Origin of the sequence: Actinophytocola xanthii (assembly GCF_001921205.1) — a bacterium.
Lineage (GTDB): Bacteria > Actinomycetota > Actinomycetes > Mycobacteriales > Pseudonocardiaceae > Actinophytocola > Actinophytocola xanthii.
This window is the reverse complement of record NZ_MSIE01000081.1, coordinates 1-42,673: the sequence shown is the minus strand read 5'-3', so window position 1 is coordinate 42,673 and position 42,673 is coordinate 1. Positions and strand designations below refer to the sequence as shown.

39 protein-coding genes and 1 pseudogene are annotated in these 42,673 nt (G+C 72.5%); 27 read left to right on the top strand and 13 right to left on the bottom strand.

Features of this window, described 5'->3' with window-relative positions:
* From BU204_RS32535 to BU204_RS32520, 4 genes and pseudogenes are all read right to left on the bottom strand, one after another.
* Positions 1 to 307, bottom strand: a pseudogene (locus tag BU204_RS32535) (carbohydrate ABC transporter substrate-binding protein); the annotation flags it as partial.
* 106 nt (positions 308 to 413) lie between these two features.
* Entirely contained in the window at positions 414 to 1,931 is a 1,518-nt protein-coding gene (locus BU204_RS32530; RefSeq protein ID WP_075129631.1) for a tripartite tricarboxylate transporter permease, read from the bottom strand.
* Positions 1,932 to 1,939: 8 nt separating this feature from the next.
* Positions 1,940 to 2,563, bottom strand: coding sequence for a tripartite tricarboxylate transporter TctB family protein (locus BU204_RS32525; RefSeq protein ID WP_075129630.1), 624 nt, complete (start codon positions 2,561 to 2,563; stop codon positions 1,940 to 1,942).
* Positions 2,560 to 3,558: a Bug family tripartite tricarboxylate transporter substrate binding protein gene (locus BU204_RS32520; protein ID WP_075129629.1), complete on the bottom strand. Its 999-nt coding sequence runs from the start codon at positions 3,556 to 3,558 to the stop codon at positions 2,560 to 2,562. Before BU204_RS32520 ends, BU204_RS32525 begins: the two co-directional genes overlap by 4 nt.
* Positions 3,559 to 3,660: 102 nt before the next feature.
* On the opposite strand from BU204_RS32520, the gene BU204_RS32515 reads away from it, so the two are divergent.
* The 6 genes from BU204_RS32515 to BU204_RS32490 are packed head-to-tail and all read left to right on the top strand — an operon-like array spanning position 3,661 to position 10,618.
* Entirely contained in the window at positions 3,661 to 4,554 is an 894-nt protein-coding gene (locus tag BU204_RS32515) for a LysR substrate-binding domain-containing protein (protein WP_075129628.1), read from the top strand.
* A gap of 40 nt (positions 4,555 to 4,594) precedes the next feature.
* Positions 4,595 to 5,539, top strand: coding sequence for a 5-dehydro-4-deoxyglucarate dehydratase (gene kdgD / locus BU204_RS32510; RefSeq protein ID WP_075129627.1), 945 nt, complete (start codon positions 4,595 to 4,597; stop codon positions 5,537 to 5,539).
* Positions 5,536 to 6,867 (top strand): enolase C-terminal domain-like protein, encoded by a 1,332-nt coding sequence (locus tag BU204_RS32505; protein WP_143229906.1) that lies wholly within the window; start codon positions 5,536 to 5,538, stop codon positions 6,865 to 6,867. The genes kdgD and BU204_RS32505 overlap by 4 nt, the downstream gene beginning before the upstream one ends.
* Positions 6,868 to 6,886: 19 nt before the next feature.
* Complete coding sequence (locus tag BU204_RS32500) at positions 6,887 to 8,164, top strand: L-talarate/galactarate dehydratase (protein ID WP_083661834.1); 1,278 nt, start codon at positions 6,887 to 6,889, stop codon at positions 8,162 to 8,164.
* Entirely contained in the window at positions 8,161 to 9,675 is a 1,515-nt protein-coding gene (locus tag BU204_RS32495; protein ID WP_075129626.1) for an aldehyde dehydrogenase (NADP(+)), read from the top strand. Before BU204_RS32500 ends, BU204_RS32495 begins: the two co-directional genes overlap by 4 nt.
* A 7-nt stretch (positions 9,676 to 9,682) precedes the next feature.
* On the top strand, positions 9,683 to 10,618 hold the full coding sequence (locus BU204_RS32490; protein WP_075129625.1) for an AEC family transporter: 936 nt from the start codon (positions 9,683 to 9,685) through the stop codon (positions 10,616 to 10,618).
* A gap of 58 nt (positions 10,619 to 10,676) precedes the next feature.
* Here the strand turns inward: BU204_RS32490 and BU204_RS32485 are convergent, their stop codons facing one another.
* Positions 10,677 to 12,488: a hypothetical protein gene (locus tag BU204_RS32485; protein ID WP_143229905.1), complete on the bottom strand. Its 1,812-nt coding sequence runs from the start codon at positions 12,486 to 12,488 to the stop codon at positions 10,677 to 10,679.
* A 124-nt stretch (positions 12,489 to 12,612) separates the two neighbouring features.
* Here BU204_RS32485 and BU204_RS32480 point away from each other — a divergent pair, with 124 nt between their 5' ends.
* The 13 genes from BU204_RS32480 (at position 12,613) to BU204_RS32420 (ending at position 27,254) form a co-directional block, all read left to right on the top strand.
* Positions 12,613 to 14,460 (top strand): LamG-like jellyroll fold domain-containing protein, encoded by a 1,848-nt coding sequence (locus tag BU204_RS32480; protein WP_075129637.1) that lies wholly within the window; start codon positions 12,613 to 12,615, stop codon positions 14,458 to 14,460.
* A 10-nt stretch (positions 14,461 to 14,470) separates the two neighbouring features.
* On the top strand, positions 14,471 to 14,833 hold the full coding sequence (locus BU204_RS32475; protein ID WP_075129623.1) for a hypothetical protein: 363 nt from the start codon (positions 14,471 to 14,473) through the stop codon (positions 14,831 to 14,833).
* A 112-nt stretch (positions 14,834 to 14,945) separates the two neighbouring features.
* The gene (locus BU204_RS32470) at positions 14,946 to 16,664 is read left to right on the top strand and encodes a PstS family phosphate ABC transporter substrate-binding protein (RefSeq protein WP_075129622.1); all 1,719 of its coding nucleotides are present in this window, start codon (positions 14,946 to 14,948) and stop codon (positions 16,662 to 16,664) included.
* A gap of 238 nt (positions 16,665 to 16,902) precedes the next feature.
* Entirely contained in the window at positions 16,903 to 17,091 is a 189-nt protein-coding gene (locus tag BU204_RS32465; RefSeq protein ID WP_075129621.1) for a hypothetical protein, read from the top strand.
* Positions 17,088 to 18,446 (top strand): preATP grasp domain-containing protein, encoded by a 1,359-nt coding sequence (locus BU204_RS32460; RefSeq protein ID WP_075129636.1) that lies wholly within the window; start codon positions 17,088 to 17,090, stop codon positions 18,444 to 18,446. Before BU204_RS32465 ends, BU204_RS32460 begins: the two co-directional genes overlap by 4 nt.
* Complete coding sequence (locus tag BU204_RS32455) at positions 18,446 to 19,402, top strand: quinone oxidoreductase family protein (RefSeq protein WP_075129620.1); 957 nt, start codon at positions 18,446 to 18,448, stop codon at positions 19,400 to 19,402. The genes BU204_RS32460 and BU204_RS32455 overlap by 1 nt, the downstream gene beginning before the upstream one ends.
* A gap of 1 nt (position 19,403) precedes the next feature.
* Positions 19,404 to 20,321 (top strand): HpcH/HpaI aldolase/citrate lyase family protein, encoded by a 918-nt coding sequence (locus tag BU204_RS32450; protein WP_083661830.1) that lies wholly within the window; start codon positions 19,404 to 19,406, stop codon positions 20,319 to 20,321.
* Positions 20,318 to 21,547 carry an 8-amino-7-oxononanoate synthase family protein gene (locus BU204_RS32445; protein ID WP_075129619.1) on the top strand — a complete coding sequence of 410 codons (1,230 nt, stop codon included), beginning with the start codon at positions 20,318 to 20,320 and terminating at the stop codon, positions 21,545 to 21,547. Before BU204_RS32450 ends, BU204_RS32445 begins: the two co-directional genes overlap by 4 nt.
* 17 nt (positions 21,548 to 21,564) lie before the next feature.
* Positions 21,565 to 22,107, top strand: a complete 543-nt coding sequence (locus BU204_RS32440; protein WP_075129618.1) for a MaoC family dehydratase — start codon at positions 21,565 to 21,567, stop codon at positions 22,105 to 22,107.
* 26 nt (positions 22,108 to 22,133) lie between these two features.
* Positions 22,134 to 23,225, top strand: coding sequence for a scyllo-inosamine-4-phosphate amidinotransferase (locus BU204_RS32435; RefSeq protein ID WP_083661829.1), 1,092 nt, complete (start codon positions 22,134 to 22,136; stop codon positions 23,223 to 23,225).
* Positions 23,226 to 23,353: 128 nt separating this feature from the next.
* Positions 23,354 to 25,504: an MMPL family transporter gene (locus BU204_RS32430; RefSeq protein WP_075129617.1), complete on the top strand. Its 2,151-nt coding sequence runs from the start codon at positions 23,354 to 23,356 to the stop codon at positions 25,502 to 25,504.
* Between the two features lie 5 nt (positions 25,505 to 25,509).
* On the top strand, positions 25,510 to 26,619 hold the full coding sequence (locus BU204_RS32425) for a sensor histidine kinase (protein WP_075129616.1): 1,110 nt from the start codon (positions 25,510 to 25,512) through the stop codon (positions 26,617 to 26,619).
* A complete protein-coding gene (locus BU204_RS32420) occupies positions 26,616 to 27,254 on the top strand; it encodes a response regulator (protein WP_075129615.1) in 639 nt (212 codons plus the stop codon). The genes BU204_RS32425 and BU204_RS32420 overlap by 4 nt, the downstream gene beginning before the upstream one ends.
* Here the strand turns inward: BU204_RS32420 and BU204_RS32415 are convergent.
* A complete protein-coding gene (locus BU204_RS32415) occupies positions 27,231 to 28,199 on the bottom strand; it encodes an AraC family transcriptional regulator (RefSeq protein WP_075129614.1) in 969 nt (322 codons plus the stop codon). The two genes, BU204_RS32420 and BU204_RS32415, sit on opposite strands and share 24 nt — an antisense overlap.
* A 98-nt stretch (positions 28,200 to 28,297) precedes the next feature.
* On the opposite strand from BU204_RS32415, the gene BU204_RS32410 reads away from it, so the two are divergent.
* The 3 genes from BU204_RS32410 to BU204_RS32400 all read left to right on the top strand — a co-directional run bounded on the left by BU204_RS32410 (position 28,298) and on the right by BU204_RS32400 (position 31,042).
* Positions 28,298 to 29,140 carry an NmrA family NAD(P)-binding protein gene (locus BU204_RS32410; RefSeq protein ID WP_075129613.1) on the top strand — a complete coding sequence of 281 codons (843 nt, stop codon included), beginning with the start codon at positions 28,298 to 28,300 and terminating at the stop codon, positions 29,138 to 29,140.
* A 72-nt stretch (positions 29,141 to 29,212) separates the two neighbouring features.
* Positions 29,213 to 29,539, top strand: coding sequence for a hypothetical protein (locus tag BU204_RS32405; protein WP_075129612.1), 327 nt, complete (start codon positions 29,213 to 29,215; stop codon positions 29,537 to 29,539).
* A gap of 75 nt (positions 29,540 to 29,614) precedes the next feature.
* Positions 29,615 to 31,042: an amino acid permease gene (locus tag BU204_RS32400; RefSeq protein ID WP_075129611.1), complete on the top strand. Its 1,428-nt coding sequence runs from the start codon at positions 29,615 to 29,617 to the stop codon at positions 31,040 to 31,042.
* 6 nt (positions 31,043 to 31,048) lie between these two features.
* On the opposite strand, the gene BU204_RS32395 is transcribed toward BU204_RS32400, so the two are convergent.
* Both BU204_RS32395 and BU204_RS32390 read right to left on the bottom strand, forming a co-directional pair.
* Complete coding sequence (locus tag BU204_RS32395; protein WP_075129610.1) at positions 31,049 to 31,903, bottom strand: SGNH/GDSL hydrolase family protein; 855 nt, start codon at positions 31,901 to 31,903, stop codon at positions 31,049 to 31,051.
* A gap of 101 nt (positions 31,904 to 32,004) precedes the next feature.
* On the bottom strand, positions 32,005 to 33,354 hold the full coding sequence (locus BU204_RS32390; protein ID WP_075129609.1) for a helix-turn-helix domain-containing protein: 1,350 nt from the start codon (positions 33,352 to 33,354) through the stop codon (positions 32,005 to 32,007).
* Between the two features lie 283 nt (positions 33,355 to 33,637).
* On the opposite strand from BU204_RS32390, the gene BU204_RS32385 reads away from it, so the two are divergent.
* Positions 33,638 to 34,153: a hypothetical protein gene (locus BU204_RS32385; RefSeq protein ID WP_198943069.1), complete on the top strand. Its 516-nt coding sequence runs from the start codon at positions 33,638 to 33,640 to the stop codon at positions 34,151 to 34,153.
* On the opposite strand, the gene BU204_RS32380 is transcribed toward BU204_RS32385, so the two are convergent.
* Positions 34,139 to 34,549: a MerR family transcriptional regulator gene (locus BU204_RS32380; protein ID WP_075129607.1), complete on the bottom strand. Its 411-nt coding sequence runs from the start codon at positions 34,547 to 34,549 to the stop codon at positions 34,139 to 34,141. The genes BU204_RS32385 and BU204_RS32380 overlap by 15 nt on opposite strands.
* Positions 34,550 to 34,603: 54 nt before the next feature.
* Here BU204_RS32380 and BU204_RS32375 point away from each other — a divergent pair, with 54 nt between their 5' ends.
* The gene (locus BU204_RS32375; protein WP_075129634.1) at positions 34,604 to 36,178 is read left to right on the top strand and encodes an FAD-dependent oxidoreductase; all 1,575 of its coding nucleotides are present in this window, start codon (positions 34,604 to 34,606) and stop codon (positions 36,176 to 36,178) included.
* A 17-nt stretch (positions 36,179 to 36,195) separates the two neighbouring features.
* On the opposite strand, the gene BU204_RS32370 is transcribed toward BU204_RS32375, so the two are convergent.
* Entirely contained in the window at positions 36,196 to 36,828 is a 633-nt protein-coding gene (locus tag BU204_RS32370; RefSeq protein WP_198943068.1) for a hypothetical protein, read from the bottom strand.
* 69 nt (positions 36,829 to 36,897) lie between these two features.
* Here BU204_RS32370 and BU204_RS32365 point away from each other — a divergent pair, with 69 nt between their 5' ends.
* Positions 36,898 to 37,707 carry a class I SAM-dependent methyltransferase gene (locus BU204_RS32365; RefSeq protein WP_083661827.1) on the top strand — a complete coding sequence of 270 codons (810 nt, stop codon included), beginning with the start codon at positions 36,898 to 36,900 and terminating at the stop codon, positions 37,705 to 37,707.
* 1 nt (position 37,708) lies between these two features.
* On the opposite strand, the gene BU204_RS32360 is transcribed toward BU204_RS32365, so the two are convergent.
* A complete protein-coding gene (locus BU204_RS32360) occupies positions 37,709 to 38,464 on the bottom strand; it encodes an EI24 domain-containing protein (protein ID WP_075129605.1) in 756 nt (251 codons plus the stop codon).
* A 22-nt stretch (positions 38,465 to 38,486) separates the two neighbouring features.
* Complete coding sequence (locus BU204_RS32355) at positions 38,487 to 39,653, bottom strand: serine hydrolase domain-containing protein (RefSeq protein ID WP_075129604.1); 1,167 nt, start codon at positions 39,651 to 39,653, stop codon at positions 38,487 to 38,489.
* A gap of 112 nt (positions 39,654 to 39,765) precedes the next feature.
* Here BU204_RS32355 and BU204_RS32350 point away from each other — a divergent pair, with 112 nt between their 5' ends.
* Together BU204_RS32350 and BU204_RS32345 are read left to right on the top strand one after the other, a co-directional pair.
* Positions 39,766 to 40,434 (top strand): response regulator transcription factor, encoded by a 669-nt coding sequence (locus BU204_RS32350; protein ID WP_075129603.1) that lies wholly within the window; start codon positions 39,766 to 39,768, stop codon positions 40,432 to 40,434.
* Positions 40,419 to 41,546 (top strand): sensor histidine kinase, encoded by a 1,128-nt coding sequence (locus BU204_RS32345; protein ID WP_233160862.1) that lies wholly within the window; start codon positions 40,419 to 40,421, stop codon positions 41,544 to 41,546. The genes BU204_RS32350 and BU204_RS32345 overlap by 16 nt, the downstream gene beginning before the upstream one ends.
* Here BU204_RS32345 and BU204_RS32340 read toward each other — a convergent pair.
* The coding region (locus tag BU204_RS32340; RefSeq protein ID WP_075129602.1) for a serine hydrolase domain-containing protein at positions 41,527 to 42,673 on the bottom strand (1,147 nt) is incomplete at its 5' end. The genes BU204_RS32345 and BU204_RS32340 overlap by 20 nt on opposite strands.

Sequence of the window (42,673 nt, the reverse complement as noted above, 5' to 3'; positions counted from 1 at the left end):
CGTCCGGCCCGCCCTGCAGGTAGCTGTTGATGTTCTCCTGGAACGAGTTGTGGTCGACCGTGTTGATCCTGACCTCGCCGCCGGAGTAACCCTTGATCATCGCGGCGACGGCGTTCTTGGGTACCTCGTCGGCCCAGTTCGATCCGAACGTCACGGTGCCACCACCGCCACCGCCACCGCCGCCGGTGTCCTCACCGCCGCCGCACGCGGTGAGGGCCGCGAGCGCGCCGGCTCCGAGCGTTCCGGTCAACAGGGTTCGTCGGCTGACCGCCGCGGCGGGAACGCCGAACGGGCGAAGGTTCGTCATCGGGCGCCTCCTCACCGAACCCTGGCGGCGCCGGCCACCTTCTGTCAAGGAGTGGGCGGTTTCTCGGCCAGCAGCGCGTTCCGCGGTCAGCAGGATGCGAGGACGGTCATAGGTGCTCCTTGGTCCGGTTGGTCGGGTTGGGGGTCCGGCGGCGGGCCAGCGCCGCGCGGACCGGTGGGAGGAGGGCCACCACGAGGAACGCGGCGAACAGCGTCCCGGAGATGGGCCGGGTGAGGAACCCGGTCGGGTCCCCGTCGAAGATGAGCAGCGAGCGGCGCAGCGAGTCCTCGAGCAGCGAGCCGAGCACGAACGCGAGCACGAGCGGGCCGGGGTCGAAGCCGAGCTTGCGCATCAGGTAGCCGAGAGCGCCGAAGACGATCACCAGCACGATGTCGAAGACGTCGTTGTTGACCGTGTACACGCCCACCAGGGTGATCAGGACGGTGATCGGCGCGAGGATCGTCGCGCGCACCCGCAGGATCCGGACGAACAGGCCGACCAGCGGGATGCTCATCACCAGCAGCAGGATGTTGCCGAGGTACATCGAGTTCACCACGCCCCAGAACAGCTCGGGCTCCTCGGTGACCAGCTGGGGGCCGGGGGTGACGTCCTGGATGAGCAGCGCCCCGAAGATCACCGCCATGGTCGCGTTGGCCGGGATCCCGAGCGTGAGCAGCGGAATGAACGAGGAGGTCGCCGCCGCGTTGTTGGCGCTCTCCGGCGCCGCGACGCCCTCGACCGCGCCCCGCCCGAACCGCGCCGGGTCCTTGGCGCGCCGCTTCTCCAGCGCGTAGGCGGCCAGCGAGGAGAGCGTCGCCCCACCGCCGGGGAGGATGCCGAGCAGGAAGCCGAGCACCGAGCCGCGCCCGATCGCGCCTGAGGACTGCCGCAGGTCGGCTCGGGAGGGCCATACGTTGGTGACCGCCACCGGTGCCTGCACGGCCCGGTGCCGCTCCTCGAGGTTGTAGAGAATCTCGCCGAGCCCGAACAGGCCCATCGCGATCGGCACGAAGTCCAGGCCGTCGGCGAGGGAGAGGTTGTCGAAGGTGAACCGCTCGGCAGCGGTGAACCCGTCCCGGCCGACCGTGGCCAGCAGCAGGCCGACACACGCGGCGATCACCGCCTTCTGCCGGTTCCCGCTGCTGACCGTGGCGACCAGGAGGATGCCGAGCAGCGCGAGCGCGGTGTACTCGGGCGGCCCGAAGTCCAGCGCGAAGCCGGCCACCACCGGGGCGAGCAGCGACAGCGCGACGATCGACACGGTGCCGCCGACGAACGAGCCGATGGCGGCGATGCCGAGCGCGGTGCCCGCGCGTCCCTGCCGGGCCATCGCGTGCCCGTCGAACACGGTGACCACAGAGGACGCTTCGCCCGGCAGCCGAAGCAGCACCGAGGTGATCGTCCCGCCGTACTGGGCGCCGTAGAAGATCCCGGCCAGCATGATGATCGCGGTGACCGGCTCGATGCCGAAGGTGACCGGCAGCAGGATCGCGATCGTCGCCGCCGGGCCGAGGCCGGGCAGCACGCCGATCAGCATGCCGATCACGACGCCGATGAGGCAGTACAGGAGGTTCGTCGGCTCCAGTACGACGCCGAAGCCGTCGAGGACGGGGGACAGGTCCACGGACCCTCCTAGAACAGGTGCGGGATGGGCACGGCGAGGGCCGCGACGAACACCGCGTAGAACGCGACGACCACCCCGAGACTGGTGAGGACGGAGGTGCGCCAGCTCTCCCGTCCCAGGAAGCGCAGCCACACGAAGCAGAGCAGTGCGGCCGGGATCTCGAACCCGACCACCTCGATGACCGCGACGAAGCCGACCATCGTCGCGATCCCCGCGAGCACCAGCCAGCTGGACCGCGAGAACCGCTCGGCGTCGCTCGCCCGCCGCGCCCCGGCGAGCAGCGCCACCCCCAGCACCACGAGCGCGAGGCTCACCAGCAGCGGCCAGGTTCCCGGTCCGGGAGTGCTGGCGCTGCCCACCCCGAGCGACCAGGAGCCGAGCACCGCGGCCACCCCCAGCACCACCACGGCGCCCGCGGTCAGGGCGTTGGCCAACGGCCCGGCCGGCGGCCGGTGCTCGTGCGCGGCGGCCTCGACCTCGCGTACGGCCTCCCCCAGATCGCTGCCTTCGGTTCCGGTGCTTTCGGGGTGCGGGCTTTCGGCGCGGTCGCGGTCCGGGGCCTGCCCGTCGGCCGGCGGGTGTTCGGCGACGCCGTTCCCGTTCGGTCGCGGCTCGTCGCCCCGGTCGGTCACTGCTGCTCGCCCAGCTTGATGCCGTACTCCTCGACCACCTGCCGGTACTTGTCGAGGTTGCCGCTCCACTGGTCACGCAGCTCGTCGCCGTCGACCTCGTTGGGGGTGAGCTGGTTGTCCTCGTTGAACTTCTGGTACGCGTCGGAGTCGAACGCCTTCTGGAACGACTGGCGCAGGCGGTCGAGCACCTCCGCGGGGGTGCCGCCGGGGGCGAACACGGCGCGGGACTGCTGCACCGGGGTGTCGTAGCCCTCCTCCACGGCGGTCGGGGTGTCGGGCAGGTACGAGGGCCGCTCCTGTGCGAAGGTGACGATCGGGGTCAGCTTGCCCGCCTCGATCTGCTCCACCGCCTCCCCGAGCTGGATGGAGCCCACGTCGACCTGGCCGCCGAGGACCGCCGTCAGCGTCGGCGACCCGCCGTCGAAGGGCACGGCCGTGGCCTCGATGCCGGCCTGGGCGAACAGCAGGGCCTGGGAGAGCTGGCTGCCGGTGCCGACACCGGTCGTGCCGTAGGTGATCGGGCGCCCGGGCCCCTTCAGGTCCTCGACCGTCTTCAGGCCCGAGGACGGGGCGGTCACCAGGACGTAGTCGTCCTGGGAGATGCCGGTGACGATCTCGTAGTCGGCGATGTCCACCGCCTCGTCGGCCGGCACGGCCAGCGGGGTGATGTAGGCCAGGCTTCCGTTGTAGATCATCAACGTGTGGCCGTCGGGCTTCGCTCCGGCGAGCTCCCGGGCGGCCAGCGCGCCATTGGCCCCCGGCTTGTTCTCCACCGTGATCGCGACGCCGAGGTCGTCGGCGGCCGCGTCGGCGAGTGCCCGTGCGATCAGGTCCGTGCTGCCGCCCGGATCCTGCCCGACGTAGATCGTGATCGGGTCACCGCCGGGGAACTCCGCCGCCTCCTCGTCCGAGCCGCCGCCGAGGTTGCCGCCGCACGCCGTGGTCGAGAGCGCCAGTGCCAGGCCTACCCCGGCTACCGCCCATTTCCTGATCATCGTTCTCTCCTTCGAGACGCGCGGGCTCTTGGATCAGGGAGGGTATGAGCTTCGGTCATGCCTGTCCAAATCCCTTGAGGCATGGATTGATACCTTTCGTGCATGGGATTCACCATCGAGCAGGTGCGCGGCTTCGTCGCCGTCGCGGAGGAGCTGCACTTCGGCCGGGCCGCGGCTCGGCTGAAGATGACCCAGCCCCCGCTGAGCCGTCAGATCCAGAAGCTCGAGCGCGCGGTGAACGCCCAGCTGCTGGTCCGCGACCAGCGGCGGGTCACCCTCACCGCGGCCGGGCAGGTGTTCCTCGTCGAGGCCAGGCGGCTGATCGCGCTCGTCGAGGCGGCGCCGGAGCTGGCCCGCCGGGTCTCCTCGGGGTTCAGCGGCGTCGTCCGGGTCGGTTTCACCGCGGCCTCGGCCTACGGGGTGCTCGGCCGGCTGCTCAACCGCCTCTCCGCGGAGCTGCCCGACGTGGACGTCGAGCTCTCCGAGCTGGTGACCCGGGAGCAGGTCGCCGGGCTGGTCAACGAGAAGATCGACCTCGGGCTCGCCCGGCCGCCGTTCGATCTCGCGACGTTCGGCTCGCGCCTGCTGCACCGGGAGCCGCTGCTGGTCGCCGTGCCCGTCGGGCACCCCCTCGGCGAGCTCGGTCGCGACCTCACCCCGGCCGACGTGGCCGGTGAACGGGTCATCATGCACTCGCCGACCGAGGCGAGGTACTTCTACGACCTCGTCGTCGGCGCCGTCCCGGTCGACCCGGAGCACACCGTGCACACGGTGAGCCAGGTGCTCACGATGCTCTGGCTGGTCGCGGCGGGCCGGGGCATCGCGTTCGTCCCCGGGTCCGCCGCCCGCCTGCCGATCGAGGGCGTGCGGTTCGCCCGCCTCGCCCTGGCCGTCGCCGAGCCGGTGGAGCTGCACCTGCTCTGGCGGCGGGACTCCGCCAACCCGGCCCTGTGGCGGGCGTTGCACGTGCTCGACAACCTCCCACCCGAGGAGTGATGCCCTCCCGGTATCGGCTCATGCGAAACCGCTCTTGGACATGCATCGTGCGGCGTTCTTACATGGACGGGTGACGCTACTGCCTCCGGAGTCCCTCGCCGAGCGGCTGCGCTCCGGCCTGCTCTCCTTCCCGGTGACCCACTTCGACGCCGACCTCCGGTTCGACGAGCCCCGGTACCGCGAGCACCTGGCCTGGCAGTCCGGGTTCGACGTGGCCGGGCTGTTCGCCGCCGGCGGCACCGGGGAGGGCTTCTCGCTCACCACCGCCGAGGTGGACCGGGTGGTCCGCGTCGCCGTCGACGAGGTCGCCGGCCGGGTCCCGGTCATCGCGCCGGCCACCGGGGCGACGGCGGTCGCCGTCGAGCAGGCGAGGTCCGCGCAGCAGGCCGGGGCCTCGGGCGTGCTGCTGTTCCCGCCCTACCTGACCGAGGCCGGGCAGCGCGGCCTGGTCGAGCACGTCGGGGCGGTGTGCCGGGCGACCGAGCTGGGTGTGATCGTCTACAGCCGGGCCAACGCCGTCCTGCACGACGCGACGGTCGTCGAGCTCGCCGAGCGGCACCCCAACCTGGTCGGGCTCAAGGACGGCGTGGGCGACATCGAGCGGCTGACCCGGACCTATGCCAAGGTCGGGGACCGGCTCGCCTACATCGGCGGGCTGCCCACCGCGGAGACCTTCGCGCTGCCGCTGCTGCAGCTCGGGATGAGCACGTACTCCTCGGCGCTCTACAACTTCCTGCCGGAGTTCGCGCTGCGCTTCTACGCCGCCGTGCGGGCCCAGGACCGGGCCGAGGTGTACCGGATGCTGAACGAGTTCGTCATCCCCTACCTCGACATCCGCGACCGCGGCCGCGGCTACGCGGTGTCGATCGTCAAGGCCGGGCTGACCGCGGTCGGCCGCGACGGCGGGCGCGTGCGGCCCCCGCTGACCGACCTGACCCCCGACGAGCTCGCCGAGCTCACCGAGCTCGTGCGGACCGTCTCGTGAGCGAGCCCACGGTCGCCAGGATCCAGGCGGTGCCGGTCGCCGGGCACGACAGCATGCTGCTGAACCTGAGCGGCGCCCACGGCCCGTTCTTCACCCGCACCATCGTCGTGGTGACCGACAGCGAGGGCCGGACCGGGATCGGCGAGGTGCCCGGCGGCGAGGCTATCCGCCGGACCATCGAGGAGGCCGCGGAGCTGCTCGTCGGCCGGCCCGTCGCCCACTACAACCGGCTGCTGCGCGCCGTCGCCACCGCCTTCGCCGACCGCGACGCCGGCGGGCGCGGCCGGCAGACCTTCGACCAGCGGACGACGGTCCACGCGGTCACCGCCCTGGAGTCGTGCCTGCTGGACCTGCTCGGCCAGCACCTCGGCGTGCCGGTGGCCGAGCTGCTCGGTGAGGGGCTGCGGCGCGAGCGCGTCCCCGTGCTGGGCTACCTGTTCTTCGTGGGCGACCGGCGGGCCACCGACCTGCCCTACCTGGCCGAGGAGCGGCCGGCCGACGACTGGGAGCGGCTGCGCCGGGAGCCCGCGCTGAGCGCCGAGGCCGTCGTCGCGCTGGCCGAGGCGGCGCGGGCCCGCTACGGCTTCGCCGACTTCAAGCTCAAGGGCGGCGTGCTGCCCGCCGAGCAGGAGGTCGCCGTCGTGCGGGAGTTGGCCCGCCGCTTTCCCGAGGCACGGATCACTCTGGACCCCAACGGCGCCTGGCTGCTCGCCGACGCCGTCGCGCTCTGCCGCGACCTGCACGGGGTGTTGGCCTACGCCGAGGACCCGGTCGGCGCGGAGGGCGTCTACTCCGGACGCGAGACCATGGCCGAGTTCCGGCGGGCGACCGGGCTGCCCACCGCCACCAACATGGTCGCCACCGACTGGCGCGAGCTCGCCCACGCGGTGCGGGCCGCCGCCGTCGACATCCCGCTCGCCGACCCGCACTTCTGGACCATGCGCGGCTCGGTCCGGGTCGCGCAGCTCTGCGCGGACTTCGGGCTGACCTGGGGCTCCCACTCCAACAACCACTTCGACGTCTCGCTCGCGATGTTCACCCACGTCGGCGCGGCGGCACCGGGCCCGATCACGGCCCTGGACACCCACTGGATCTGGCAGGACGGCCAGGCTCTGACCCGCCGCCCGCCGGTGATCCGCGAGGGCGCGATCACGGTGCCCACCGGGCCTGGCCTGGGCGTGGAGCTCGATTTCGACGCGCTGGCCGCGGCCCACGAGCTCCACCGTGAGCACGGCCTCGGCACCCGCGACGACGCGGTGGCCATGCGCTACCTCGTGCCCGACTGGCGCTTCGACCCCAAACGCCCCTGCCTCGCCCCCTGGAGGTAGCCCAATGACGGACAGCCCGATGAGACACCGCCCGACCACCTCCGCGACCGCCGCCTCAGGGGAACGTGACGCACCCCAGCCACAAGTAGGTGCCCGACCCGAACGTTTACTGCCCGAGGCGACCAACGGGGTTGATCTCCGGGGAGGCGGGCTGGCCATCCTGGACCGGATCGACGGGGTCACCCTGTCCTCGGTGACCCTGCCGCTGCCGACCGGAATCAGCGACGCCAAGGTTCTCACCGGCCGGCAGCGGCCGATGACCGAGGTCGTGCTGCTCTTCGCCGAGATCCACACCGAGGCGGGGCTGTCCGGCATCGGCTTCGGCTACTCCAAGCGCGCCGGGGGACCGGCCCAGTTCGCCCACGCCCGCGAGGTCGCGCCCGAGCTGCTCGGCGAGGACCCCAGCGACATCGGTCGGCTGTGGACGAAGCTGGTCTGGGCGGGTGCGTCGGTCGGGCGCAGCGGGGCGAGCACCCAGGCGCTGGCCGCGATCGACGTCGCGCTCTGGGACCTCAAGGCCAAGCGCGCGGGCCTGCCGCTGGCCAAGCTGCTCGGCGCGCACCGCGACTCCGTGCGCTGCTACAACACCTCAGGCGGCTTCCTGCACGAGCCGGTCGAGCAGGTCATGGACAACGCCACCCGCACGCTGGAGGCCGGCGTCGGCGGGATCAAGATCAAGGTCGGCCAGCCGGACTGGCGGGAGGACCTGCGCCGGGTCACCGCGGTCCGCGAGCACCTCGGCACGGACGTGCCGCTGATGGTCGACGCCAACCAGCAGTGGGACCGGCCCCGCGCCATGCGTGTCTGCCAGGCGCTGGAGGAGTTCGACCTGGTGTGGATCGAGGAGCCGCTGGACGCGGCCGACGCCGCGGGCCACGCGGAGCTGGCCCGCGCGCTGACCACTGCCGTGGCCACCGGGGAGATGCTCACCAGCGTCGCCGAGCACTGGGAGCTGATCCGGCACGGCGCGGCCGACGTGCTCCAGCCCGACGCCCCCCGGATCGGCGGCATCACCCAGTTCCTCAAGCTCGCCACGCTCGCCGAGCACGCCCACCTGCAGCTCGCGCCGCACTTCGCCATGGAGATACACGTCCACCTGGCCGCCGCCTACCCGATCGAGCCATGGGTCGAGCACTTCGACTGGCTGTACCCGCTGTTCAACGAGCGGTTGACGACCGCGGGCGGGCGCATGTACCTCTCCGACCGGCCCGGCCTGGGCGTCACGTTGAGCGAGCAGGCCCGCGCCTGGACCGGCGAGTCCGTCTCATTCGGCAACTCTCCCGGAGGCTCTCGATGACCGACGTGCGCAGCGTCGACCCCAGGACCGGCGAGGCGGTCGAGACCGTCGGCCGCGAGACCTCGCCGGAGGAGGTCCTCGCCCGCTGCGAGGCCGCGCTGGCCGCCGCGACGGCCCTGGACGCCCTCGGCCGCGCCGGGCGTGCCGCCCTGCTGCACGCGCTGGCCGCCGCGCTCGAGGCTCGGCGGGAGGGCGTGGTCGCCACGGCCGACCGGGAGACCGCGCTCGGCCCGACCCGGCTGAACGGCGAGCTGACCAGGACCACCTACCAGCTGCGGCTGTTCGCCGAGGTTCTCACCGACGGCGGCTACCTCGAGGCGGCGATCGACCACCCCGGGGACACCCCGATGGGCCCTCGCCCCGACCTGCGTCGCATGCTCGTGCCGCTCGGGCCGGTCGCCGTGTTCGGCGCGAGCAACTTCCCGCTCGCCTTCTCGGTCCCCGGCGGTGACACCGCCTCGGCCCTGGCCGCCGGCTGCCCGGTCGTGGTCAAGGCGCACGGCTCCCATCCGGCCACCTCCCAGCTGTGCTTCGAGATCCTGCGCGACGCGGCCAGCTCGGCTGGCGCGCCGGAGGGCACGCTCGGCCTCGTGCACGGCGTGGCCGCGGGCGCGGACCTCGTCGCCCACCCGGCGATCCGCGCCGTCGGTTTCACCGGCTCGGCGGCCGGTGGCCGGGCACTGCTGCGGATCATCGAGCAGCGGCCCGACCCGGTGCCGTTCTTCGGCGAGCTGAGCAGCCTCAACCCGATCGTGGTCACGCCGGCGGCGGCCGAGGAGCGCGGCGAGTCGATCGGGCGGGAGGTGGTCGGGTCGGCCACGCTCGGCGGCGGGCAGTTCTGCACCAAGCCGGGCCTGGTCCTGGTGCCGGCCGGGACGGACGGCGACGTCGTGGTCGAGGCGATGGCGACCGCCGTTCGGGAGACCGGTCCGCAGGTGCTGCTCAACGCCGGTATCGCCGACTCGTTCGGCCGCATCGCGCGCGAGCTGGCGGCGGTGCCGGGCGTCGAGGAGCTGGCGCGCGGCGCGGCGGCCGACACGGCGGGGTTCGCGGCGACGCCGCTGCTGCTCGCCACCTCGGCGCGGCGCCTGCCCGAGCGGGTGACCGAGGAGTGCTTCGGCCCGCTGACCGTGGTCGTCCGCTACGAGGGCGAGGGCGAGCTGTTCGCGGCGCTGGAGGGGCTGCCCTCCTCCCTGACCGCCTCGGTGCTGCGCGGCCGGGAGGAGACCGAGCTGCCGCTGGCGCTCGCGCGGCGGTTGCGCCCGCTGGCCGGCCGGCTCGTCTTCGACGCCTACCCGACCGGGGTGGCCGTGTCCTGGGCCCAGCATCATGGTGGCCCGTGGCCCTCGACGAACTCCCAGCACACCTCGGTCGGGACGACCGCCATCCGCCGGTTCCTGCGCCCGGTCACCTGGCAGAACGCGCCAGCCGACGTCCTGCCGGCGGAGCTCGCCGACGACTTCACCGCGATCCCGCGCCGGGTCGACGGGGTGCTGGAACCGCCGAGGTGACCGCCGCGTGAACTCGGTCCTCGCCGGGTTCGGCGCGCTCGTGGCGGTGATCGCGGTCGGCTGGATCGCCGGCCGCAGCGGTGCGTTGGGGGAGGGCGCGGCCGGGGTGCTCTCCCGGCTCTCCTACTTCGTCGCGACACCGGCGTTGCTGCTGCTCACACTGGCCGAGGCGGACACCGGGGCGCTGCTGTCGACAGCGCTGGTCGCCACCGCCGGCAGCGCCGTGGTCTGCGCCCTGCTGTTCGTCGTGCTGGCCAGGTGGCGCTGGCGGTCGCGCCCGCGCGAGCTGGCCACCGGCGCGCTGGCGTCCTCGTATGTCAACGCGGGCAACCTGGGCGTGCCGATCGCGGTCTACGTGCTGGGGGACGCGGCGTTCGTGGTCCCGGTCCTGCTGTTCCAGATCCTGGTGCTGGCCCCGGTCGGGCTGGCCGTCCTGGCCGGTTCCGGCGGCGGCTCCCGGTGGAGCCGGCTGACCCAGCCGCTGCGCACGCCGGTCGTGCTGGGGTGTGCCGCCGGGCTCGCCCTCGCCGCGGTGGACTGGCGGCTGCCGGTCACCGTCCAGCGGCCGGTGGAGCTGCTGGCCGCGCTCGCGGTGCCGGCGGCGCTGCTCGCCTACGGGATGAGCCTCAACGGTGCCCCGCGCCCGGCGTCGGGTCCGAAGGCGGCGCGGGTCTGGCTCGTGGTCGTGCTCAAGGCGGTCGCGCAGCCGCTGCTCGCGTACGCACTGGGCCGTTGGGTGGCCGGCCTGGCGGGCACGGCCCTGCTGGCGGTCACCGTGACCTCGGCCCTGCCCACCGCGCAGAACGTGTTCGTCTACGCCTCCGCGAACGCCCGCGACCCGGCCGACGAGGAGACGGTGCTGGCCAGGGACACGGTGCTGATCACGACGGTGGTGTCGGTGCCGATCCTCGTCGCGGTCGCGCTGCTGCTTGGCGCGGGCTGACGGCGGGAACAGGCCCGGTGTTCGCGGGGGAGAACACCGGGCCTGAGGCCGGGGCGAGTCAGAAGCCGCCGTCGCCGCCCATGCCGCCGGAGGACATGCCGCCCATGCCGCCGGTGCTGTCGCCGCCCATGCCGCCGGTGCTGTCGCCGCCCATCCCGCCGGAGGCGTCGCCGCCCATCCCGCCGGAGGCGTCCCCGCCCATCCCGCCGGAGGCGTCGCCTCCACCCATGCCGCCAGAGGCGTCGCCTCCACCCATGCCGCCAGAGGCGTCGCCTCCACCCATGCCGCTGGAGGCGTCGCCGTCGCCCATGCCCACGCCACCGTCCGCGTCGGATCCCATGCCGGCGTCCGAGCCGGGGCTGTCGGCGTCGCTCCCGCCACCGAGGCTGTCGGTTCCGCTCCCGCCACCGAGGCTGTCGGTTCCGCTCCCGCCGCTGAGGCTGTCGGAGCTGGCCACCGTGCCGTCGGTGCCGCCGCCGTCCGTACCCGGACCGTCCGCGTCGCTCCCGCTTCCGAGGCTGTCGTCGCTCGAGACGCCGGCGACCGCGTCGTTGCTGGTGGTGCCGACTCCGTCGGTGCCCAGGCTGTCCTCACCGCTGAGGCTTCCGAGGCTGTCGTCGCCGCTGGCACCGCTGATGGTGTCCGAGTCCTCGGTCGAGGAGACCATTCCCGCGTTCGCATCCTCGGCCGAGTCCGGGGACGGAGCGGCCGGCGCCTGCTGGTCCACGTCCGAGTCCAGACTCGTCGGCCCGTCGAAGTTCGGGTCGTTCTGGGCCTGGCTGCGTGGGCTGTCCATTTGGGAGTCGGTGGGGCCGTCGTAGCCGGGGTCGTCCTGCGCCTGGCTGCGCGGACTGTCCATCTGGGACTCAGAGTCGTCGGGGTTGTCGTCGTCGGTGGTGGGGGCGGGTTCGCCGAGGCTTCTGGTGTTCGGGGGGAGGCCCTGGTCGACGGCGCCGACCGGGTCCTGGGGGTCGCCGGGGGCCGGGTCGTTCATGTGCTTCGGGGTCACCCTGCTGTCCTCGGGATGGCCCCCGTAGTTGTCCCGCTCACCCAGCTCGGTCGTGTTGAAGTCCCTCGCCAGGTCGTTGTACCGGTCCTGCGCCGCCTGCTTGTCCTGCACCGTCTCGGCGTCGTGCAGGTCGTCGATCGTCTCGTTGAAGCGCTGCCGGAAGCTGTCCAGCTGGTCCTTGTTGTGCTCCCGGTTCTCCTCGTTGTTCAGGTAGCTCCGGTCGATCTGCTGCTGCACGGCGAGCCTGTCCGACTCGCGGTCGCTCGGCGCCAGGGTGAACGACGGGTACTGGTCGACATACCCCGGCGGCTCCAGCTGCGCGCGCTGCGCGTTCAGCGCGTCGATCTGCTCCTGGCTCAGCGGCGGCGGTGGCGTCAGCGGGTTCGCGTAGTTCCTGGCGGCCGGCGGCAGGTTCGGATCCTGCAGCGCCTCCCTGGCCTCGAGCTCCTGCTGCACCTTGTCCTGGTTCTCGTTCCAGCTGCGCCAGCGGTTGTGCGAGTACTCCCGCTGCTCGGCGTCGTTCCTCCGCTGGTGCTCCCGCGGTGGCTCGCCGGGGCGCCACGACTCGGGCCTGGTGTCGGGCACCGTGCGGTGGATTGGTCCGGTCCTGGGCGGAGCGCCCCGCATCGCCACCTGCGTCCCGCCGGGCGACACGTTCGTCGCGGACTGGTTGTCACCGCTCGGGTCCACGGCGGCGACGGCCGGGGCCGCTGCCATGCCGGCGGCCAGCGTGACGACCGCCGCCGCGGCGGCCCGGCGGCGCGCACTGCCGCGCCCACGGCGCCGCAGCTCGCGCACCCAGATCTTCAACGCCTCATCCATCGTCCTGATCAGGACTTTCGTCGGTCCAGCGCTGTTCATGCGGCCGAAGCTAGTTATCGTTCCGTAACCGGGTCAACGCGGTCGGTGCCGGAACTTTCCTGGTTTCGCATGCCGTTCCCCCGCGCGACACCGGCACGCCAGCGAGCCCCACCATGCTGTGCGCGTGGACAACGAACCCCGTGACGTCTCGCGCCGCTCCCTGTTGCAGGCAGCCGCCGCCGCGCCCGTCGTCGCCGCCACCGCCTCGGTCGGCGCGGGTCAGGCCGCGGCGACCGCTGCCGATCCCGCCGACCGTGCCGCGCAGCGGTTCACGATCGCCGTACTGCCGGACACCCAGTACCTGCTCGACGAGGGCGGGTCGGACCACGAACCGGTGCGCGAGACGCTGCGCCACCTCGTACGCGAGCGCGACCGCGCCGGGATCGTGTTCCTGGCGCAGCTGGGCGACCTCACCGAGCACGGCACCGAGACCGAGATCCGCGCCGCGGACCGGGTGTTCGACACCATCGACGGCCGACTGCCCTACAGCGTCCTCGCCGGCAACCACGACATTCGCTCCGGCACCGACGACCAGCGCGGCGACAGCCCCTACCGGCGCGCCTTCGGCCCCCACCGGTTCGCGCACATGGCCACCTACGGCGGCTCCTCGCCGGGCGGGTACAACAGCTACCACCGCGTGCGTGCCGGCGGGCGGGAGTGGCTCGTGCTGGCACTGGACTGGCGGGTCTCGGACACCGGCCTGAGCTGGGCGCAGGGGGTGCTCGACCGCCACCCGACGCTCCCGGCGATCCTGACCACCCACGACCTCGTCTGGGCCGAGGAAGACGGGCAGGCACACCTCTCCGACCACGGGGAACGGCTGTGGGAGCGGCTGATCCGCGGCAACGACCAGATCTTCCTCGCCCTCGGTGGGCACTACTGGCCGCCGGGGCGGACCACCCTGACCAACGACGCCGGCAACCCCGTGCACCTGCACGTCACGAACTACCAGGACCGCTACTACGGCGGTGCCGGCATGATCCGGTTCTACGCGTTCGACCTGGCCCGTGACACCGTCGACGTGTCGACCTACTCGCCCTGGCTGCTGGCCAAACGGGAGCGCACCCCGCTCGAGGCCGAGAACGTCGAGCTGACCGGTGAGGTCGACCGGTTCAGCGTCGAGATCGACTTCGACCGGCGCTTCGCCGGCTTCGCTCCGCCGGTGGTCGTCGCGCCGCGCCCGCCCGCCGCGGTGATGCCGCGCGGCACCGTGGCGTACTGGCGCTTCGACCGGTCGGGCCTCGCGGCCTTCCCCGACGGGAGCTCGGTGCCCGCCGGCACCGTCGCGCGCGACCTCAGCGGCAACGGCAACGACCTGCGGGCCGAGTACCTGCATGCCAGCGGGCCGGAGGCGCTCACCTGGTCGGCCGAGCACCACGACGCGCAGCCCGCGCACGCGAGCCTGCGGTTCGCCGGGGGCAAGGCGCCCGACCGCGGCGCCGTGCTGCGCACCGGGCCGAGCGCGCCGCTCAACCGCCTCACGTTCCAGTCGGGCTACACGATCGAGACGTTCCTCAAGCTGCCCGAGCCGTTCGAGGGGGACCACGCCTGGATGGGCATCCTCAGCTGGGAGGGCCGCGCCGGCGACGCCGGCAAGACCAGCGGCTGGTCCGACGACGAGCCCACGTGCAGCCTGAACGTCTCCCCGGAGCGGTTCCTGCAGTTCGTCGTCTACCCGGTCCCGGTCGACGCGGACCCGACCTCCTGGAGCCACGCCGTACCGGTCGGCCGCTGGACACATGTGGCGGTCGTCAACGACGGCCGGCACACGGTGCTCTACGTCGACGGCTCCCGCATCGCGCGCAACGCCGCCGAGGAGTCCAGGGGCATCTCGACCCTCGGCAAGCCGTTCGCGATCGGCGGCACCCAGTTCGCCGAGCGGTACGGTCAGGGTTTCTACGGCTGGATCGGCGACACCCGGATCGTGAACCGGTCCCTGCGCCCGGACCAGTTCCTGACCGCCGTGCGGTAGACCTGGGGACATGGTGGAGCGCGCGAGCCCGGAACCGGGCCTGCTCGGGGAACTCGTCCGCCGACTGGACCTGGCCGGCGGACGATCCGCCTACCATCCCGAGGAGAGCGTGCTCGTCATCTCGCGCTGGCGGGACGAACCGCTGGACCCACCGGTCCGGTTGGCCGTGGACGAGGACGTGCTCGAACGGCATCTCCCGCTCCTGTACGAGGACGCGGCGACCCTGTGGCCGGACATCGGGCGGGAGGCCGGGGCGTTCAACCTCCTCTCCGTGCACCTCGACGAGACCGTCCGCACCCGGAAACCCGGCCACAAGCACCTGGTTCTGGACCCGGGCACCCGCCTACCCGAATGGGTCGCCCCACCGTCCTGACAGAGTCGACCGGTACCTGAACGTGTCGTGAACTTCCCGTTTCTCCACCCGGTCCGCGTTGATCGACTCCTAGGCTGGTCCTTTCTGGCGGGAGGGGCGCGGGAGGGCGGGCGTGGGCTTCGTCGGGGAGTTGCTGTACAGCCTCCTGGAGGGTCTTTCCGGCCAGAACACGGTGATCGCGGGGGTCGCGGCGGTGGTGGCGGTGGCCGCGATCGTGACCCCGTTCGCCCAGCGGTTCCTCTCCCGGCGCAAGCGCGTCCTCTACCGGGTGCAGAGCGACTCCAAGATCGGACTCGACGTCGACCTCGACGGTGACCAGCCGCTGTACGCCGAACCCGACCTGGCCCACATGTCGAACATGTTCAGGCGGCTCAGCTCGGTGGTCGTCCGAATCCGCAACACCGGCGGGGACGTCTCGGTCGGCGACCTCGGTGAGCGGGTCGAGTTCACCTTCGGCGGCCGGGTGATCTGGAACGCCCGGATCTCCGACCCGAGCCACCGCACCGACGACGAGGACCGCCGCAAGCTCGCCGAGGGCCTGGAGTTCTTCTCCACCGACCCGGCCTCCCCGCCGGCGGCGACCACGCTGCCGGAGGTGCGCCGGACGCTCCCGCAGCGGTTGGTGGCCGCGTTCCGCGCGACCCCGGCGCCGGTCGGCCCGGCCGCGGGCGCGGACCCGTCACCCGCCGCCCCGCCGGTCTGGCACGGGATCCGGCTCAAGCCGTCCCTCGCCCTGCGGGCCAAGGAGAGGTTCAAGCTGATCGTGGTCCTCAGCGAGCCCGCGGGTGCGCGCCCCGGACCGGTCACCAAGGGCGTGGCCGGGCCGGAGGGCCACCGGCGGATCAGGGACGAGCGGACGGTGCGCAGGGCGCTGTGGCCGCTGGGCACCGCGGCGTTCGGGGTGCTGTTGGCCGGGCTGTGGATCGCGGCGGTGGTGATCTTCCCGGTGGACCGGGAGACCACGGCGACGCAGGTCGACTGCGCGCAGGGCGAGCTGAGGATCGTGGGGTCGACGGCGTTCGCCCCGATCATCTCGAGGATCGCCGACGACTACGCCGCCGCCTGCGGTGCCGACATCACGGTGGCTGCCGGCGGCAGCAACGAGGGCGTGCGGGAGGTGGTCCGGCTGGACCAGGGCCGGCGCGGCTCGGTCGCGGCGTTGTCGGACGGCCGGTCGACGGTGGCCACCGAGGAGCTGACCGCGCGGCCGGTCGCGGTGATCGTCTACACGATGATCGTCAACGACGCGGCCGGGGTGGACCGGCTGACCACCGAGCAGGTTCGCGACATCTTCGCGGGTCGCTACCGGGACTGGAACCAGCTGCGGGCCGGGCCGTCGCTGCCCATCCGGATCGTCGGCCGCGGCGGGGAGTCCGGCTCGCGGCGCACCTTCGAGCAGACCCTGCTCGACGGCGCCTCGCAGGGGGAGCTGACCTCCGACTCCTGTGAGACCGCCGACCGCGCCGGCGCGCGGGTTGTCCGGTGCGAACGGTCCTCGGAGGAGGAGGTCGCGGACGAGGTCGCGGGCACCCCGGGCGCGATCGGCTATGTCAGCCTGGCGTCGGCCGACCAGCTGACCGAGCGACGCCTCCCGGTGACCGTTCTCGACCTCGACGGCTTGCGCCCGGACGCCAGCTCCGCGGCGGCGGGGTATCCCTTCTGGGCGATCGAGTACCTCTACACCAACGGCGTCCCCCCGAACGGCGGCGTCCTCGGGTCGCTGATCGGCTACCTGACGACCAAGACGGCGTACGCGGACCTGGTCGAGGCCGGCTACACCCCCTGTGTCACGACCGACGGCCAGCCCTATCTCCTCTGCCAGGACCGCTGAGGCGCGCCGGCTGCCGGGTCTTTTTGCACTTTCCGGTGAATACCTACTCGGAGGAACTGTTTTTGTACCCGCTGAACAGTCCAGTCCGGTGGGCTGGGAAGACGCATTTCGTGGAATTCGTTGCCAGCTTTCGTCAGTTAGTGGTTTGATAGCGGATCAAGGGATATCTCTGGCAGTATCGGCGCAATTCCGCGTTAATGAGAAGTCAGCGAATTCGCGGATACTGGGGAAGTCGGCGGTGCGGTTCGAGCTCGAGTTGGCCGCCGGAGTGTTCTTCGGGAATTCACCGGAAAACCGGGAGAACCCACTGGGTGCAGGCTGGGTGCCGTTTCCCGAGGACGTCTCGCTGGCGACGGGGGAGGAATTCGTGGTGCGTTTCTCGTGGTGCGGCGGACGGTTGGCGGCGCGCCGGGTGGTCGCGCCGTGACCGCCCTGGTCGTCGGCAACAGCCGGACCGAGGAGATGGTGGGGGACCTGGCCGCGCTCAGCCCCGACGAGCGGCGCGCGGGCGGGTGTGCGGCCCAGCGCGTCCTCTGGTTCGCCGGCACCGGCGATGTCGTCGTCCTGCCGCAGCCGCCCGACACTGATTACCTGGCCTACGTCGCCGACCTCACCCGGGTCGACCCGAGCTCGCTGACCCTGCTGGTCCCACCGCCGGGTCGACTCGGCGCGGAGCTGCTGACCCCGGACCGGTTGGCCGACCCGGCGTTCCGCGCCGCGGTCGGCGCGGCGGTGCGCGAGAACGGCGTCGACCACCTCCTCGCCGTCTACAAGGACGTGGCCATCGCCGAGTTCGCCCGCGCCGTCGGCCTGGGATCCGCCGTTCCGGGGCTGGGGTTCAGTGCCCAGGGCGGTGACGCGCTGGTCAACAGCAAGGCCGTGTTCCGCGCGGTCGCCACGGGTGCCGACGTGCCGATCGCGCCTGGCCGCGTCGTCTCCCGGGTCGAGGACGCGGCGGCGGCGATCACCGAGCAGCTGACCGCCGGCCACTGCGTGATGCTCAAACAGGAGTTCGCCGGCGGTGGCTTCGGCAACGAGATCCTCAGCCCTGCCGGCGAGGTCCGTGCGGCCGGCGCCCCGCGCGTGGTGACCCTGCCCGACGCCGCGGCGGTCGAGGAGTACCTGGCGCGGCGGTGGGACTGGCTCAGCGACGATGGCCGCCACCGGCTGGTCGTGGAGCGGTACCTGCTCGGCTGCGACACCGTCTATGGCGAGTACCTCGTCGGCGACGGCTCCGACGAGCTGCTGGGCACCGGGGAGATCCTGATGGAGCCGGTCGCCGTCGGCGAGGTCGTCCCGGCCCAGGGGCTCAGCGCGGCCGCGGCCGAGGTGCTGGAGACCGCCGGCCGTCGGCTCTGCCGCTCGTTCGCGGCGATGGGCTACCGCGGCTTCCTGAGCACCGACGCCGTGCTCACCCCCGCCGGCGAGATCGTCTTCACCGAGACCAACGGGCGGGTCAGCGGCTCCACTCACCTGCACATCGCCGTCCGGGCCCACCTGGTGGCCGACGCCCACCGGGCGAACCGGGTGCTGCTGGAGCGCAGCGGCTGGGCGGCGCCGTCGTTCCTGGCCGCACGCGAGCGCCTCGACCTCGCCGGGCTCGGGTACGACGCCGACACCTCGACCGGGGTCGTCCTCATCTCCGGGTTGATGCCGGACGACACCCTCACCTACTGCGTCCTGGCCCGCGATCTGACCGCAGCCCGGGCTGCCGCGCACCGGGTGGAGGGGCTGTTCGCCGAGGTCGGCGTGGCGGTCGACCGTCCAGGACGGACTGTCTGATGAGGGCGGTGGTGATGCGGCGGCCCGGCGGGCCCGACGTGCTGCGGGTGGAGGACGTGCCGGAACCGGTGCCCGCGGCCGGGGAGAGCCTGGTCGACGTCACCGTCGCCGGGGTCAACTTCGACGACCTGGAACGGCGACAGGGCGACACGCCCCAGCCACTGCCGGCTGTGCTGGGGGTGGACGCGGTCGGCCGCCGCCGCGGCGACGGGCGCCGGGTCGCCGCGCTGCTGCGCCGGGGAGGCGGGTACGCCCAGGTCGCCGCGGCCGCCGACGCGCACTGCGTCGAGGTCCCCGACCACCTCGACGACGAGCAGGCGGTCGGGCTGCTCGAACAGGGATGCACCGCGCACGGTGCCCTGGTGCTGGCCGGGCGGCTGCGCCCCGGCGACGGTGTCGCGGTGTCCGCCGCGGCGGGCGGCGTCGGCCACCTCGCGGTCCAGCTGGCGCTCGCCCTGGGCGCCCACCCGGTCGTCGGCATCGCGTCCACACCGGACAAACGCGCGTTCGTCGCCGCCCTGGGCGCCCACCACGTGCTGGCGCCGGACGCCGAGGACCTCGCCGGCCGGCTGCGCGCGGCGACCGGGGGCCGCGGCGTCGACGTGTTCGTCGACTCGGTCGGGGGAGCGCTGGCCCGCGCCGCGCTTGGCGGGCTGGCCCCGTTCGGCCGGCTGGTGTGCCTCGGCTGGCGGGACAGGGGCACCATCCAGGTCTCCACCGGCGAGCTGGCCGAGGGTTCCATCGGCTGCGCCGGTTTCTGGATGCGGCACGTGGTGGACGACCGCGCGCTGCTGTGTGGCATCGCCGAGGAGCTGTTCGGGCTGGCCGCGCGCGGCCGGCTGGCCGCGCACATCGACCGGGTGGTCGCACTGGCCGAGGTCGGCGGGGCTCATGCCGCGGTGGCCGCCCGGGCCACGGTCGGCAAGGTCCTGATCGACGTGAACCGGGAGAGCTGACGTGTACACCCGCTACTGCCGGTCGATGCTGTGCACCCCGGCCACGGCCACCGAGCGCTACGCCCGCTGCCACCGCTCCGGCGCGGACATCTGCCTGGTCGACCTGGAGGACTCGGTGCCCCTGCCGCACAAGGAGGACGCCCGTCGCCGAGCGGAGGACTTCCTCCTCCTCGCCGCGGCGGGCGAGGCGCCGGTGCGGTGCGCGGTGCGGATCAACGCGGTGAGCGAACCGGACGGCCTGCGCGACCTGCTCGCCCTGCGGGACTACCGGACACCGCCGGAGGTCGTGCTGGTCCCCAAGGTGGAGTCGCCACGCGACGTGGAGATCGTGCATCGGGTGCTCGGCCCGCGACCCGAGCTGTTCGCCGTGGTCGAGACGCCGCTCGGGGTGGAGCGGGTCGAGGCGATCGCGGCCGGCTCACCCGGGCTGCGCGCGGTCATCTTCGGCTCGGCCGACTACGCCCTGGCGATGGGCATCGACCTGGCCTGGGAGCCGCTCAGCTACGCCAGGGCGAGAGTGGTCAACGCCGCGCTGGCCGCCGGCGTCCACGCCATCGACTCGCCCACCTTCGAGCTGGCCGACCAGGGCCTGCTGCGGCACGAGTCGGTGCTCGCGGTGAGCCTCGGGTTCAGCGGAAAGATCGCGCTCCACCCGGACCAGGTCCCCGTGATCAACGAGGTCTTCTCGCCCGACGCCGCCCGGCTGGAGCTCGCCCACCGGGTCGTCGCCGCGGGCCGGCGCAGCGGCCTTGGCATCACCACCGTGGACGGCGCCATGGTGGGCCGTCCGTTCTTCGAGGCCTCCCGGCGCCTGCTCGAGGAGTTCGGGCCGCCGGGCGAGCCGGGCCGCCGGTCCCCACCGGGCACTCCCGGCCAAGGCGAGAACCACCTGCAGGCGCCGACGAAAGGCACGACATGACCCGCACCGACCCCCAACAGGTCGAGGGACCGCGCCGCTACCGCAACGGCGAGAAGATGATCCAGATGTCCGACCCGGTCTGGCAGGCGGCGGCCGACCACGGGCTGATCGGCATCCGGGTCGACGCCGAGTCCAACAACCGGCTCGTGGTGCGGGAGACCGGGCACGAGTTCGCCAACATGTGCTCGTGCGCCTACCTCGGGCTCAACCACCACCCCGCGGTGATCGAGGGCGCGGTGCGGGCGCTGCGCGACGCCGGCACGACCTGGCTGGTCACCTCCACCACCCGGATCCGGCACAACCTCCTCGCCCAGCTCGAGGAGGAGCTGGCGGACCTGTTCGGCACGCCGGTGCTGCCGGGCACGTCCTGCAGCGCGGTGACCGCGGGCATCCTGCCGCTGGTGGCCTCCGGCCACCTCGCTCCCGGGGGTCCCCGGGTCATGGTCTTCGACCGGCACTGCCACTTCTGCATGAACTACGTCAAGCCGATCTGCGCGGAGGAGAGCCTGGTGCTCACCTGCGGCCACAACGACCTGGACTACCTGGAGGACGTGTGCCGCAAGTACCCCAGCGTCGCCTACGTCGCCGACGGGGCGTACTCGATGGGTGGCGCCGCCGCACTGGAGGGCCTGCGTGACCTCCAGGAGCGGTACGGGCTGTTCCTGTTCATCGACGACTCGCACTCCCTGTCCATCATGGGCGACCGAGGCCAGGGGTTCGTCCGGTCACGGCTGCCGGCGAACCCGCTCACGGTGATCGTCACCAGCCTGGGCAAGGGTTTCGGTACCGGGGGCGGCGTGGCGATGGTCGGCAGTCGCGCCATCGCGGAGTTCCTCGCCCGGCACGCCGGCCCGGTCGGCTGGTCGCAGAACATGGCGGTGCCGCTCGTCGGCGCGTCCCTGGCCAGCGCGGCGATCCACCGGTCAGCGGAGCTGGGCGAGCTGCAGGAGAAGCTGCGGTCCAACGTGGACTACTTCGACGAGCTCCTGCCGACCTCGTTCGCCGGCAACGGCCTGCCCGTCCGACGGATCACCGTGGGGGAACCCGAGCGGGCGATCCAGCTGTCGGCGGAGTTGTACCGGCGCGGCTTCTACAGCTCGGCGGTGTTCTTCCCGATCGTGCCCCGAGGCGAGGCCGGCATCCGCATCATGATCCGCGCCGACCTGAGCCGCGAGCAGCTGGCCACCTTCGCCGGGCACGTCGAGGAGCTCACGGCGGCCGTCTGAGGACCGGGGGAGTGGGGATGCTGGACGACGGGCGGCAGGACGGTCCCTCCGGGTACCGGCGGGTCGGGCCCGACCGGTACCGGGAGACGGTCGGCTTCTGCTACGAGGAGCTCGTAGTGGGCATGACCGTCGAGCACCGTCCTGGTAGGACGGTCACCGAGCTCGACAACGTGATGATGAGCATGCTCAGCATGAACGCGTCACCGCTGCACATCGACGCCGCCTACTGCGCGCGCGGGCAGTGGGGCAGAACGCTGGTGTCCAGCCTGGTCACGCTGAGCATCGTCGGCGGGATGACCGCGCGCAGTACCAGCGGGCGGGCGGTGGCGAACCTCGGGTGGGACCGCATTCGCCTGCCCAACCCGGTGTTCGTCGGGGACACGCTCTACGCGGAGAGCGAGATCACCGCGAAACGCCTCTCCGCGAGCCGCCCCGGTGACGGGGTGGTGAGTTGCCGGACGACCGGCAGGAAGGACACCGGCGAGGTGGTGCTCACCTTCGACCGCAGCTTCCTGGTGCCCACCCGGGCCAACGACGGCCACGAGGCCGCCGGCTACTGAACCCCTCTCGACGAAAGGCTGACGACGTGACAACACCGCAGGTGACCGGCCCCCACCGCCCGGTGGTGAACTCGTGGGACGAGTTCACCACCCTGCGCGAGATCGTCGTCGGCGACGCGTCGTACACGCGCATCCCGGAACAGGCCGACCTGTCGGCCTGGCTCACGTGTTATCCCAAGCTGTCCACACGGGAGCTGGCCGACGTGGCGGTGGGCCGGGTGCCCCAGCACATCGTCGACGAGGCGAACGAGGACCTCGGCGAGCTGGCCTCAACCCTGCGTGGCCTGGGGATCACCGTGCACCAGCCACCCGCGCCCGACCACGGCGTGGAGTTCGGGACGCCCGACTGGCGCAGCGCCGGCATGAGCTCGTTCTGTCCGCGCGACCTCACGCTGGTGGTCGGCTCGACGATCATCGAGACGCCCAGCGCCACCCGCGCCCGGTACTTCGAGCTGTTCGGCCTGCGCCCACTGCTCCAGGAGTGCCTGCGCTCCGGGGCCCACTGGCTGGCCGCCCCCCGGCCCCGCCTGGCCGACGACCTGTTCCCCCTGGACGAGGACGGGCTGCCGCAGCTGGGCGAGGCGGAGCCCGTCTTCGACGCAGCCAACGTGCTGCGCCTGGGCAGGGACGTGCTGTACCAGGTCTCCCGCAGCGGCAACGAGGCTGGCCGGCTGTGGCTGGAGTCCACCCTGCGCCTGGTCGATCCCGACCTCCGCGTGCACCCGCTGCGCGACGTGTACGGCTACACCCACATCGACAGCACGATCTCGTTGCTGCGTCCCGGCCTGGTCCTGCTCAACCCCAGCCGCGTGCGCCCCGAGACCGTCCCCGAGCCGCTGAAGGGGTGGGACGTCCTGTGGTGCCCGCCGCTGCGGCCACAGCCGAGCGTTCACGGCCACACGCTGAGCGAGGTGTGGATCGGCATGAACCTGCTCATGGTCGACCCCGGGCACGCCGTCGTCGACCGCGAGCAGCCCGAGCTCATCGCCGCCCTCGACCGGCACGGCATCGACGTCCTGCCGCTACGCCTGCGCCACTCCCAGGTCCTCGGCGGCGGCTTCCACTGCGTGACCCTGGACATCACCCGCGACGGCGGCCCCGAGGACTACCTCACCTGACCCGCCGCGGGTTGCCCGGGCGGCCATAGCGGACCCGTGGCCGCCCGCGGGTCGACCGGTCGACCGACACGCGGTGTCGGTCGGTCGCCCGTGTCGGGCGGGGGCCGCTCGGCGCGAGTCTGCCTGTCATGACGAACCTGCCTGTGCGCCTCGCCCGTTGGAGCGCCCACCATCCCTGGCGTGCGATCGGGGGCTGGTTCCTCCTTGTCGCCGTGTGCCTCGGCGTGGGGCTCATTGTCGGCAACAACTCCGCCGTCACCGCGGACTACCGGGTGGGGGAGGCGGGGCGGGCCGAGACGATCGCCGCCGAGGGCGGGCTTCACCGGCGGCCGGTGGAGCACGTGCTCGTCACGGCCGTCGACGGCGCGGAACTGGACCAGCGCGCCGCGGCGGCCGCCGCGCGGGACGTGGCCGAGCGTATGTCGGCGTTGCCCGTCGTCGCGGCCGTGGGCGAGCCGGTCCGGGCGGAGGACGGGAACGCGCTCCGCGTCGACGTGACGCTGGAGGTCGAGGAGCGTGCGGCCGCGCAGGTGGTCGAGGAGCTCCGCGCGCGGACCGAGGCGGTGGCGAAGGACCATCCCGACGTCGTGGTCGAGCAGACCGGGCGCGCGTCGATCGGGCGGGCCGTGGAGGAGCAGCGCGGGCAGGACATCGCCCGTGCCGAGATGATCACGCTGCCGATCACGCTGCTCACGTTGCTGCTGATGTTCCGGTCGCTGCGCCTGGCGCTGGTGCCGGTCCTGCTGGCGCTGTCGGCCATCGCCGCCTCGATCGGGCTGTCGATGGTCGTCTCGCACGTCTTCCCCGACGCCGGTGTCGGGATGAACGTCATCCTGCTGATCGGCATGGCGGTCGGCGTCGACTACAGCCTCTTCTACCTCAAACGGGAGCGCGAGGAGCGCGCGCGGGCGGACGGGCGACTGCCGGCCGCCGCGTTCGTCGACCTCGCCGCGGCCACCTCCGGGCGCGCCGTCGTGCTGTCCGGGCTCGCCGTGGCCGTCTCCAGCGCCACCCTCTACCTCGTCGACGACGTCATCTTCTCCTCGCTCGCCACCGGTGCCGTCCTGGTCACGCTGGTCGCCGTGGTCAGCTCGATGACGGTGCTGCCCGCGGCGCTGGCCAAGCTCGGTGCCGCGGCGGAACGCCGGGCGCAGCGACGGAAGCGGCCGGTGAGCACGCCGAGGGAGAGCCGGTTCGGTGCGGCGTTGATGCGCGGCGTCGGCCGGCGGCCGGGCCTGACGCTGGTCGGCACGACGCTGGTGATGCTGGCCCTGGCCGCGCCGGTCCTGGGGATGCGGATCACCGACATGGGCCCGGAGACCCATCCGCGCGAGCTGGCGGCGATGCGCACCTTCGATCGGCTGACCGGCGCGTACCCGGAGGTGAAGGCCCTGCACCAGGTGGTCGTCCGCGACGGCGGGGCCGGGGCGGGGGAGGCGCTCGGCGAGCTGCGCGAGCTGGCGCTGGCCGATCCCGCGATCAGCGAGCCGGCCACGGTGCGCACCTCGCGGGACGGGCGCACCCACGTCCTGGACCTCGCGGTGCCGCACTTCGTCGGCGAACAGGAGGCCCAGGAGTCCCTGCGACGTCTGCGGGAGGAGTACGTGCCGGCCACCCTCGGTGCGGCCGCGGGCCTGGAGTACGCGGTCAGCGGGGATGTCGCACGCCACGTCGACTATCCCCGGCACCAGCGGGAACGCCTGCCGTGGGTCGTGGGGGCGCTGCTGCTCGTGACGTTGGTGCTGACCGCCTGGGCGTTCCGGTCGGTGGTCCTCGGGGTGGTCGGGGTCGTCCTCAACCTGCTCTCGGCCGCCGCCGCGATCGGCGTGCTGACCTGGGTGTTCCAGGGGCGGTGGGCGGAAGGGCTGCTCGGCTTCACCTCGACCGGGTCGATCGGGTCGCGGGTTCCGCTGTTTCTGTTCGTGATCCTGTTCGGACTCTCGATGGACTACCAGGTCTTCCTGATCAGCCGGATCCGCGAGGGGGTGCTGAACGGGGTTCCCACCCGGCAGGCGGTGTTCGACGGCACGCGCCAGTCCGCGTCGGTGATCACCGGTGCGGCCGTGGTGATGGTCACGGTGTTCGCCGCCTTCGTCGGGGTGCACCTCATCGAGATGAAGCAGACCGGCTTCAGCCTCGCCGTGGCCGTCCTGCTGGACGCCTTCGTCGTCCGAACGCTGATCCTGCCGGCGCTGATGCTGGTGCTCGGCGACCGGGTGTGGTGGCCGGCACGGGTGCGTGCCGCCCGCGTCCCGGCACAGCCGCAAACCGTACGCTGAGCGGCATGCGCGGCTGGTACGCCCTGGTCTGGGTGGTCTTCGGACTGTGTCCCGGCCTCGTCGCGGTGCTCGGCGACACCGGCGGGCAGCGGTACGCCTCGATCGCGGTGCTCGGCGCGATGGGCGTCGGCTACGCGCTCGTCACCCTGCTGCCCGACCACCCCGCGATCCGCCTGACCTACCTCGTCCTGCTCGTCCCCGCGCTGGGGGCGATGGCCTACCTCCCGGGCGGCGGCGCCGCGTTGTTCGTCCTGACACTGCCCCAGTTCTGGCTGTTCGCCCGCCCGCCGGGGCAGGCCGTCGGCATCAGCGCCGCCGCGGCGGTGTCGGTCGTCGCGGGAGCGCTGGTGCGCGCGGGGGGCGAGATCTCGGGCAACGCCGTGGTGGCCGCCGGCGCCGCCGCGATCTCGGTGCCGATCGGGTTGTGGTGGCTCCAGAACGAGCGGCGCACCCACGCGCTCGGCGACGAGCTGGCGCGGACCCAGCAGGAGCTCGCGCAGGCCCATCGCCGTGAGGGTGCCGCCCAGGAGCGGGACCGGTTGGCGCGGGAGATCCACGACACCCTGGCCCAGGGGTTCGCCTCGATCGCCGCACTGGCGGAGGCGGCGCGGGTCGCGGCCGACCCGGACCAGCGCGCCCGGCACCTGGCCTCCATCGAGGCCACCGCCCGTGAGAACCTCGACGAAGCCCGGGTGCTGGTCTCCTCGGCCCCCGCGGCACCACCCGGGTCGCTCACCCAGTCGCTGCGGCGCGCCCTGGACCGGTTCGCCGAGGACACCGGCGTCGCGGTGACGGCGGACCTGGTCGACCTCGACCCCGCCCCGCCCCTTCGGAGCGCGTTGCTGCGCTGTGCGCAGGAGTCCCTGGCCAACGTGCGCAAGCACGCGGGCGCGTCGGCGGTCACGGTCGTGCTCGCCCGACGTCCGGACGCCGTCGAGCTCGAGGTGACCGACGACGGCGGCGGGTTCGTCCTGGCCGACGCGCGCGGCTTCGGCATCAACGGCATGCGCAGGCGGCTCGCGGAGGTCGGCGGCGACCTCACCGTGACCAGCTCGGTCGGCGACGGCACCCGCGTCCTGGCCGAGATTCCCGTCGCGGAAGGTGGGCGCCGGTGAGCGTGCGCGTCGTCGTCGCCGACGACCACCCGGCCATGCGGGCGGGCGTGGTCGCCCTGCTCGGGTCGGAGCCCCACCTGGAGATCGTGGGGGAGGCGGGCGACGGTCGCGAGGCGCTCGAGCTGGTGGCGCGGCTCCGGCCGGACGTCGCCGTGCTCGACCTGCGCATGCCGGTTCTCGACGGCGTCGCCGTGACGGCACGGATCGTGGCTGACCACCCGGCGACCAGGGTCCTCATCCTCACCACCTACGACACCGACAGCGAGATCGCGCGCGCGGTCGACGCCGGCGCGCTCGGCTACCTGCTCAAGGACGCCGGACGGGACCAGCTCGTCAGCGCCGTCCGCGCCGCGGCACGCGGCGAGACCGTGCTCGCGCCGAGCGTCGCCGCTCGGCTCGTGGCCCGGATGCGCGGGCCGGCACCGGTGACGCTGAGCCCGCGCGAGGTGGACGTCCTGCGGGCGGTCGCCGACGGCCTCTCCAACCCCGAGATCGGTGCCCGGCTGTTCATCACCGAGGCCACGGTGAAGACCCACCTGCTGCGGATCTTCGCGAAGCTCGACGTCGGCGACCGCACGGCCGCGGTCGTCGCGGCCCTGGAACGCGGGCTCCTAGCCGGGCGCGGGGCGGGATGACGCCTGCCGGTAGCGGCCGGGAGGACGGCCCACCGCGCGTTTGAAAGCCCTGGCGAAGGCGAACTCGGAGTCGTACCCGACCCGGCGGGCCACCTCCCGCAGCGACATGCCCTCGCCCCGCAGCAGGTCGGCGGCGACGGTCATCCGCCAGCTGGTGACGTAGGCCATGGGCGGCTGACCGGTGAGCGCGGTGAACCGCCGGCTGAACGTGGCGCGGGGCACCGCGACCGCGTCGGCGAGCGCCGCGACGGTCCACCGCCGGGCCGGGTCCTGGTGGACCAGTGCCAGGGCGCCGCCGACCGTCGGGTCGTGGAGTGCGCGCGCCCAGCCCTCGCCCGCGTGTTCGGTGAACCATGCCCGCAGGAGGTAGACGAAGAGCAGGTCCACCAGGGAGTCGATCACCGCTCGGGCACCGGGGTCGGCGCGGTCGACCTCGGCGGCGAGCAGCTCGACGGCCGCGGCCAGACCGCTTCGGTCGGCCTGCTCGGCGCCGACGTGGACGACGTGGGGGAGCACGGCGATGAGCGGGTGGCGGGAGTCGAGCAGGAAGCCGGCGCAGAGCAGGCGGGTGACCGGACCGTCCCCGTCGATCACGAGCTCCTTCGGCGTCTCGACCTCGCCGAGCGGCCCACCGATCAGTTCGGCGAAGGACAGGGTCGCCCGGCCCGGGATGTCCACGATCGAATGGCCGACCCCGGCGGGCACCAGGGCCACGTCGCCCGGGGCGAGGGGGATCGGCTCGTCCCCGTCCGCGACCACCCAGCACGGCCCGTCGGTGACCACGTGGAAGCTGGCGATGGCGCCGGCCGGGACCCGGATGCCCCACGGGGCGTGGAAACGGTTCCTGGAGTAGACCACGCTCCCGTGCCGGGTCGCGGCCACGACGTCGGCGACGATGTCCGCGACGAGGTCGGGCCGGCTGTCGGTGACGCCGGTTCGGCTCACTCCGCCCACGGTACGCCCGAACCCGTGAGTGGAACGGGTATTTCTTCGTTCCGAGCTGTCATGGATCGTCTCGCCCCGGTCGGCATACGGTCGGCGGCATGGACCGAAACACTGTTCTGGTGACCGGCGCGACCGGCAAGACCGGCCGCCGTCTCGTGCCGCTGCTGGTGGAGCGCGGTGCCACCGTGCGCGCCGCCACGCGTCCGGGATTCGACTGGTGGGACGAGAGCACCTACGAGCCCGCACTGACGGGTGTCGAGGCGGTCTACCTCGTCAACGCCCACCTCTCCGGTGAGGTGACGGACCCGAGCGAGCAGGTACGGGCTTTCCTCGACTGCGCCGGAAGCGTGGGAACGCGCCGGGTCGTGCTGCTCTCCTCGTTCGGCGTCGACCAGGCCCCGGACGACGACGGGCTGCGCCGCACGGAGCTCCTCGTCGAGAAGTCCGGTGTCCCCGCCACGATCCTGCGCCCCGCCGCGTTCATGCAGAACTTCTCCGAACGGCACTGGTCGGGTATGGCCGAGACGATCCGGGACCGCGGTGAGATCGTCATGCCGGGCGGGACGGCCAGGGTGGGCTACGTGTCCACAGACGACATCGCCGAGGTGGCCGCCGCCGCACTGACCGAGAACGGCCACGAGGGCAGGGGGTACACGCTGACCGGGCCGGAGGCACTCACGCTCGCCGAGGTCGCCGAGCACATCTCCCGTGCCCTGAACCGCCATGTGCGCTATCGGGAGTCCGATGAGGACGCTATGCGCGAGCGTCTGGTCGCCGCCGGTGCCTCGCCGGCGTTCGCCGCGTACGGCGCCGCCCTGTACGTCGCCGCCGTGACCGGCAACGCGATGGCCACGGTCACCGACGACGTCTCCGCCGTGACCGGCCGCCCCGAGACGAGCTTCGCCGAGTACGCCGCGGGTGCCGTGTCGGCGTGGCGCTGACCCATGAAAGGGAACTTTCCGCCTCGACACTCTCGATTGGACACCCGCTTCCGGTGGCGAGACCATGGCGGTATGTCACGAACGCTGTGGGTCGCGCTCGTCGTCGTCGCGACCGTGGTGCTGGGAACGACCGGGCAGGCCCAGGCGGCGCGGGCCGCGCACACGTTCGACCGGGGGACCACCGAGCGGATCCACACCGTCGCGCACGCCGCCGGCGCCGGTGGGCTGACCGCGCTGTGCGCGTCGGTCGCGCCCGGGTGGGTGACGGCCATCGGTTGCCCGGTCTTCGCCCGGGTGGTGATGGAGTTCGTCCCCGACCGACCGCCGGCGGGCAGGTGTCTGCAGGTGTTCGCCCGATGGGGCCTGCCGCCGATCGGGGTGCGGTACGTGGGTTGCTGAGCGGAGGGTGGTCCCGGCGCCGGGAGTGCGGTATGTCTACCTGAAACTCGGTAGCACCGCGAAAGCGAGGACGCCATGGCCAGCCGCTCGGCCGAGATCTTCCGGCGCAAGCCCATCGAGGACATCGAGCGGGTGGAGGGCGGTGGCCTCGCCCGCACGCTCGGCCTGTGGCAGCTGACGGCGATCGGTGTCGGCGGGATCATCGGCGCCGGCATCTTCTCGCTGGCCGGGGCGGTCGCCAAGGAGACGGCGGGGCCGGCCGTGGTGATCTCGTTCCTGGTGGCCGGTGTGGCCAGTGCCGCCGCGGCGTTCTCCTACGCCGAGTTCGCCGGGCTCATCCCGAGGGCGGGCTCGGCCTACACCTACGGCTACGCCGTGCTCGGGGAGGTGGTGGGCTGGTTCATCGGCTGGGACCTGCTGTTGGAGTACACCGCGATCGTGGCCGTGGTGGCGATCGGCATCTCCGGCTACTTCAACGACCTGCTCGGCTTCCTCGGCGTCGAGCTGCCGCTGTGGATGTCGGGCGCCCCGGGCACCGAGCCGGAGGGCGTGCCGGCGGGCTCGTACGTGGTCAACCTGTTCGCGGTGCTGCTGTGCCTGCTCATCGCGTTCATCCTCAACCAGGGCATGCGCAACGCGGCGCGGTTCGAGACGTCGCTGGTCTACCTGAAGGTCGCCGTCGTGCTGGTGGTGATCGTGGTCGGCGTGTTCCACATCGACGCCGGCAACTGGAGCCCGTTCGCCCCGTTCGGCCTGGCCGGCGCGTTCACCGGCGCGGCGACGGTGTTCTTCGCGGTGTTCGGCTACGACGCGATGTCCACCGCCGCCGAGGAGTCCACCGACTCGACCCGGCACATGCCCAGGGCGATCGTGTACTCGCTCGCGGTGTCGATGGTGCTCTACGTGCTGGCGTGCCTCGTGCTCACCGGGATGGTCAACTACACCGAGATCGACGCCGAGGCGGCGTTCTCGGACGCGTTCGCCAGGGTGGGGCTGGAGTGGCTGGGCCTGGTGATCGCGGTCGGCGCGATCCTCGGCATCCTGACCGTGTTGTTCACGTTCATGATGGGCGCGGCGAGGGTCGGCTTCTCCATGAGCCGCGACGGCCTGCTGCCCCGCTGGTTCGCCCACACCGACGAGCGCCGCAGGGTGCCGAGCCGGATGACCTGGATCGTCGGCGTGGCCTCGGCCGTGCTGGCCGGCGTGCTCCCGATCGGCGAGGCGGCGGAGCTGACCAACATCGGCATCCTGCTGGCGTTTGTCGTCGTGTGCGTCGCGGTGGTGGTACTCCGTCGGCGTCGGCCGGACCTGCCCCGCACGTTCCGCTGCCCGGGGATGCCGGTGGTGCCGATCATCGGGGTGGTCTTCTCGATCTGGCTGATCACGTTCCTGCACCCGGAGACGTGGCTGCGGTTCGGCATCTGGTTCGCGCTGGGCCTGGTGGTGTACTTCGCCTACGGCCGCCGCAGGTCGGTCCTCGCCCGCTCGACCGACCCGCGGTAGCGGTTGTCAGGACAGGCCGAGGACGCGCATCGTCTCGGTGGCCATGGCTGCCTCGCCCAGGGCGTTGGGGTGGACGACGATGGGGTTGGTGGTCTGGAGCACCGGTTCGATCCAGCGGACGCCGAGCGGCTGGCAGGCGTCGTGACCCTCGGAGGCCTGGCTCAGGTCGACGTAGGTGATCCCGTTCGCCTCGGCGGCGCGGCGGACGGCGTCGTTGAGGGTGGACTGGAGGCTGCGCAGGTAGGGGACGTCGCCGCGGGCGACGGGCATGCGCTCGAAGCAGCCGCCGGTCGCGGGGAGGATCCAGGGGTAGCCGAGGATGGCGACCTCGGCCTGGGGCGCCCTGGCGCGCACCGCTGCGAGGGCGGTGACCAGCGAGGGGTAGGTGGTGGAGCGGACGGTGTCCTCGAAGCTGCTGCCGTACCGGTCGGCGCACGGGCTGCCGTGGCCGAGCGTGCTGATGCCGGCCAGCCCGCAGGCGAGGATCGCGTTGATGAACACGCCGCTGTCGTTGCCGCCGATGGTCATCGTGACCAGGTCGGTGTCCGCACCGAGCGCGTCGACCTGCGGGGCGACGCCGGGATACTGCGAGGTGGTGAAGTGCCTGGTCTCGGCGGCGCCGCAGGTGACGTCGCGCAGGCGGGCCCCGGTCTCGGCGGCGATCACGTGCGGGTAGTTGCGGGCCGAGCGCAGGCACAGCAGCGGTGCGGTGGGGTCCGGCGGCAGGACGCCGGAGGCCGCGCTGTAGGAGTCACCGAGCGCGACGTAGTTCAGCGGCTCGGCCTGCGCCTGGGCGGGGGAGGCGAGGCTCAGCGCGGTGACGAGGGCGGTTGCGGCGGACACGAGCAGACGGCGAGGCATGGGCTCTCCCGACATCATTGGCGGCGGCTGACCTACTCGGGAGTAGGTAGTGCTCGCCCATGGTGGGGCACGGCCCAGCCCGTCGTCAACGGGTCCTCCGGCTAGGTTCTCGTGCGCAGCTGCTCGTGGAGTCGCCCGCCGAACTCCCGCACGACGGACTCGTCGCCGTGTCGGGCGACCAGCTCGGTGTGGAACTCGGCCAGCCGCTTGCGCACGATCGACGAGCGGACCGGCCCGGCCAGCCGCAGCGCCGTCGTCGCCGCCTCGACGGCCTCCATCGGTTCACGTTGGCTCAGCCGTACCCTCGCCAACCGGACCTCGTCGAGAACGCGGCTGCGTTTGTAGTCCTCGGCTCGGTTGTGGCGTGCCCGGAGGGTGTGGTGTTCGGCGCGGTCCGCGTAGTGGCGTTGGTGTGCGGCGCCACCGGCATGAAGCGCGAGCTGCGTGTAGGTGTTGGCGACCAGGCAGTCCACTTCAGACTCGTCCATATAGTACATCCAGCTGGGGGTTGGTTCGGCCGCCTCGTGCCAGACCTCCCGGCTCGTCTCGGCCGATCGCACGGCGTTGAGCGCTTCCCCGCTGCCGAGTCGGGCGTAGGCGCCTGCCTCGAGCGCCAGCAGCTCGGCCCGGACGTGTTTGCTGGCCGTCCTCGGCAGTGCGTACAGACCGCTCTGGGCGAGGTGCAGGCTGTCCTCGTAGTTGCCGAGCGCTCTCGACAGTTTGGCCATGTCGCCGATGACCTTGACGCCGAGTGGCAGCACAGCCGGTCCGGCTTCCTTGCAGGCATGGAGTGCCAGGAGGTAGTAGCGCTGGGCAGCGCCCGGTAGACCGTTGTCGTAGGCCATCCAGCCCGCCAGCTGCGCCAGGTCCGCCATGATCGGCAGCAGTGCGTTTCTCGTCCTGGTGTCGCCGGTTTCCCCTACGTTCTCGGCGACGGCGCTGAGTTGGCCGACGACTGCCTTGCGTTTGAGGCCGCTGGCACCGGAGTCGTCCCAGCGCCGGAACAACGCCACCACGTCGCGAAGCCCTTCGACATCCTCCGTCCGAATCGGCTCGTCCCGATCGAGGTCCAGCAGCGCGACCCACTGCCGGATCGGCAGGATGAGCGCGGCGCCGCTCAGTAACGTCAGTCCTTCGAGAATCCTTCGTCGACTGGTGAGGTCATACATAGAAAACCCTTCGGTCAGTGACTGCGCGGCCGAGGATCTCGAGAAATCCAATGACACCGAGTCGGGTGCGTCGCTCGCGGCTTCCAGCAGGGCCGTCAGCTCGTCGGCGGACACGCGCAAGGCGGTGGCCAGCTTCCGCCGGTGCCACGGCTGCGGCTCGGTCTCCGCCCGCTCCCAGCGGATGACCGTCGAACGGTCGACGCCGACGAGCGCGGCGAGGTCTTCCTGGCTGTGCCCCAGCTCCTTGCGCCGCCGCACCAGGTGCGTTCGCTTGAGCGCCACGGCTCGGTCTCCCTTCCCTGCCTCTACGATAACGGCAACGGGGCATGCCCCATTCATGCACGGAATGCCTGCGACTTTTCTGCGACCGCCCAGCCCTCAGGATCGCTCTGGCCTGACCGAGCGATCTTTTCTTGGCTGTAGGGCCATGAGCAACGATCTTCGCCGCGCCCACGCGGCACTGATTCCCTACACGCCATTTATCACCCAATGGAGTGAGGAACGGGATTCGCCGTCGCAGATCGTCGAACGGCCGGGGCGCGGAATCGGCTATTCGGATGAGACCGTGAACGACAGGGACGGCAACGGCGTGCTGTGGTTCCGAATGCCCTCACGGCCCGGCCAGGGCCGACCCCTGTTCACCAAGGTGCACCCGCAGCGGCAACGGCAGGCCATGCGGCGGTTGCTGTGCGGGGTCTGCGGTCAACCGGCTGACCAGAACGCTGACGGAACGCTGTGGCTGCTGTGCGACTTCCGTGGCGACTGGCCCGACTGGCCGGAGCGGATGGCGGTGACCGAACCGCCGGTCTGCCGGCCCTGTGTGCGGGTGGCCAGCCGGCTGTGTCCGGCGCTGCGCAACCGGTGTGTCGCCGTGCGCGCCCGGCGGGCACCGGTCGCGGGGGTGTGGGGCGCGCTCTATCGGAGCGGAGGGCACTCGCCGCCCGTGCCGGTCGGGGACGTCAGCATCGCCTACGGCGATCCGGCGATCCGGTGGGTCCGAGCGTTCGCCCTGCTACGGGAGCTCCACGAGTGCGTGATCCTCGATGTCGACACCCTCTGCCCGGAGTCAACGGCCGGCTGATCCGGCCAGGGCGGTGTCGACGACGTGGTCCAGCTGTGTCCGGAGGTGGGGGCAGTCGCGGACGGGGTTGTCGCGGGGGCAGGTCAACAGGTGGTCCAGTAGGCGTTCCGCCTCGCGCAGGCGCTGGATCCGGCGGCGCACCTCGTCGCGGGAGTTCTCGATGACGTCCCTCGTCGTTGGGCGTTCGGCGAGCGTGGCGGCAGTGGCGTCCAGGCTCATCATCCCGTCGCGGTGGAGCAGGTGGATGAGGGCGAGGCGGTGCAGCTCCTCGCGTCCGTAGGTGCGGACCGAGCCGCGTCGACCGGCCGGGCGGAGCAGGTTGACCTGGTCGTAGTAGCGGAGCGCCGACACGGCTATGCCGAAGTGGCGGGCCACCTCGCTGATCGAGTACTGCACGTCGGCATTATCGCAGCTTGCGCTCAAGTCGACTTGAGCGTGCAGGGTGACCGCATGATCAATGCGAAACCCGGTGAGCCGTACGAGGTAGTCGTGGTGGGCGCGGGCCCGGTAGGGCTCTCGACGGCGTTGTTCCTTGCCGACCGCGGCGTGCGGGTACTGGTCGTGGACAGGCGCGACTCGCTCTCGGTGACGCCGCGCGCGAGTACCAGCCAGCGCACGCTGGAGCTGTTCCGGTCGGTCGGGCTCGGTGCGAGCCTGGACCGGATGACGTGGGACGGCCCTCGGCCGCTGCGGACGCTGGTCAAGGACAGCGCGGTCGGCGCCGTGCTGCATCGGGCCGCGCCGCCCGAGCCCTACGCCCGGCGCCTGGATACCTGCGGACCGGTCGGCAGCCGCCGGGTGATGACGCAGTACGAGGTGCAGCGCATCGCGCTGGACGAGCTTCGGCGCCGCGGCGGGCAGGTCCGGTTCGGTGTCGAGCTGGTGGACGCCACCGCTGACGCGGAGGCCGTTCGAGCGAGAGTGACCTCTGTGGACACCGGACGGTCGGGGGAGCTCGTCAGCCGGTACCTGGTCGGGGCGGACGGCGCGCGCAGTGGGGTGCGAAAACTGTTCGGAATGGACATGCCCGCCCCGCGGGTTGCCGCTCGCCTCAACACGGCGTTCTTCCGGGCAGAGCTGGGCCGCCTGCTTCCGGAGTCGTCGACGTACGCCTGCTTCGTCCGCAACGAACACGTCCAGTGCACGTTGTTCGCGAAGGGTGCGGCAGGCGACCGATGGTCCTCACACATCATCGCCTACCCGGGCAAGCCCGACCGGGCGACCCCGTTGACGCCGGAGCGGACGCTCGGGTTGCTGCGCGCCGCGATCGGCGACGACACGTTGCCGATCGACCTGACAGCCTGCGACGCGTGGGAGGCCACCTTCGGCACCGCATCGGCGTTCCGCCGCGGACGGGTCTTCCTGGCTGGTGACGCCGCACACCTACAGAGCTCGGCCGGCGGACTCGGGATGAACACCGGCATTCAGGACGGACACAACCTGGCCTGGAAGCTTGCCGCCGTCCTGAGAGGACGCGCCGAAGCGGCGCTGCTGGACAGCTACGAGCCCGAACGGCGGATCGCCGCCGAGGCGTCGCTGGCGCTGTCCTACCGGATGCACGACGCCTACCGGGCCCAGCAGCACCCGACCGAGTTGGCCGCCGACTACCTGCGCGGCATGATGTTCTACCGCTACACCTCCGCCGCCGTGCTCGCCGAGGACGACACCGAGCCGGACGTCCTCGACGACAGGGCCACGCCAGGACGCCGGCTGCCCCACCGGTGGCTGACCGACGGCGATGCCGGACTCTCCACACTGGATCTGGTTGGTACGGACTGGACCCTGCTCGCCGGACCTCGCGGCACCACCTGGCTCGAGGCCGGCGACGACCTCCGGGTCCGACAGGTCACCACGGCGATGGTCGACGGCGACGAGTCGGTGTTCACCGACCTGGCCGGCGCGGAGCCGGACGGCGCGCTCCTCGTCCGGCCGGACGGGTTCGTCGCCTGGCGTTCCCCTCGTCTGCCCGAGGACCCGGGCGGTGCGGTGCGCCGCGCGCTGCGCACCCTGTGCGGGCACGGCTGACCGCTACCACCGCCGGCTCAGGTGGCGGCGGTGACAGTCAGGTCGTAGTCGACCTCGAGCTCGAAGTTGGTGCTGCCGCCCTTGATGACCAGCGTGTGCTGCCCGGGGGTGAGCGAGGGCACGGTGAACCACAGGCCGCAGCCATGGGTGCGGAACGTGCCCTCGGCTCCGAGGACCGGGTTGTCGGGCACGCCGGTCACGGTGATCTCGGACAGGTCGGCGCGCGACAGGTCCAGAGGGCTGCCGTCCAGCTCCACCTCACCCCAGGCCTCGCGCATGAACGCGTCGCAGACGGCTGGGACGTCGGTGATCTGGTTGACCGCGGGCCCCGCCAGCGGTTGCCCGGCCGGCACCGTACACCGGCGCGACACGGTCTCCCCGAACGAACCGGCGAGCAGCCACACGTCGGCCGGCTGGCGGTCGGCGCAGAACTCGCCGGTGGTGTCGGCTACCGGGTTGGTCTCGGTCGGAGCGGACGACGCCCAGGTCCACCAGCGTGACTGGAGATCGGCGAGGTCGATCTCGTTGCGCTCCGAGGCCGTCGGCGCGGCGGACCCGGTGTCCTTGTCGGTCCCGGCGGCCGGCGCCGTGCAGCCGGCCACGGCTATCGTCAGCACGCACACCAGTGCCGTCATCGTTCTGCTACGCACGCGGGGGAGCGTAGCGAGTGGATCACGCTAGGGTTCGGCGTGGGGACACGTCGAGCGGGAGCGGACCAAATGGACGATGACCAGCGGCCGGACGCCGGCCTGCGCGACGAGGTCGTGCACGCGCTGCGGCTCGAGGCGGAGCTGCGGCGGTACCAGGAACGGCTTCGGGTCGCGTTCGGTGTCGGTCCCGGGGACCGGGTGCTCGACATCGGGTGCGGGGCGGGCGGGACGACCCGGGAGGCGGCGCTGGCCGCCGGCTCGGGCAGCGCCCTGGGCGTGGACCTGTCCGCGCCGGTGATCGACCACGCCCGGCGGCTCGCCGCCGAGGAAGGGCTGGACAACGCCGCCTTCGAGTGCGCCGACGCCCAGCTCCACCCGTTCCCCGCGGGCCGCTTCGACCTCGGCATCAGCCGGTTCGGGACGATGTTCTTCGCCGACCCGGTGGCCGCCTTCGCCAACATCGCGCGGGCGCTGCGGCCAGGGGCGCGGCTGGTCCAGCTCGTCTGGCAGGAGCGCGAGCGCCAGGAGTGGGTGCTTGCCATCTCCTCGGCGCTGGGAGTCCGCGACTCCCGACCGGCGGGGTCCGGCGACCCGTTCTCCCTCGCCGACCCGGCCGCGGTGGAGGGCATCCTCACCGCGGCGGGGTTCACCGACGTCACCTCGACCGAGCTGAACGAACCCGTCTACTACGGACCGGCTGCGGACGCGTTCGACTTCGTCGGCGGGCTCCGGTTGGTGCGGGGTGCGCTCGCCGGGCTGGACGGCGACCAGGCGGAGCGAGCGCTCGACCGCCTCCGTGCCCTGCTGGCGACGCGGGACACCGGAGACGGCGTCTGGTTCGACTCGAACGCCCGGCTCGTCGCCGCCCGGCGACCGTGAACTATCCCTGGGTGGCCGCGGTGTCGCGGAGAACCTCGCGGGCGACCAGGACACCGCCGACGAAGGCGACCGGCATCGCGATGATCGCGGCGAGCGGGATCGCGCACAGCAGCGACGCGGGCAGGCCGAGCCCGATGGCGAGCGGGCGGCGCCGGGCCAGCAGTGCGCGCCGCTGCCGCAGGTCCAGCCCTCGCCGGTAGAACGACACCGCCACCAACTCCAGGGCGAGGAACCACGCGGTCACCAACGCCAGGAGCACCGGGACCACAGTCTGCCCGAGCACGGGGACGAACCCGGCCACGACCAGCGGGACGGTGAACACCAGCGACCGCAGCACCAGCCGGACGCCGTCCCGCAGCCCCATCCACAGCAGCCGCCCCCACGACAGGTCGGTGTCGGCCGGAGTGTCGCCGAGACCGTCCTCGACCTTCTCGGCGATGTGCTCGTAGAACGGACCGCCGACGGCCAGCGTGAGCGCCGAGAAGCTGATCAGTCCGATGACCAGTGCCGCGGCGAACAGCGCCACGCCGGCCGCCAGCCGGACGGCCGTGCGCACGCCCTCGGCCCAGTCGTCGGCGAACGGAGTGACCAGCTCCGCCAGCTCGTCGACCTGGTAGACCAGCAGGATCATCCCGCCGAGCAGGAGCAACGTGGTCAGCACCGCCGGCACCGCGCCGATCAGCAGCAGCCGTGGCGACCGCAGCAGGATGCCCAGCCCCTGCCCGAACATCCGAAAGCCCTTGAGGAAGTCCCGCACGGGTTACTTCTATCAGTGGCCCCTACCCACCCACGGGCCGGGCGGTGACCAGCTGGCGGATCATGGCGTCGATCTCGCGGGTGGCCTGGTCGTAGTTGCTCAGCACCACGGCCGTCCAGTCGGTCGCGGGAAAGGTGTCGACGTTGGTCGACACACCGGGCGCCCCGCCGTTGTGCCCGAGGATCCACTGGCCCTCGAGCAGGTTCGCGCCGACCGCGTAGGTGGTGAACGGGACGAGGCGGGGCCTGCCCGGCGGGGGCGTCTCCGGTCGCCTGGGCCACTTGGGACTGAGCACCAGCTCGGTGTGCGCGGCGTCGAGCAGCGACCCGTCGAGCAGAGCGCGCATGAAGCGGACGAGCTCCGGCGCGCTCGCGTGGGCGCCACCGGCGGGTGAGCCAACGAAAATGTGCCTGTCCAGGCCGTCGGTGCGCTCGCCGTTCTGGCCACGGGGGTAGGGGTGGGCGATCCGGCGGTCCTCCCGCCAACGCGGGACCGAGTAGAAGTCCGCCGTGGACATTCCGGCGGCGCGCAGGACGTGCCGGCGCACGTAGTCGTAGTAGGACAGTCCGGACACCTGGGCGACGATCGCACCCAGGGCGTGGTACGCGGTGTTGCTGTACTCGTAGGCGGTACCTGGCGGGAACGCGAGCCGGTCCTTGCGGACGTAGACCATGCTGCGCTCCCAGGTCTCCTCCACGCTCGTCCACGCGAAAGCCTCGGCCCAATACGCCTCGTCGCGCATGTAGTCGCGCAGTCCGGAGGTGTGGGTGAGCAGCTGGTGCACGGTCGCCTCGGCCACGTCGGCGGCGAACCCGTCCAGGTAGCTGCCCAGCTTCTCGTGGTAGGCGACCTCGCCGCGCTGGACGAGCTGTCCGATAGCGACGCCGGTGAACATCTTCGTGACCGAGCCGAGGGAGAACAGGGTGTTCGGTCCGTTGGGCACACCTCGGGAGCGGTCGGCCATCCCGTAGAACCGGGCGAGGACCGTTCGCCCGCGGTGGGTCAGCAGGACGGTGCCGGAGAACGCGTCCCGCGCCGCGAGGTCCGCGACGAGGCGGTCGAGCGACCCGCCGGGCCGCAGGCCGTCGGGCACACTCGTCCTGGCGGGTGGCGAACCGGTCCTCACCGCACCGAGCAGCAGGGGCGTGCTGCCGAGCAGGCCGAGTACCGAGCGTCGGGTCTGGTCCATCGTGGCTCCTCTCGTCGGGCGAACGGGGTAAAGGCCTACCGGTGCGCGCCGATGGGGGACCGATGCCGGACCCATACGTGATCCATATGTCCGCGCGGCGATACTGCCCTCCATGCGGGTGCTGCTGGTGGAGGACGAGCAACCGCTGGCCGGCTACATCGCCCTCGGGCTGCGCCGCCAGGGCCTCGCCGTGGACTTGGCCCACGACGGCCGCGTCGCTCTCGACAAGTGCGCCGTGACGCCCTACGACGTGGTCGTCCTCGACCGGGACCTCCCCGGGGTGCACGGCGACGCCGTCTGCCGCGAGCTCGCGCGACAGGGCGCCGCCCGCGTGCTGATGCTGACCGCGTCCGACGCCGTGGAGGACCGGGTCACCGGGCTCACCCTGGGCGCCGACGACTACCTCGGCAAGCCGTTCGCGTTCACCGAGCTCGTGGCGCGGGTGCTGGCCCTCGCCCGGCGCAGCGCGCCGGCCCGCCCGCCGGTGCTGCGTGCCGCCGACGTCGCGCTCGACCCGGCCCGGCGCACCGTCGAGCGCGCCGGCCGGATGCTGCACCTGGCGCCCAAGGAGTTCGGGGTGCTCGAGCAGCTGCTCGCCGCCGACGGCGACGTGGTGAGCGCGGAGACGTTGCTGGACAAGGTGTGGGACGAGCACGCCGACCCGTTCACCAACGCCGTGCGCATCACGGTCGGCACGCTCCGCCGCAAGCTCGGCGAGCCGCCGCTGATCGAGACCGTGACCGGCGCGGGCTACCGGATCGGGCCGTGTCCTTCCGGCTGACCGCCCGCGGTCGGCTCACCGTGCTGCTCACCGTGCTGGTGGCGGTCGCCGGGGTGGTGCTGACCGCGCTGACCTACCTGCTGATGCGCCGCGCTCCCGGCGTTCGGACGGTGTACCTGCACCTCACCCCGGGCAACCGGAACGACCCCGCCCCACCGCCCGCGGAGCTGCTGTCCCGGGCCGCCGACCAGCTGCGGGAGGCGACCCTGACCGAGCTGCCGGTGCGGGCGGCGGTCGCACTGCTCGCGGTGACCGTCCTCGCGGCGGCGGTCTGCTGGTTGGTGGCCGGCCGGATCCTTCGCCCGGTCCGCACGATCTCCGCGACCGCACACCGCCTGTCCGCCGAGCACCTGTCCGAGCGGGTGCCGGTGGCCGCGCCGAGGGACGAGCTGGCCGCGCTGGCCGAGACGATCAACGGAATGCTGGACCGGATCGAGCGCGGTGTCGCCGAGCGGGACCGGCTGCTCGCGGGGCAGCGCCTGTTCACCGCGAACGCCGCCCACGAGCTCCGGACCCCGCTCACCACGATGCGCACCGCGCTCGACGTCACCCTGGACGGCGCCCCGAGCAGGACCGAGCTGCTGGCGATGGCCACCGACGTGCGAACCGCCCTCGACCGAACCCGCCGCACGCTCGACGGCCTGCTGGCCCTGGCCCGCGCCGACGCCGCCCCCGAGGAGCACCCGGTCGACCTCGCCGCGCTGGCCGGCGCCTGCGCCGAGGTTCCCGCGCACCTCACCCTGCACGCCACGCTGGGCCCGGCGCGCACCACGGGGGACGCGGTCCTGCTCGAGCGCATGATCGCCAACCTGCTGGACAACGCGAGCCGCTACAACCACCCGGGTGGTGAGGTCACGCTGGTCACCGGGACCGCGGACGGAGCGGTGTTCCTGCGGGTGGCCAACACGGGTCCGCGGGTGCCCGCGGAGGACACGGAACGCCTCCTCGCCCCGTTCGTCCGCGGGCACCCGCTCCGCACGCACGCCGCCGATGGTGCCGGCCTCGGCCTGTCGATCGTCCGGGCCGTGGTGACCGCTCACCGCGGCGAGCTGACCGTCACCGCCCCACCTCTGGGCGGCCTGGACGTCCGGGTCAGGCTGCCGGCCGCATGACCGCCGCGGCGTGCGGTGCCCGCTCGGCCAACGGCCGGTGTGCGGTCCGGCCGGTCGGCTCCTCGACGTCGCAGAGCGCCGCGGCCAGGACGTCGTTCAGGGCAGCGAAGTACCGTTGCGCGAGCACCAGGTCGTCGTTGTCGAACGGCCCCACCGTCACCGACACCTCCAGCCGCCGCTCGCCGTCGGCGCTGCGGAGCAGGAACGAGGTGTACCCGTGCATCCCGCCGCTGTGGCCCTCGTAGACCCCGCCGCACTCCGCACCGATGTCGAGCACCTCCAGCCCGAGGCCGTAGGCGGCGTTCGGTGAGCCGGTCGGCATGGCGTCCCGCATCTCGGCCAGCAGGTCCGCGGGGAGCAACTCGCCGTCGAACAGCGCGGTGACGAACCGGTCCAGGTCGCGAGTGGTGCTGATGATCTCCCCGGCCGCCCCGGCCCAGCTCGGGTTCACCCTGGACATGTCGAGCACGCGCAGCCGGCCCTGGTGCTGGTAGGCGTAGTAGCCATGGGCGTGCGGGCCGGGGATGCCGGTGCGGGTGCCGGGCACCACGGTCTCGTGCAGCCGCAGCGGTGCGAGGATCCGGTGCCGTACCTGGGTGGCGTACGAGGTCCCGGTGACGCGCTCGATGAGCAGGCCGGCGAGCACGTAGTTGGTGTTGGAGTAGCGCCAGGCCGTGCCGGGTTCGAACCTGGCCGGCTTGGCGAGGGCGAGCTCCACCAGGTCCTCCGGCTGGTAGGTGCGGAACCTGTTCCGCTCGAAGTCCCAGCCGTACAACGGAACTCCGGCCTCGATAGTGCCGTCGGGGTTGGGTTCACCGGTGTGGTTGAACAGGCCACTGGTGTGCTGGAGGATCATTCGGACCGTGATGCGGCGGTCGAGTCCGAACTCGGGTAGGTAGTCGTCGACGGGGTCGTCGAGGACGACCTTGCCTTCGTCGACGAGTTGTAGGACCACTGTGGACACGAACATCTTGGTGATGCTGCCGACCCGGAACCGGCCGTTGGTGGGGACCTTCCCGCCGTGCAGCTCGCGCACCCCCGCCGCGCCGGTCCAGGCGCCGTGTTCGTCGTGGATCCTGACTTGTACGCCGGCCGCGCCGGACCGGGTCAGCTCGGCCATCGCGGCC

Coding starts and splice junctions, on each gene's coding strand:
- BU204_RS32455 (WP_075129620.1), top strand. CDS start 18,446: ATGAGGGCGGTGGTGATGCGGCGGCCCGGCGGGCCCGACGTGCTGCGG.
- BU204_RS32485 (WP_143229905.1), bottom strand. CDS start 12,488: ATGAACAGCGCTGGACCGACGAAAGTCCTGATCAGGACGATGGATGAG.
- kdgD (WP_075129627.1), top strand. CDS start 4,595: ATGCATCGTGCGGCGTTCTTACATGGACGGGTGACGCTACTGCCTCCG.
- BU204_RS32405 (WP_075129612.1), top strand. CDS start 29,213: ATGTCACGAACGCTGTGGGTCGCGCTCGTCGTCGTCGCGACCGTGGTG.
- BU204_RS32445 (WP_075129619.1), top strand. CDS start 20,318: ATGACCCGCACCGACCCCCAACAGGTCGAGGGACCGCGCCGCTACCGC.
- BU204_RS32520 (WP_075129629.1), bottom strand. CDS start 3,558: ATGATCAGGAAATGGGCGGTAGCCGGGGTAGGCCTGGCACTGGCGCTC.
- BU204_RS32430 (WP_075129617.1), top strand. CDS start 23,354: ATGACGAACCTGCCTGTGCGCCTCGCCCGTTGGAGCGCCCACCATCCC.
- BU204_RS32515 (WP_075129628.1), top strand. CDS start 3,661: ATGGGATTCACCATCGAGCAGGTGCGCGGCTTCGTCGCCGTCGCGGAG.
- BU204_RS32500 (WP_083661834.1), top strand. CDS start 6,887: ATGAGACACCGCCCGACCACCTCCGCGACCGCCGCCTCAGGGGAACGT.
- BU204_RS32355 (WP_075129604.1), bottom strand. CDS start 39,653: ATGGACCAGACCCGACGCTCGGTACTCGGCCTGCTCGGCAGCACGCCC.
- BU204_RS32375 (WP_075129634.1), top strand. CDS start 34,604: ATGATCAATGCGAAACCCGGTGAGCCGTACGAGGTAGTCGTGGTGGGC.
- BU204_RS32350 (WP_075129603.1), top strand. CDS start 39,766: ATGCGGGTGCTGCTGGTGGAGGACGAGCAACCGCTGGCCGGCTACATC.
- BU204_RS32475 (WP_075129623.1), top strand. CDS start 14,471: ATGGTGGAGCGCGCGAGCCCGGAACCGGGCCTGCTCGGGGAACTCGTC.
- BU204_RS32400 (WP_075129611.1), top strand. CDS start 29,615: ATGGCCAGCCGCTCGGCCGAGATCTTCCGGCGCAAGCCCATCGAGGAC.
- BU204_RS32440 (WP_075129618.1), top strand. CDS start 21,565: ATGCTGGACGACGGGCGGCAGGACGGTCCCTCCGGGTACCGGCGGGTC.
- BU204_RS32425 (WP_075129616.1), top strand. CDS start 25,510: ATGCGCGGCTGGTACGCCCTGGTCTGGGTGGTCTTCGGACTGTGTCCC.
- BU204_RS32495 (WP_075129626.1), top strand. CDS start 8,161: ATGACCGACGTGCGCAGCGTCGACCCCAGGACCGGCGAGGCGGTCGAG.
- BU204_RS32410 (WP_075129613.1), top strand. CDS start 28,298: ATGGACCGAAACACTGTTCTGGTGACCGGCGCGACCGGCAAGACCGGC.
- BU204_RS32365 (WP_083661827.1), top strand. CDS start 36,898: ATGGACGATGACCAGCGGCCGGACGCCGGCCTGCGCGACGAGGTCGTG.
- BU204_RS32395 (WP_075129610.1), bottom strand. CDS start 31,903: ATGCCTCGCCGTCTGCTCGTGTCCGCCGCAACCGCCCTCGTCACCGCG.